This is a genomic window from Massilia sp. YIM B02443 (genome assembly GCF_030411955.1).
GTDB lineage: Bacteria > Pseudomonadota > Gammaproteobacteria > Burkholderiales > Burkholderiaceae_D > Telluria.
The window spans coordinates 114587-162593 of the sequence record NZ_JASNRA010000015.1 but is presented as its reverse complement, the minus strand read 5'-3'; the positions used below and the strand labels follow the sequence as shown (position 1 = coordinate 162593).

The following is a 48007-nucleotide window of genomic DNA, read 5'->3' as shown; positions in this document are numbered from 1 at the left end:
ATGAGCAAGATACAAGGGTTGGCGGCTCCGCCGCCGACGCGGTGATAGTTGGCAGCCAGATCATCCGGCACGACATCGGAGCCGATAACGATCACCGCGTCGGCGGCGAAGCCGCCAACCCTACGCCGCGCGCGACGCCCGGTTACGCGCCAGCCACTCCAGCAAGCCCTCCGGCGACAGCGGCCGCGCATACAGGTAGCCCTGCGCCAGCGGACAACCCAGCTGGCGCAAAATCTGCGCCTGCCGCTCATCCTCGACCCCTTCCGCGATCACCGACAAGCCCAGGTTGCGCCCCAGCTGCACCACCATCTGGGCGATGCTGCCGCCGCGCGCCGAGCCGGTGATCTCGGTCACGAACGCGCGGTCGATCTTCAACCGGTCCACCTGCAGCCGCTGCAAATGCGACAGCGACGAGAACCCGGTGCCGAAATCGTCGATCGCGATCGACACGCCGGTGCGCTTGACCTGCGCCAGCTTCTCGACCAGCGCCGCCGGTTCTTCCATCGCCATCGACTCGGTGATTTCGAGCTCGATGTATTCGGGCGGCGCCCCGGTGTCGTCCAGTGCGCGGCGCAGCATGTCGAGGAAGCGCGGATGGCGGAACTGCACCTGCGAGACGTTGACCGACATGGTGAAGTCGCGGTGCCCGGCCGCGCGCAGGCGCATCAGTTCGGCGCAGGCCTGGCGCAGCACCCATTCGCCGATCTCGACGATCAGGCCGGAATATTCCGCGATCGGGATGAAGCGGTCCGGCGGCACCAGGCGGCCGTCGTCCAGGCGCCAGCGCAGCAGCGCCTCGGCGCCGAACGGGCGGTTGGTGGCCAGGTCGACCTGCGGCTGGTAATCGAGGAACAGCTGGCCGTTCTGGAAACCATTGCGCAGCGCGTGCATCATGCGCACCCGCTCGCGGATCTCGACCCCCATGCTGCGCGAGAAATAGAAGTGCCCGGTGCGCTGCTGCGACTTGGCGCGCTTCAGGGCAATGTCGGCATCTTTCAGCGCATCGGCGCCGTTGCCGTCGTGCTCCAGCAGACGCACCAGGCCGAGCGTGCTGGAGACCTGCACGTCCTGGCCATCGATGCGGAACGGTTCGCGAAACAGCGCCTGGATCCGCTCGGGTTCGAGCGCGCAGGCGTCGCCCAGCATGGCGAAGATGTCGCTGCCGATGCGGCCCACTTCCAGCGCCGGATCCAGGCGCGACTTGATGCGCTCGGCCACCGCCACCAGCAGCAGGTCGCCGAAATGGTGGCCGAGGGCGTCGTTGGTCTCGGCGAAGTGATCGAGGTCGGCCAGCGCCAGCACCGATTCGCTGCGCCCGGACGTGGCCAGGCGCTTGTCGATCAGCTCGACCATGCAGTTACGGTTGGGCAGGCCGGTGAGGCGGTCGTGGAAGACCGACCTGTTCAGGCGCGTAACCAGCTCGACGTTGTCCAGGCATACCGCGACCATGCCGCAGAACACCTTCAGCAGGCGCTGTTCGACCTCGCCCAGCTCGCGCTCGAGCGGGATGCAGGCGACGAATTCGCGTCCGGTCTTGCCGGCGAAGACCATGCTCAGCAGGCCATCGTCGACCCCGCAGTCGCGCTGGCGCAGCGCGCGCCCGGCGGCCACGGCGAACTGCTGGCCGCGCTGCACGCCCAGTTCGCGTCCGTCCAGGTGGCGGCAGGCGCCGACCGCGGCCAGTGCGCGCAGGGAATCGGCCGCGGCGGCGCCGCCGTCGTCGCGGCAGTACAGCACGCCCTCCGGCGGCTGGCCCAGCAGCTTGCCGGCCTGGGTCAGGATCCCGAGCGCCACGTCGCGCGCGCCGTGCAGCGCCATCAGCTCGGCGCAGGCGGCGACGATGTGTTCCATGCCGAGCCGGTTGACGTCCAGCGCGCGGATCTGCTCGTAGGAGCGGATCGAGGCCGCCACCGTGGTGTACAGCTTGGTGCGGGTCAGTTCCGACTTGGTGCGGTAATCGTTGATGTCGTAGCCGCGGATGGCGTCCATCTCGGGCGCGTAGCCGGGCTGGCCGGTGCGCAGGATGATGCGCAGGTCGTGCAGTTTCAGTTCGTCGCGGATACGGCGCACCAGCTGCAGGCCGGCGTCGGCGCGTTCCATCACCACGTCCAGCAGGACCACGGCGATGTCGCTTTCCCGAGCCAGGATCTCGTAGGCCTGGGCCGCGGAATAGGCGTGCAGGAAGACCAGCGGACGGCCCTGCATCTCCACGTTGGCGAGGGCGAAGGTGGTGGTCGAATGGACGTCGGCATCGTCGTCCACCACCAGGATGCGCCAGCAATGCGCCGCGGCCGACGCGGGCACGGCGTCGCCGGCCGGCTCGTCGGCGAAGATGAGTTCGTCGAGCGGGGCGTTGTCTTCCTTCAGTGGGCCTGAGGGCGTAATCGATGCTGGCATTGTGCTACGTCTCCAGGTGACTCGGCATTGATAGGTTCAGTATATCCGCGATTGTGAAAAAGAAAGGTCAATTACGGGACATATACAAAAATATATATCCAGCGGGAAACATTTTTGCGACAGTTGCCGGGCCAAAGTGGCGCCGATCGCCATTTCTGCTCCTCCGGCCGGACTGGTAAAATGGACATTCGACCAACCCGAACCAGAGCGCATCCATGTCCGGCAATACATTTGGCAAGCTGTTTTCCGTCACCACTTTCGGCGAGTCGCATGGCCCGGCGATCGGCTGCGTCATCGACGGCTGCCCACCCGGCATGGCGTTGAGCGAAGCCGACATCCAGCCCGAACTCGACCGCAGGAAGCCCGGCACCTCGCGCCACGTGACCCAGCGCCAGGAGGCCGACCGGGTCGAGATCCTGTCAGGCGTGTACCAGGGCGTCACCACCGGCACGCCGATTGCGCTCCTGATCCGCAATGAAGACCAGCGCAGCAAGGACTACGGCAACATCGCCGAGAGCTTCCGTCCGGGGCACGCGGATTATACCTACTGGCATAAATACGGCGTGCGCGATCCGCGCGGCGGCGGCCGTTCGTCGGCGCGCCTGACCGCGCCGGTGGTCGGCGCCGGCGCCGTGGCCAGGAAATGGCTGCGCGAGCAGTACGGTACCGAGTTCCTCGGCTGCATGCGCACGCTGGGCGACATCGAGGTGCCGTTCGAATCGTGGGAACACGTGCACGCCAACCCGTTCTTTGCCGCGACGGGCGATGCCGCATTATTGAACCGCATGGAAGCGGCGATGGACGCCCTGCGCCGCGAAGGCGACTCGATCGGCGCGCGCATCGACGTGGTGGCGCGCGGCGTGCCGGTGGGCCTGGGCCAGCCGATCTACGACAAGCTCGACGCCGATATCGCCTACGCGATGATGGGAATTAACGCGGTCAAGGGCGTCGAGATCGGCGCCGGTTTCGCCTCGGTGGGGCAAAAGGGCTCGCAGCATGGCGACGAGCTGACGCCGGAGGGCTTCGTCGGCAACCAGGCCGGCGGAGTGCTGGGTGGGATCTCGACCGGGCAGGACATCACGGTGTCGCTGGCGATCAAGCCGACGTCATCGATCCGCGTGCCGCGCCGTTCGATCGACAAGGAAGGCAATCCGGTCGACGTCGAGACCTTTGGCCGGCACGACCCGTGCGTGGGGATCCGGGCGACGCCGATCGCTGAAGCGATGCTGGCGCTGGTGTTGATCGATCATGCGCTGATGAATCGGGCGCAGTGCGGGGACGTGCGGGTGGGGACGCCGAAGTTGAAGTGATTGTTCGTGTGAAGCAGGCCGGGACGATCGTCGCTCCGCCCGCTTTGCCTGATATTTCGCTACTCTAAAGACCGTCATTCCCGCCTTCGCGGGAATGACGGTCTTTAGGCTGGCTCAGAAAGGATGCAGCGCAGAGACGCGAACCTGGTTCGCAGCGCATTCAAACCCGCGTCGCGATCGCCTCCAGCTGGTGCCGCTTCTCCACCGTCCGCACCACCAGCGCGCGCAGATCGTTCAGCAGCGCGAACTCGGTCTGGCTCAGGATCACCTGCGGATACGTATCGTCCCAGTCGCCATAGATGAACCCCGCCGGCTGCCCGTGCGCGCACAGCGGAATCACCACGAAGCAGCGCGCCGCCGACAGCGTGCCTTTCCACCAGCCCGGCAGCTTGGTCGCGAACTTGGCGTCGCGCGCATTCTCGATGAAGATCACGCGGTCGCTCGCCAGCGCCGCGTGGAACACGTTCGGCTCGTAGGTGTCGTCGAACACCAGCTGCGCCAGCATCGGCTTGACTTCTTCGCCCAGGCCCAGGCGCGCCGAGTAGCGGCCTTCGCGCCGGTTGCGTAAAAAGGCGAACGAGCGCGTGAACGACAGGCCCTGATGCATGGTCTCGAGCGCCATCGCGATCATCTGGCCGGCAGTGGCGGCGGCGCTGGCTTCGCGCATCTCGGCCACGCCCGCCATCAGGATCTTGTTGCCGGCCACGCGCTTGCGGTCGGCGGCCAGCAGGCGCGCGTTGCGCTCCTGCGGCTTGGCCAGCGGCGCGATGGTGAGGTCGGCCGCCGCTTCCACCTTGGCCTTGTCGATCGCGCCCAGGATGCCGTCGGGCGCGAGGCCCAGCATCGGCGCGAACTGTTCGGCCAGCAGCGCTACCTGGGCGGCGCCGGCTTCGTCGTCGGCCCATAGCGCGTCGGCGGCCTGGGTCGACATCGTGCCCAGGGCCGCCAGCCAGTCTTCGTGGCCGAAGCCTTCGCCGCGCTCGGACGGTTCGACCCGGCGCATGCCGGCCACCAGGTTGCGCGGCAGGCCCCAGTGCGAAGCGGTGGCGCGCCCGACTTCTTCCAGGCTCAGGCCCAGCACTTCTTCGGCGGCGGCGTGCTCGCGGCCTTCGCCGGCGACCTCGCGCATCCTGCTCCAGCGCTCGGGCATGTAGAAGGTCAGCATCATGCGGCCGAGCGAATGCAGGATCGAGCACACCACCGCTTCTTCCGGATCGCGGGCCCGGGCGTCGACCGCCAGCTGCTGCGCCACCATCCCGGCCAGCACCGCCTTTTCCATCTCGATGTGGGCCGCTTCGGTGTCGGGCGTGCTGCGGCTGAGTTCCTCGATCAGCTTCAGGCCCAGCGCCAGGTGGCCGATGGTCTCGGTGCCCAGCACCATCACCGCCTTCGAGATGGTGTTCACGCGCTGGCCGAAGGCGGCGTACATGGCGCTGTTGGCCAGGCGCAGCACCTTTTGCGTGAGCACCGGGTCGGTCAGCACCGTGTCGCTCATCGAGAAATCGCGCTCGTCCTCGCCGCGCATCGAGGCCAGGATGGCGTTGATCGCCTTGGTAAAGCCCGGCATGTCGCCCTGGCGGCGGATGCGCTCCCACAGCAGGGCGAGGGTGGCTTGCGCCTTGGCGGATTGCGCGGGTGTCATGATTGGCGTCATGGTTTGACTGTCCGGGGTTCAGGCGGCGGCGATGCGGGCGGTACTGCGGGCAGCAGTGCGGTATACAGGTTTTCCTTGAGCGCGGCCAGCGCCACGTTGGCCGGCATCGGTTTGCCGGTCAGGTAGCCTTGCACGTAGTGGCAGCCGTGCTCGTCGAGCCAGGTCAGCTGCTCTTCAAGCTCGACGCCTTCGGCCACCACAGACAGGTTCAGGTGGCCGGCCAGGTCGAACACGGCGTTGCAGATGGCCGCGTCCTTCTGCGATTGCGGCAGGTCTTTCACGAAAGCGCGGTCGACCTTCAGCACCGAGATCGGGAAGCGTTTNGTCGAACACGGCGTTGCAGATGGCCGCGTCCTTCTGCGATTGCGGCAGGTCTTTCACGAAAGCGCGGTCGACCTTCAGCACCGAGATCGGGAAGCGTTTCAGGTAGGCCAGCGACGAGTAGCCGGTGCCGAAGTCGTCGATCGCGATGCGCGCCTTGCGTTCGGCCATTTTGGCCAGGATGGTCTCGGCATGCACCGGGTCGACCATCAGCGTGCCTTCGGTAATCTCCAGCACCAGCTGGTGGCCCTGGGCGCCGGACAGCGCCAGCGCGTCGTCCAGCACCGTCAGGAAGCGGTCGCTGCGGAACTGGCGCGGGCTGATGTTGACCGAGATGTACAGCTCGCGCCCGGCCACTTCCTCGAACTGCTTGACCTGCATGCAGGCCGCCTTCAGGGCCCAGGCCCCGAGCAGGTTGATCAGGCCGTTGTTCTCGGCGATCGGGATGAAGCGCGCTGGCGGCACCATGCCCAGGGTCGGGTGCTTCCAGCGCATCAGGGTCTCGAAGCCCTCGATGATGCGGGTGCGCGCGTTGACGATCGGCTGGTAGTACAGCAAGAATTCGCCTTCGCGCACCGCCGCGAACATCGCCGCCTCGAGCGAGATGTCGTGTTCCGGCGGGCCCTGGTCCTGCGGGCTGTAGACCACCGCGCGCGCCTTGCCGGTTTCCTTGGCGCGCGACAGGGCGGCGTCGGCCAGCGTCACCAGCCGCACGTCGTCCTCGGCGTGGTCCGGGTAGATCGCGACCCCGATCGAGGCGCCCAGGTAGATCGTATGGCCGCCGACCTCGAACGGCGACTGCAGGGTGGCCATCAGGCGTCCGGTGACCAGCTTGATCTGGGCTTCGCTGAAGGTGCCCGGCAACACCGCCACGAATTCGTCGCCGCCCACCCGCGCCAGCGTGTCGCTGTCGCGCAGCGTGCGGCGCAGGCGTCCGGCGGCCATCTGCAGCACGGCGTCGCCCAGCGGGTGGCCGAGGCCGTCGTTGACCTTCTTGAAGCCGTCCAGGCCGATCGCCGCCACCGCAAAACCATGGCCGGAACGGCGCGCGTTGGCGATCACCATGCGGATGCGGTCGGCCAGCAGCACCCGGTTGGGCAGCTCGGTGAGGGCGTCGTGGGTCGCCATGTGGCGCAGCCGTTCCTCGGTCGCGTGCTGGGCCGACATGTCGCGCCCGATCACCAGCAGCGGCGCATCGTCGCCGGTTTCCAGGCGCGTGATGCGCAGCTCGAACCAGATGTCGCGCTCGCCGGCATGCAGGCGCGTCTCGACCAATGCCGGCTCGGCGCCGGCGGCGGCGTTCAGGGCATTCAGGAGGGCGGCCTGGTCGACCTCGTGCACCAGCGATACCAATGAGCAGCCGGGTTCGAAACCGCACATGCGCTGGACGCGCGTGCCCGCCGCGCGGATGGTGCCGCCCAGGGTCACGCGGAAGACCGCGTCGCCGGCCGTTTCCAGCAGTCCGGCCAGCAGCTCCCCGTTCGGCTGCGGCTGTGACTGGGTTCCGGCGGAAGTACTGATGTGCATGTTGGGTCGGGTGCTTTCTGATCGCTGGCATGTGCACGGCATGCCTTGTTACATGTCGTCCCGTGCAAGTTTACCAAACCAACGGCGACTTTATCATCGAAACATTCCGGAAAGCATTAAACAGAACAATTCCGGGGCATCATTTCACGCACCTTTGCGACGCCACAGCCCTACCTTGTCCTGCTTGCCTCACACCTGTGTTCGCGCTAACCTGATTGCCTGAAAGTTAAGTGTGTGTCATACCATTGTCGCCGATCCTTGCTCTCAGGCATATCCAAGGCATATAAAGACAGCCATGTCTGATGCTTATATGCAACATATGGACATGGAGGCGGTGCCCGACGATGGGCGCGAGGAGCCGCTGTCATGAATCCATTCGATACGCATGAGGTATTCAACCAGGCGCCGCCGTTCGAGGATGTCGACCTGTTCGCCTGCGACCTGGCGCTGCAGGAGGGCCTGGTGCGCGAGGGCGGCGCCTTCGCCGCCGGCGCCCTGGCCGGGCTGGGCCGGCGCTGCGGTAGCCGCGAGGCTCAGGAACTGGCGCGCCTGGCCAATGTCCACGGCCCGCGTCTGGTGCCGTTCGACCGCGCCGGCCGCCGGGTCGACGAGATCGAGTTCCATCCGGCCTGGCATGCCTTGATGACGCTGCTGGTCGAATCCGGCGCCCACGCCGCGCCGTGGAGCGATCCGCGCCCCGGCGCCCACGTCGCGCGCGCCGCCGGGTATCTCCTGTTCGGTCAGCTGGAAAACGGCGCCCAGTGTCCGGTGACGATGACCTATGCCTCGGTCGCGGCGTTGCGCCGCGCGCCGGCCCTGGCCGCGGCGTGGCTGCCGACCATCCTGGCGCGCGAATACGATCCGCGCCCGCTGCCGCTGGCGAACAAGCGCGGCGCGTTGATCGGCATGGGCATGACCGAAAAGCAGGGCGGCTCCGACGTGCGCGCCAATACCACCGTCGCCACGCCGTTGGCGCCGGGCGCCGTGCCGCCCGGCTGCGCCATGGACGGCCTTGAAGCCTGGCGCATCGTCGGCCACAAGTGGTTCTTCTCGGCGCCGCAGGCCGACGCCCATCTGATCCTGGCGCGGCTCGACGACGCCGCACCGGGCGTGTTGAGCTGCTTCCTGGTGCCGCGCTTCCTGCCCAACGGCGAGCACAACGCAATCCGCGTTCAACGCCTGAAGGACAAGCTGGGCAACCGTTCGAACGCTTCGTCCGAAGTCGAGTTCTGCGGCGCCATCGGCTCGATGGTGGGGGCGCCCGGGCGCGGCGTCCCGACCATCCTCGAGATGGGCAGCCTGACCCGGCTCGACTGCGTGCTGGGCAGCGCCGGCATCCTGCGCGCGGCGCTGTGCCATGCGCTGCACCATGCGCGTGGGCGGCACGCCTTCGGGCGGCCGCTGAGCGAACAGCCGCTGATGCAGAGCGTGCTGGCCGACCTGGCGCTGGAGTCCGAAGCCGCCACCGCGCTGGCGCTGCGGCTGGCGCGCTGCGTCGACCAGGCCGCCGATCCGGCGCAGGCGCTGCTGGGGCGCATCCTGACCCCGGCCGCCAAATACTGGGTGTGCAAGCGCGGGCCGGCGTTCGGGGCCGAGGCGATGGAAGTCATGGGCGGCAACGGCTATGTCGAGGACGGTCCGCTGGCGCGCCTGTACCGCGAGTTGCCGGTGAATTCGATCTGGGAAGGCTCGGGCAACGTGATGTGCCTGGACGTGCTGCGCGCGATCGGCAAGTCGCCGCAGGAGGCGCGCGCCGTGCTGGAACAGGAGCTGCTGCCTGCGACGCGGCGCGATGCGCGCTTCGCGGCGCATGTCGAGCAATTGCTGGCGTCGCTGGCGGCGCGCGCCGCCGATGAGTCCGGCGCGCGGCGGCTGGCCGAGGAACTGGTGCTGGCGGTGCAGGGCGCCTTGCTGCTGCAGCATGCGCCGGCGCCGGTGGCGGCGGCCTTTGTCGCCTCGCGCATCGTCGAGCCGGTCGGCGGCGCGTTCGGGCGCTTGCCGTCTCAGGTCGACTGCGCGGCGATCCTGGCGCGCGCCTTGCCGTCATGACGCCGGCGTGAGAGGGGTGGTAAGTGCTGCCCGGCAACTAATTATTTCTTCGTCAAACTGAGGACAAACAGCCGCGTGGCTGGGATAATGCTCGCCTCAAGCATCACCGAAGAATTCTACCGACCCGCCATGAAACAAGATCCGCGCTTTCCGAACCTGTATATCCTGAACCACCCGCTGATCCAGCACAAGCTGTCGCACATGCGCGAGCATGACACGTCGACCCGCACTTTCCGCGAGCTGCTGCGCGAGATCACGCTGTTGATGGGATACGAGATCACGCGCGACCTGCCGCTGACCACGCGCCAGATCCGGACGCCGCTGGTGACCGTCGACGCGCCGGTGATCGCCGGCAAGAAGCTGGCCGTGGTGCCGATCCTGCGCGCCGGCATCGGCATGAGCGACGGCCTGCTGGAGCTGGTGCCGTCGGCGCGCGTCGGCCACATCGGCGTGTTCCGCGATCCGGACACCCACGAGCCGGTCGAGTACATGGTGCGCCTGCCTGATACGCAGGAGCGTACCTTCATCCTGTGCGACCCCATGGTTGCCACCGGCAATTCGGCGGTGCACGCCATCGACGTGCTCAAGAAGCGCGGCGTGCCGGACGAACAGATCCTGTTCCTGGCGCTGGTGGCGGCGCCGGAAGGAGTGCAGGTGTTCCAGGACGCGCATCCGAACGTCAAGCTGTTCGTGGCCTCGCTCGACTCGCACCTGGATCAGGACGCCTACATCGTGCCGGGCCTGGGGGACGCCGGCGACCGTATCTTCGGCACCAAGTAAGCTTCTTTATCCGATCAACCAGCTTCGCGCCGTCACGGCGCCTTCCGATCATGCCGCAACTGGCCGACCAGCAATTCTTTGACCGCCTGGCTGAACTCAACGAGAAGTTCGCCGGACGGCTGCCGGCCACCCTCGAGCGGCTGGCGGCGCTGTCGCGGCAGATCGATCGGGCAGCGGACGAGGGCACAGGGGCGGGGACCGGCACGGCGGCCGCGGCGGCCGAGCTGGGGGCGATGCTGCACACCCTGGCCGGTTCGGCCGCCACCTTCGGCTTTCGCGAGCTGGGCCACCATGCGCGCCTGCTCGAGCAGCGGCTGCGGGTATTGACCACCTTCGACCGGGTGGCCGCGGCCGATTGGCTGATCTGGCGCGGCGAGCTGGACGAGTACATCGCCGCAGCGCAACGCGATCCCAAATCGTTGAGGTGAAACTCAGCTGTTGCGCAAGTGGTTTGCGCAAACGTGCTGTAGAGCCTAATTTGATTCAGCGCAAACTTCGGCGCTGTCAATGGCCTATATTTTCACTACCACCGAAAACGAAATCGCATCGCTCCGGTTTATTGGTTTCAGGAATCGTGACGATGGTGCGGCTTTTTTATTTAACTTAGAGGTCGTGCGCGGTTTTTATTCGGTATAATGTGGGATCGTTGGGTTCGAGGTAGTAGTGCAGTCTGTCTGTCATTTCTTTCTTGCTTCTTCAAACGATCTGAAACGGGCGCAAGCCCAACTAACCGAAATAGGAAATTGTAATGGCAACTGGCATCGTTAAATGGTTCAATGATTCGAAGGGTTTTGGCTTCATCACCCCTGACGAAGGCGGCGAAGATCTGTTCGCTCACTTCTCGGCTATCCAGAGCACCGGCTTCAAGTCGCTGCAGGAAAACCAGCGTGTTTCGTTCGACGTGACCACCGGTCCGAAGGGCAAGCAAGCTTCGAACATCCAGCCTCTGTAATCGCGGCTCCGTAACGCCTTCGCGGCGTTACCGAATAAAAATCCCCGGAATTGCCGGGGATTTTTTTTGCCTGTCGCTTTCGTCCACCCGCATGGCCGCTATGTTTCCGGGTTAGCCGGTACTATCGCAGCGGTTTTACGGCACGCTCAATGGCTGGCTTGTTCGCTATCGGCGCAGCTCATCCATTCTGGCGCCAATACTCCGGCTGCGCATAACTGCGACGCAGGAAATCGACGAAGGCGCGGATCCGCAGCGGCAGGTGGCGGCGCTGCGCGAACACCGCATGGATGTCGTTGCCGGGCGCCGCGAATTCGTCCAATACGGTCGTCAGCGCGCCGCTGGCGATCTGTTCCCCGACTTCCCACATCGAGCGCCAGGCCAGGCCCTTGCCGGCCAGCGCCCAGGCATGCAGCACCGCGCCGTCGTTGCAGACCATATTCCCGCCGACCTTGATCGTGACCGGCGCGCCGTCGTCGAGGAAGGTCCAGCCGCGCTGGCTGCCTTCGCTGCTGATCGCCAGGCAGTTGTGGCGCGCCAGGTCGGCCGGCTGCTGCGGGCGTCCGTGGCGTTTCAGGTACAGGGGCGACGCCACCACCACGCGCCGATTGTCGGCCAGCTTCACCGCCACCAGGTTTGAATCGCTCAGGCTGGCGATGCGGATTGCCACGTCGACGCCTTCGCCCAACACGTCGACCACGCGGTCGTTCAGATTCAGGTTGACGGTGACGTCGCGGTGCTCGGCCAGGAACGAGGGCAGCAGCGGCGCCACGTGCTGCCGGCCGAACCCGGCCGGCGCCGACACCATCAGGTGGCCGGTGGCGCGCGCGCTGCGCTCGGATACCGCCGCTTCGGCGTCGTCCAGGTCGCCCAGGATGCGCTGGCAGTCTTCCAGGAAGGCGACGCCTTCGTCGGTCAGTACCAGCTTGCGGGTGGTACGTTGCAGCAGCTTGACGCCGAGGCGCGCCTCCAGCGCATCCAGCCGCCGCCCGATCATGGCGGGCGCGATGCCTTCGGCGCGCGCCGCCGCCGACAGGCTGCCGCGCGCCACCACCTCGACGAAGGTCGTCATCTGCGTGAATTTGCCCATGCCTGCCGCTGTCCCAGTCCTTTGTCGATCACTCGCGTCACGCTGTGTCTGCGCTCATCTAGTACGCGCATTTCATACAAAAACGCACGAATGAAGTGAGAATTTGTATCGTTTAGCGCTATTCAGGTGAATATACTTGATGCAATGACAAACGCCAAGGTACGTCCGCGTTCCGCGCTGCCCCGCGCTGCCCGCGCGGATGCTGCGCCATGGCCGCAACGGTTCCGCCACATCATCCAGGAGTCAACCATGAACAACCCGATCCCCGCCGGCATGGACATCCAGGCCGCCATCGACCCCGCTTACGCGCAGATCCTCACGCCCGAGGCGCTGGCGCTGGTGGCGAAACTGTCGCGCGCCTTCGAGCCGCGCCGCCAGGAATTACTGGCGTTGCGCGCCGAACGGGCGCGCCGCCTGGACGCCGGCGAGCGTCCCGACTTCCTGCCCGACACCGCGCACATCCGCGACGGCGACTGGCGCATCGACCCGCTGCCGGCGGCGCTGGCCTGCCGCCGGGTCGAGATCACCGGTCCGGTCGAGCGCAAGATGGTCATCAACGCCCTCAATTCCGGCGCCGACAGCTACATGACCGACTTCGAGGATTCCAACACGCCGAACTGGGACAACCAGATCAGCGGCCAGATCAATCTGGTCGATGCGGTGCGCGGAACCATTGCGCTCGAACAGAACGGCAAGCACTACCGGCTGAACGACAAGGTGGCGACGCTGCTGGTGCGCCCGCGCGGCTGGCACCTGGACGAGAAGCACGTGCTGGTCGACGGCAAGCGCGTCTCGGGCGGCATCTTCGACTTCGCGCTATTCATGTTCCACAACGCCAGGGAACTGCTGGCGCGCGGCGCCGGTCCATACTTCTACCTGCCGAAGCTGGAGTCGCACCTCGAAGCGCGCCTGTGGAACGACATCTTCGTCATGACCCAGGAAGAGCTGGGCCTGGCGCGCGGCACCATCAAGGCGACCGTCCTGATCGAAACCATCCTGGCTGCCTTCGAGATGGACGAGATCCTGTACGAACTGCGCGAGCACAGCGCCGGCCTGAATGCGGGCCGCTGGGATTACATCTTCTCGTGCATCAAGAAGTTCAAGCACGACCGCGACTTCTGCCTGGCCGACCGCGCCAAGGTGACGATGACGGCGCCGTTCATGCGCGCCTATGCGCTGCTGTTGTTGAAGACCTGCCACAAACGCGGCGCGCCGGCGATCGGCGGCATGTCGGCGCTGATCCCGATCAAGAATGACCCGGAAAAGAACGCGGTCGCGATGGGCGGGGTGCGCAGCGACAAGGCGCGCGACGCCGACGATGGATACGACGGCGGCTGGGTCGCCCACCCGGGCCTGGTCGATCTGGCGATGACGGAATTCACGCGCGTGCTGGGCGACCGTCCCAACCAGTTCGACAAGCAGCGCCCGGACATCGAAGTCACCGCGGCGCAACTGCTCGACTTCAAGCCCGAGACGCCGATTAGCGAGGCCGGCCTGCGCTACAACATCAACGTCGGCATCCATTACCTCGGCGCCTGGCTGGCCGGCAACGGCTGCGTGCCGATCCACAACCTGATGGAAGACGCCGCCACCGCCGAAATCAGCCGCTCGCAGGTGTGGCAGTGGATCCGCTCGCCGAAAGGTGTGCTGGACGATGGGCGCAAGGTCGATGCCGCCATGGTGCGCGCCATGATCCCGGAAGAATTGGACAAGGTGAAGGTGGTGGCGGCCGATGGCACGCATGCCAGCTACGAGCGCGCGGCCGTCATCTTCGAGCAGATGTCGACCTCGGAGACGTTCGCCGAATTCCTGACGCTGCCTTTGTACGAAGAAATCTGAGGCGCTTGGCCTCACCACCCGTAGGGTTGGCGGCTCTGCCGCCGACGCGGTGATTGTGATCGGCTCCGGCATCGTGCCGGATGAATCTGCCGCCGACGCGGTGATTGTCATCGGCTCCGGCATCGTGCCGGATGAATCTGCCGCCAACCACCACCGCGTCGGCGGCGTAGCCGCCAACCCTACGCGCCAACAAGCAGGGTGGGCGGCTCTGCCGTCCACGCGTTCGCCATCCGACGCATCGCCGGTCAAAACGTATTCTTCCACTCCCGTAATGCCGCAAACGCCTCGACCGGCGCCGCGTCTTCCTTCAGCCGGCCGGCTTCGATCAGGCTGCGCACGATGCGCGGTTCATCCGCGCGCAAGAACGGATTGGTCGCTTTCTCGACCCCGATCGACGACGGAATCGTCGGCCGACCCGCCGCCCGCAGCGCGCCATCGGACTCTACGCGCGCCGCCAACGCCGCATTGCCCGGCTCGACCGCCTGCGCAAAGCGCAGGTTCGACATCGTGTATTCGTGCGCGCAATACACCAGCGTAGCGTCCGGTAACGCCGCCAGCTTGGCCAGCGAATCGGCCATCTGTTGCGGCGTGCCCTCGAACAGCCGGCCGCAACCGGCGCCGAACAAGGTATCGCCGCAGAACAGCCAGGGAGCGCCGCCGGTACGCGCGACATAGGCGATATGCCCCAGCGTGTGCCCCGGCACGTCGAACACCTCGAGCTCCAGATCCAGTACCGGCAGCCGCACCCGGTCGCCTTCGCCCAGCGCCTCGGTCACGACCTCGATGCCGTCATGACGCGGCCCGAACACCGGCACCTGCCACTCCTGCAGCAGGGCGGGAACGCCGCCGATATGGTCAGCATGGTGATGGGTGAGTAAAATGGAGGTCAGGCGCAGCTTGTGCGAGGCCAGCGCTGAGCGGATCGGCGCGGCGTCGCCCGGGTCGACCACGGCGGCGTGCTCGCCGTCATGGATCAGCCACAAATAATTGTCGTTAAAGGCAGGAACGGTGAGGATGCTCAGTTCCTTGCGCGGTGAAGTCGTCATGGTGGTTATCTTGTGAAGCAGTGTTTCAAAGGAATGGCATGGATAGCGCGGCTTCCGAAAAATCCATTATAGCGCTCGACCACTGGCTGCAATCGCCGGCCGGCGCCTACGTGGCGGCGTTCGAGCAGGCCTGTATGGACGAATTGACGGCGGATATCTTCGGTTTCAATGCGGTGCAGATCGGCGTGCCGCAGCTCGATGCGCTGGCCGCCAGCCGCATGCCCAACAAGTGGCAGGCGGCGACGCGCACCGGCAGCGCGGACACGGGCACAGGCACAGGCACGAGCAGCAGCGCCAGCGAACTGGGCCTGGCCAGCGGCAAGCGCCAGATCGCGGTGGCGCTCGACTTCGCCGAACTGCCGTTCGCCACCGCCAGCCTCGATCTGGTAGTGCTGCCGCATGTGCTCGAGTTCGCGGCGGAGCCGCACCAGGTGCTGCGCGAAGTCGAGCGAGTCCTGATTCCGGAAGGGCAGTTGATCATCTGCGGCTTCAATCCGGCCAGCCTGTGGGGCATGCGCCAGGGCGTGGGACGCTTCACCAGCAGCGACTACCTGCCGGAGTCGGGCGAATTCATTTCTTTGCCGCGTCTGAAAGACTGGCTAAAATTGCTGAACCTGGGCGTGACGCGCAGCCACTTCGGCTGCTACGCTCCGCCTTGCCGCACGGCGCACTGGCTGAGCCGGTTTTCGATGATGGAATCGGCGGGGCGGCGCTGGTGGCCCTATCTCGGCGCGGTGTACGTGGTGCACGCGGTCAAGCGGGTCAAGGGCATGCACATCATCGGCCCGGCCTGGAACAAGAAAACAAGCAAGCGGCCGGCGGCAGTGCCGGCGGCGAACAGAGAATGAACCAAGAAACTACCAATACAAGCAGCAAAGTCGAGATCTTTACGGATGGCGCCTGCAAGGGCAACCCCGGCACCGGCGGCTGGGGCGCGCTGCTGGTCTCCAACGGCCACGAAAAGGAAATCTTCGGCGGTGAGCCGAACACCACCAACAACCGCATGGAATTGCGCGCCGTGATCGAGGCGCTGGGCGTGCTGAACCGCCCGTGCCAGGTGGTGCTGCACACCGACAGCCAGTACGTGCAGAAGGGGATCTCGGAATGGATCCACGGCTGGAAGGCGCGCGGCTGGAAGACCTCGACCAAGGCGCCGGTCAAGAACGACGACCTGTGGAAGGCGCTCGACATGGCGCAGCAGCAGCACGCGGTCGAATGGCGCTGGGTGCGCGGCCACAATGGCCATCCCGGTAACGAGCGCGCCGACGTGCTGGCCAACCGTGGCGCCGCCTCGGTGCGGCGCTGAACCGCGGGCCCAGCCGGACCGCCCGCGCGGCCGGCTGGTATACTCGCTGCCGTTGACTCCCCGCTTTAATTCTTCAAGATTGCACCATGCGCCAGATCGTCCTCGATACCGAAACCACAGGCCTGAATCCACGCACCGGCGACCGCGTCATCGAGGTCGGCTGTGTCGAAATCTTCAACCGCAAGCTCACCGGCAATAACTTCCACCGCTACATCAATCCGGAGCGCGACTCGGACGAAGCGGCGCTGGCGGTGCACGGCCTGACCACCGAATTCCTCAGCGACAAACCGAAGTTCCACGAGATCGCCGAAGAACTGCGCGAGTTCATCGACGGCGCCGAAGTCATCATCCACAATGCGCCGTTCGACCTTGGTTTCTTGAACCACGAATTCCAGCGCATCGGCATGAAGCCGTTCGTCGAGCATTGCAGCGGCGTGATCGACACTTTGGTGCACGCCAAGGAACTGCACCCCGGCAAACGCAACTCGCTGGATGCGCTGTGCGACCGCTACGAGATCTCGAATGCGCACCGCAAGCTGCACGGCGCGCTGCTGGACTCGGAACTGCTGGCCGATGTCTACCTGGCGATGACGCGCGGCCAGAACTCGCTGACCATGGACGTGGCGGTCGAAGCGGCCACCATCGGCGACGTGCTGGAAGCGGTGCCGCTGGGCGAGATCATTGTGTTGGCGGCCGCGGCCGACGAACTGGCGGCCCACGACGAGGTGCTGGCGGGGCTCGACAAGAATGTAAAAGGGCAGTGCGTGTGGAGGAATTATTCTCCGCAGGGGTGACGGCGCGGTGATTCTGTGCCATAATACGCCTCGCTTCGGGAGGTTAGCTCAGGGGTAGAGCACTGCATTCACACTGCAGGGGTCGCAAGTTCGAAACTTGCACTTCCCACCAGAATTCAGCGGGCCAGCAGCAATGCTGGCCCGATTGTTTTAGCAAACGCATGGCGTTTGCGAGCAGACGTTTGCCGGTCCGTAACGGTAGATTGTCTTGATGTTTGAGCAAATTTGCTGTTTGGCAAACGCAAGCATCTGTGTCATAATACGGCCTCGTTGGGAGGTTAGCTCAGGGGTAGAGCACTGCATTCACACTGCAGGGGTCGCAAGTTCGAAACTTGCACTTCCCACCAAAGAATTCGCTCAGAACGCCGCATCGCGCAAGTGATGCGGCGTTTTTGCTTGTGCGCCGCCGCACCGCATCAGCCGGCCAGTTCCTGCTTGAGTTCTGGCGTGATGGTCCAGGCATACAAGGTCTTGTCCCGAATCCGCACGATCTGTTCCGGCGGCCATTGCGCGCCCATGTGAAAGTCGTGCGACACCACCCGGCTGCCCACGCGCAGCTGCCGCCACAGGCGCGGCATCAGCTTCAGGTTTACTTCGAACAGCAGATACAGCATCACCACCGAGGCCGCGCTGAAGTCGGTCGCGAACAGGTCGGCCTGGCGAAAGCGCACCCGGTCCTGCACCCCGGCCTGGCGCGCGTTGGCGCGCGCTTCGCGGATGCGTTCGGGATCGAGGTCGATGCCGATGCCGCGCGCGCCATGGCGGCGGGCGGCCTCGATCACGATGCGGCCGTCGCCGCAGCCCAGGTCATACACTAGGTCGCGTGCGCCGACCCTGGCCATCGCCAGCATGCGTTCGACCACGTCGCGCGGCGTCGAGACATAAGGCACGGCGGGCAGGGCGGCGGCGCGCGCCGTCGGGATGGGCGCGGGCGCCAGCGACAGGCCGGCCAGCGCGGCGGCGCCGTGCAGCAGCGTGCGCCGCCGCAGGTCGGGCAGGGCGCCATGGCGCCAGGTGGATGGTGCGGAAACGAGGTCGGGCAAGGGCGGTTCTCCAGGGCCGGTTGAGCGGATCGCGCCGCCAGCCTACCGCATTCCGGCGCACGCACGCTTGCGCAGCGCCGCGCCGCCGTCAGGCTGAGAGCGCTTCCGGCGCCGGCAGCGCCGGCAAGGCCGGCACCCCGGGCAGGATCAGGTCCAGCTGCAGCCCGTCGGACAAGGCGCCGCCCGGACGGCGCAGGCCGGCCACCAGGTAGCCGCGGTTGCGCCCGGTCTCCTTGCCCTTGTACAGGGCGCGGTCGGCCAGCGCGATCGCCTGTTCCCAGTCGACCCGCCCATTTGTCTCTGCGGTTTCTTCGTCGTCCAGCAGCGGCAGCGACACCGCGCCGGCGGTGGCGCTGATCGACAGCGCCGTGCCGTCGTCCAGCAGCACCGGCGTGGCCGCCAGCGCATCGAGAATGCGGCGCACCAGCTGCACCCGCTGGGCCGGCGTCACGCCCTGCGAATACACCAGGAACTCCTCGCCGCCCCAGCGCAGCACCATGTCCGATTCGCGCGTCGCCTCGCGCAGGCGGCGGCCGACCTCGACCAGCACGGCGTCGCCGGCCGCATGGCCGTATTCGTCGTTGATGCGCTTGAAGTGGTCGATGTCGAGCAGGGTGAAGCAGTCGGCGGCCTCTGGCCGCGCCGCCGCTTCGCCGGTGCGGCTGCGCATGCGGTCCTGGAACGAGCGGCGGTTGAACAGGCCGGTGAGCGGGTCGCGCGCCGACAGGTAGGCCAGCTCGGCGTTCAGCTCGGACAGGCGGTGGCCGGTGCGCACCGATTTCTTGTACAGCACGAACACCACGCCGAACAGCACCAGCGCCAGCACCGCGCCCAGGGTGGTGGTCAACTGGCGCAGGCCGCGGTTGTGCAGCTCGACGTCCTTGACCGCGTTTTCCTGGCGCAGCGTGGCGATCTGGGCCGCGCGCTCGCGCGCCTTGAACTGTTCCTGCAGCGCCGAGATCGCCTTTTCGCGCTCGCTCTGGGCCAGCTCTTTCATGATGGTCTCGCGCTCGCGCACCGTGGCCAGCGCCTCGCGGTAGCGGCCGGCGCGCTCGAGCGCCTGGCCTTTCTCGGCCAGCAGCCGCCCCAGCGCCGACAGCGCCCCGGCCTGGCGCAGCTGGGCGGCGACGCTGTCGACGTGCGCCAGGCCCTCCTGCTGGCGGCCCTGGCCGAACAGGGCGAAGCCCAGGTTGGCTTCGGCCAGCTGCAGGCCGATGCCCTCGGCGCTGGCGCGCGCCGGGCCCAGCGCCTCGCGCGCCGCGGCTTCGGCCGGGCCGTAGCGCTGCAGCCGCAGGTTGGCGTTGGCGATATTGCCCAGCACGTGGGCCTCGAGCGCGATCAGGCCATTGGCGCGCGCCAGTGTCAAGGCGCGCCCGAAGGCGGCCAGCCCTGCGCCGATGTCGTTGCGCACCACCAGCGCGCGCCCTTCCAGGTAGCACAGGCTGGCTGCCATGCGCGCCGGCAGCTGTTCCTGGCCGGCGCGCACCTCGCGCACGATCGCGAGCGCCCGGTCCGGGTCGCGCGCGTTGACGTACATGCGCGCCATGGCCAGCCGGATGTCCGCTTCGCGCGGACTCCACAGGCCGGGATTGGCGTGCACGATCTCCAGGCTGTGCTGGAAGTGCTGCAGCGCGCGGTCGTATTGGCCGACCGCGCTGTAGGCGATGCCGTGCAGGGAATCGAAGCCGGCCCGGAACTCCGGATCGCCCAGCTCGCGGTAGCGCGCGCCGAGCGTCTCCAGCGCAGCCAGGGCGCTGGCCGGGTCGTTGTCGTCGAGCTGGCGGTTGATGCGGGCCAGGTTCCCCAGCGCCAGGTTGAGCGGATCGCCCTCGGCCTCGGCCAGTTCGACGATCTGTTCATTGCTGGCATAGGCGTCGCGCAGGTGGCCGCTGTCGATTTGGACCCGGCGCAGCAGGCGCAGGTAGGCGATGCGTTGCGCGTACGGTGCGCCGGCGATCAATCCCGGGCCTTCCTGCACCAGCATGGTGCGGGCTTGCTGGATGTCCTGTTCGGCCAGCACGCCGATCTCGTGCAGGCGGGCCGCGCCGTCAGCCAACGCCGGCGCCGCCGCCGTGCCGAGCGCCAGCGCCAGCCCGAACGCGCACGCCAGCCGGCGCGCCGCGCCCGCCGTGGTAGGGCGGTGTGGCAGGGAGGGCTGGGATAGGGGGACGGTCATCGGGACTGGCGGCGGAAGCGTAAGCGAAGAGCGGCAGCGTGCTGGCGAAGCCGGCCCACGCTGAAATCTTGGGTGGCCGGACATTATCGAGTGTTGAAATCTGGAAATCAAGCTTGTCACACTTCGACGGCGTACGCGGAGGTGTTTACGCAACGCTCGCCGGATGACCCGGTTTGCAGTTTCCGGCACGCAAATTGCAGTGCTTTGACATGTTTGCTTTGATAAGACACAACAATCTGGTTATATTGGCACACCTGCAAAAAGTTGACGTTTTGCAGCGGTAGCGAAGACGGTTTCAAGTCAGGCGACGCCGGCCCAACAGGCAGGATCCCGCCCGGCGCCGTACGATCTGCGGCGCCAGGAACGACAAGACGCGGGACCAACCATTTTTCGACATGGAGAAGACGTAGTGAGTATTTTCAGAACCAAAAACCTGGACGCCATGATCGCCGCCGGCGCCAAACCGGGTGGCCTCAAAAAGGTCCTCGGCCCGACCGACCTGGTGCTCATGGGCATCGGCGCGATCGTCGGCACAGGCATCTTCGTGCTCACCGGCACCGGCGCCGTCACGGCCGGTCCCGCACTGACCATTTCCTTCGTGGTCGCCGCGCTGGCCTGCTGCTTCGCCGCGCTGTGCTACGCCGAATTCGCTTCCACCGTGCCGGTTGCCGGCTCGATCTATACCTACAGCTACGCCACCCTGGGCGAGCTGGTGGCCTGGATGATCGGCTGGGACCTGCTGCTCGAGTACGGCCTCGCCACCTCCACCGTCGCGGTCGGCTGGTCGGGCTATTTCCAGTCGCTGATGTCCGGCTTCGGCCTGGCGCTGCCTGACGCGCTGAGCGCCGCCCCGGGCGCGCGCGAAGGCGTCGAGACCCTGTTCAACCTGCCGGCCTTCCTGATCATGATGGTACTGACCGGCATGCTGTCGCTGGGCATGCGCGAATCGGCACGCGCCAACAACGTCATGGTGGTGATCAAGATTGCCGTGGTGCTGCTGTTCATCGCGGTCGGCGTCGGCCACGTCAAGCCGGACAACTGGCAGCCGTTCATGCCGTTCGGCGCCGGCAGCGTGATGAGCGCCGCCGCCCTGGTGTTCTTTGCCTTCATCGGCTTCGACGCCGTCACCTCGGCCGCGGAAGAAGTGAAGAATCCGGCGCGCGACCTGCCGATCGGCATCATCGGTTCGCTGGTGGTGTGCGCCATCCTGTACGTGGTGGTGGCCGCGATCATGACCGGCATCGTGCCGTACATGGACTTCAAGGGCGTCGACCACCCGGTCTCGCTGGCGCTGCAAGTGGCTGGTGAAAACTGGGTCGCCGGCTTCGTCGACCTGGCCGCGATCCTGGGCATGAGCACCGTGATCCTGGTGATGGCCTACGGCCAGACCCGCATCCTGTTCGCCATGTCGCGCGACGGACTGCTGCCTGGCAAGCTGTCGACGGTGCACCCGAAATACGGCACTCCGTTCTTCGCCACCTGGCTGGTCGGCATCATCTTCGGCCTGATCGCCGCCCTGGTGCCGCTGAACGTGCTGGCCGAACTGGTCAACATCGGCACCCTGGCCGCCTTCACCCTGGTCTCGGTGGCCGTGATCGTGCTGCGCAAGAAGCGTCCCGACCTGCCGCGCGCCTTCCGCTGCCCGGCGGTGCCGCTGGTGCCGATCCTGGCGATCATCTTCTGCCTGGCCCTGATGTCGTTCCTGAGCTGGCATACCTGGGTCGCCTTCGGGGTCTGGCTGGCGATCGGCGTGGCCGTGTACTTCGGCTATGCGCGCAAGCGTTCGCTGCTGAACAAGGCAGGCTGATGGTTTGAATCGGCGATCCGGTGCTGACTGCTGCGCCGGAGCGCCGGTTCGTGTTAACCTGTGCTCTGCAAGGCGGCCATTCCCGGCCGCCACTCACGCGGAGAACCACCCATGAGCGCCATCGTGCTCGGACAGGGCGATGCCCTCCTGATCGTCGACCTCCAGGTCGACTTCCTTCCCGGCGGCAAACTCGGTGTGCCGCACGGCGACGCCGTCATCGACCCCATCAATCGCCTGATCGACCTGTACGGCGCACACGGCCTGCCCGTGTTAGCCTCGCGCGACTGGCATCCCGCACTGCATTGTTCCTTCGCCGACCAGGGCGGACCGTGGCCGCCGCATTGCGTCGCCGACAGCGAAGGCGCGGCGTTCAGCGACGCCCTGCGCCTGCCGGCCGACGTGGTGATCGTGTCCAAGGCCGTCACGGCCGAGGTCGATGCCTACTCCGCCTTCAACGGCACGGGTCTGGGCGACGACCTGCGCGCGCGCGGCATCCGCCGCGTCGCCGTCTGCGGCCTGGCCACCGACTACTGCGTGCTGAACACCGTGCTCGACAGCCTGAAGGAAGGCTTCGAGACCCTGATCGTGGCCGAGGCCGCCCGCGCGGTCGACGTCCAGCCGGGCGACGGCGACCGCGCCATGACGCGCATGCTGATGGCGGGCGCGGCGCCGGTACGGCTGTCGGATGGCGCGCTGGTGGCCGACCTGGCGCTGGGCGCCTTGCCTTGAGACTCGCCGCAAGCGTTCCATCCCGCCGCTATGGTCGCTGGCGCACGGTCGGCGCCGGCCACGCCACGTAGAGTCGTCTCCTTCAGCCCGCCGCGGCGCGAACAGCCCCCGCCGGCGGGCCTTTCCATCGGGAGAAAGGAGCTTCGATATGGCAACGGTAGGAGACTTCATGCTTGAGCGCATCAAGCAGTGGGGCGTGCGGCGCGTGTACGGCTATCCGGGCGACGGCATCAATGGCATCCTGGCCGCGTTCGGACGCCAGGAAGGGGACGACGCGATCGAGTTCGTCCAGACCCGGCACGAAGAGATGGCGGCCTTCATGGCCTGCGGCCACGCCAAGTTCACCGACGAGGTGGGCGTGTGCCTGGCCACGTCCGGCCCCGGCGCGATCCACCTGCTCAACGGCCTCTATGACGCCAAGCTGGACCACCAGCCGGTGGTCGCCATCGTCGGCCAGCAAAAGCGGGCCTCGCTCGGCGCCAGCTACCAGCAGGAAGTCGACCTGGTCACGCTGTTCAAGGACGTGGCCGGCGAGTTCGTGCAGATGGCGAGCAGCCCCGAGCAGGTGCGGCACCTGATCGACCGCGCATTTCGCATTGCCCAGGCGCGCAATTGCGTCACCTGCGTGATCGTGCCCAACGACATTCAGGAAGAAGACGCGGTGCGGACGCCGCCGCGCGAACATGGCAGCACTTTCTCGGGCGTCGGCATTGCGCGGCGTGCGCTGGTGGCGTCCGATGAAGCGCTGCAGGCGGCCGCCGACGTGCTCAACGCCGGCAGCAAGGTCGCGATCCTGGCCGGCGCCGGCGCCCACGGCGCCACGGACGAACTGATCGAGGTGGCCGAGCTGCTCGACGCCGGCATCGCCAAGGCGCTGCTGGGCAAGGCCGTGGTGCCGGACGATATTCCGTTCTGCACCGGCACCATCGGCATGATCGGCACCGAGGCCAGCGAGCGCGTGATGAAGGAATGCGACACGCTGCTGATGGTCGGCTCGAGCTTCCCGTACGCTGAATTCCTGCCGCAGGAGGGCCAGGCGCGCGCGGTGCAGATCGACATCGACGGCGCGATGCTCGGGCTGCGCTACCCGATGGACGTCAACCTGGCCGGCGACGCCGCCGCCACGCTGCGCGCCTTGATCCCGCTGCTGAAAAAGAAGGACCAGCGCAGCTGGCGCGAACGCATCGAGCGCAACGTCGAGCAAAGCTGGCGCACGCTCGAAGAACGCGCCAATGAAGCGGGCAAGCCAATCAATCCGCAGCGCGCCTTCAGCGAGCTGTCGCCGCGCATGCCGCAGAACGTGATCCTGACCGGCGACTCGGGTTCGGTGGCGGCCTGGTACGCGCTGCACCTGCGCATCAAGCGCGGCATGCTGGCCTCGCTCTCGGGCGGCCTGGCGACGATGGGTTCGGCGGTGCCGTATGCGCTGGCGGCCAAGATGGCGCATCCGGGGCGGCCGGTGATCGCGCTGGCCGGCGACGGCGCGATGCAGATGAACGGCATGAATGGCCTGCTCACCATCGCGCGTCACTGGCAGCGCTGGAGCGATCCGACCCTGGTGGTGCTGGTGTTGAACAACCGCGACCTGAATTTCGTCACCTGGGAACAGCGCGGCATGCAGGGCGAGCCGAAATACGCGCCGTCACAGCAGTTGCCGGACTTCTCGTATGCGGCCTTCGCCCACATGCTGGGCCTGGCGGGCGAGCGGGTCGAGGATCCGGAACAGCTGGGCGCGGCCTGGGAGCGCGCTCTGAGCGCGGGCAAGCCGTTCGTGCTGGAAGTGCTGTCCGACCCCAACATTCCGCCATTCCCGCCACACATCGTCGCTAAGCAAGCCGAGCAGTACAAGGAGGCGATTGCCAAGGGCGACGCGGAAGGCGCCGATGTGCAGCGCGGCATGGGACAGCAGGGTGCTGGCGCCTAGGCCTCAGCACAGGAACACTGTTGCAGCGCAGCTAACGATTTGCTGCGCTGCGTGATGCTCTTATGTAATCCCTTTCTTACATACGGGCAGCGCGCCTACCGATTTTCGCACCAATGCCCAGCCCGGATAATGTCGTTAATCGTCTACAAGACTAACTTACGATCCGAGACATGACTCCAATGCTGTTCGCCGATGCACCCGCCGTGCAAACCGCCCCGACCCGACCGGGCCAGGGCGCGAAAAACGTGTATTACTCGCTGTACGCCGATCCGTCAGCGAGTCCGGAAGAAGCAAAAGCCTTCGTCGCCGACCATATCGCCATCGCGCGCGAGCTGCCGAGCGACCTGCCGTCGAACATCAGCGCACTGCAGGCCTGGATCGAGCAGCGCGCCGAGATCGTCGGCCAGCAGTACCGCGAGTACCTGGCCGCGCGCAAGAACGGCGCGCCGCGCCGCTATTTCTCGTGCCGCGCGCACGCGCTGTATTTCCTGAAGGGCGTCGGCCCGACCAAGCTGGTCGACGGCGCCTGGCTGTATGGCCTGGTGCGCCAGTGGGACAACGTCGCCTTCCACCCGCTGATCAAGACCTACCTGGAAGAGCTGGGCGAAGGCCTGCCGGACAAGAACCACGTCACCCTGTACCGCAAGCTGCTGGCCACCCACGGCTGCGAAGACTTCGAGCATCTTGGCGACGACCATTTCCTGCAAGGCGCGCTGCAGCTGGCGCTGGGCCACCACGCCGAGCACTTCCTGCCCGAAGTCATCGGCTACAACCTGGGCTACGAACAGCTGCCGCTGCACCTGCTGATCACCTCGTACGAGCTGAACGAACTGGGCATCGACCCGTATTACTTCACGCTGCACGTGACGGTCGACAATGCCTCGAGCGGCCATGCGCGCAAGGCGGTGCAGGCCGTGAGCGACCTGATGCCGCGCGTGGGCGACCGCGACGCCTTCTGGCAGCGCGTGGTCGATGGCTATCGCCTGAACGACCTGGGCGCCAGCACCACCTCGGTGATCGGCGAATTCGACCTGCAGGCCGAACTGGTGAGCATCATGGCCGCCAAGAGCGTCGCCGGCAAGAACATGCACTCGGATTACTGCCGCGTCGCCGGCCGCTCGGTCAACGACTGGCTGGCCGCGCCTGCACAGATCCCCGACTTCCTGGCCGCGCTGGAACAAGCCGGCTGGATCAAGCGCGGCGAAGCGGTCGAGAACAGCCGCTTCTGGCGCCTGGTCGAAGGCGAGCGCGCCGAGATGTTCGGCGTGTTCAACGCCTATGAGCTGCAGGTGCTGCGCGACTGGATCACCAGCACCGCCGACGGCCAGCCGGCCGCCAGCCAGCGCGTGCTGACGGCGCGCGCGCGCCAGCGCACCCTGGACACGCTGAGCCAGAACGCCGAGCGCAGCAAGGCCTTCCCGGTGCGCGGCCTGATCCGCCGCCACCCGAACCTGAACGACGGCGACTCGGGCAACGAACTGCGCCTGCTGGAGCAGCAGGTTGCCGGCGCCAGCGGCAAGGGCGAGGCCATGGCCATCCTGGGACGCCTGCTGTCGCCCGAGATTCACCATACCGCGGTGGGCCTGATGGCCACCCGCATGTACACGCAACTGTTCGACGCCTGACCCGCCTGCACAGTGCGACGGCGGCGGGATCGCGTGGAGAGCGCGGTCCCGCCGTCGCATTCAAGAACGATTATTACAAGGGAATCACACGTGCAAATCCTCGAACAACGCTTCCTGCGCGGACCGAACATCCACGCCGACTCGCCCTGCCTGCTGTCGATCGTCGACCTGCAGGACCTGTACGGCCGCTCCACGCGCGACCTGCCGGGCTTCAATGAGGCGCTGCTGAACCTGCTGCCGTCGCTGCGCGGCGAACGCCTGCCGGGCGCCGCCACCGGCCTCGGTGGCGGCTTCGCCCAGCGCCTGCACGAAGGCACCTACCTGGGCCGCGTGATCGAACACGTCACGCTCGAACTGCAAACCCTGGCCGGCGCGCCGGCCAGCTACGGCCGCACCCGGCCCGTCACCGGCCATCCAGGCCAGTTCCGCATCGTGTGCGCCTACCAGTCCGAAAAACTGGCCCAGCCCGCGTTCGAGCTGGCCACCGAGATCGTCGAGGCGCTGGCGCACGGCGAAGCCTTCGACATCGAACCGCGCCTGGAGGAGCTACGCGCGCTGGCCGGGCGCTACGCCATCGGCACCAGCACCGCCGCCGTCCTCACCGCGGCGCAGGAGCGCGGCATTCCGGTGCAGCGCATCACCGAAGACGCCAACCTGTTCCTGCTCGGCTGGGGCGTCAAGCAGAAGCGCCTGCAAGCCACCACCACCGGCGACACCAGTTTCATCGCGGTGAAGATCGCCAGCGACAAGCAGCTGACCAAGGCCCTGCTGAAAGAAGCCGGGGTGCCGGTGCCCGAGGGCGAGGTGGTCACCACCATCGAGGCCGCGCAGCGCGCGGCGCGCCGCCTGAACGCGCCGGTGACCCTGAAGCCGCTCGACGGCAACCAGGGCAAGGGCGTGACGGTCGACTGCAAGACCCCGGACGACGTGGCGCGCGCCTTCGAGTTCGCGCGCCAGTTTGGCCGCCGCATCATCGTCGAACGCCACGTCACGGGCCGCGACTACCGCGTGCTGGTGGCCGGTGGGCAGGTGGCTGCCGCCTCGTGCCGCCGTCCGGCGCACGTCGTCGGCGACGGCATCAAGACGGTACGCGAACTGGTCGAGATCGAGAACGCCAACCCGGCGCGCGGCGCCGGCCACGCCACCATCCTGACCCGCATCGCGCTCGACGAACATGCGTCCGACATGCTGGCGCGCCAGGGTTTCGAATTCGACAGCGTGCTGCCCGTCGGCGTCACGGCCGAACTGCGCGGCAACGCGAATCTCTCCACCGGCGGCACCGCCGAAGACGTGACCGACTTTCTTCCCGACTCCACCCGCCTGCTGTGCGTGCGCGCCGCCGCCAAGATCGGCCTCGACGTCGCCGGCATCGACATCGTGTGCCAGGACATCTCGCAGCCGCTGGCGGCCCAGCGCGGCGCCGTCATCGAAGTCAACGCCGCGCCGGGCATCCGCATGCACCAGTACCCGAGCGCCGGCGAGCCGCGCGACGCCGGCGAAGCCATCGTCGACGGCCTGATGGGCAGGTCGAACGGGCGCATCCCGGTGATCGCGCTGACCGGCACCAACGGCAAGACCACCACCACGCTGCTGGTCGCGCATACCGTGCGCATGGCAGGGCAGGTGACCGGCGTGACCACCACCGAGGGCGTGTTCATCGACGGCAAGCAGATCGTCAAGGGCGACTGCACCGGCTACTGGTCGGCGCGCACCGTGCTGGGCGCGCCCGAAGTCGAGGTCGCGGTGCTGGAGACGGCGCGCGGCGGCATCCTGAAGCGCGGCCTGGCGTTCGATCGCTGCGACGTGGCGATCGTGCTGAACGTCGCCGGCGACCACCTGGGCCTGGACGGCGTCGAGACCATCGAAGACCTGGCGCAGGTGAAGGCGGTGGTGGCGCAATCGGCCGCCAAGGCGGTGGTGCTGAACGCCGAAGACGCGCTGTGCGTGCAGATGGCGCGCCGCGTCAAGCCGGGCGCCGAAGTGCTGTTCTTCTCGATGGAGGCCGAGAACCCGATCATCCTCAAGCACCTGGAAGACGGCGGCCGCGGCGCCTACCTGCAGGACGGCGCGCTGGTGCTGGCCGACGGCCACAGCCAGCAGGCGGTGATCAAGGTCGAGAGCATGCCGGTGTCGTTCGGCGGCCTGGCGCGCTTCAACATCGCCAACGCGCTGGCCGCGGCGGCGGGCCTGATGGCGGCCGGCTACTCGCACCTGCAGATCGCGGCCGGCCTGTCGACCTTCGTGTCGAACGGCCGCACCAATCCGCTGCGCACCAATATGTTCGACGTGCGCGGCGTGACCGTGATCGTCGACTACGCCCACAACCCGGCGGCCTACGCCGCGATGGCCGACATGGCGCGCGGCATGCTGCCGGGCCAGCTGGTCGGCATCGTCACCGCGCCGGGCGACCGCCGCGACAGCGACCTGGAAGAAATCGGGCGCGTGTGCGGCGAGCGCTTCGACGAGCTGGTGGTGTACGAGTCGCAAAGCCGCGGGCGCGAAGTGGGCGAGGCCGTGGACCTGATCATCGGCGGCGCCGAGGAGGCGGTCGGGATGAGCGATACGCTGCATCGCGAGATCGAAGTCGATAAAGCGATTCGCCTCGGACTGTCGCTGTGCCAGCCGGGAGACGTGCTGGTGTTCGCGTGCGGGTCGTCGCTGCAGGTGTTCGTGGATGCCATCCGCGTGACCGATCCGGAGAGTGCGGATTTGATTGCGGCGCAGACGGTGTAAGCCGGCGAAGCGGGATCATCGGATGAATGGGCGGCCTTTGGGCCGCCCTTTTCGTTGGTCGTGGACGCACCTGACCGGGTGACGCTTGCAGGTTTTGAGAGCAGCAATAAAAATGGCCCCTCGAAGGGGCCATTCGTGTCGAGTCAAGCAGTGGTCAGATCGCCGCCGCCTCGATCCTTCTCGCCAGATCCGGCCTGGTCGGCCTGAGCGCCTCGGTCAGCTCCGAAATCGACGACCCGCACCCGAACACCATCACGTCGCCCGGCCTGCACATCGACAGGCCAAGCCGGATCGCGCGGTGCACGTCCAGCTCCACCTGCAGCTGCTCGCTGCCGATCTTGCCCAGCCTGGCCCCGCGCGCCAGCAGCGTGGCGGTCTCGCCCTCGAGCCGCCCGCGGTTCTCGGTCTCGTACACCACCAGCTCGTCGAAGCCGGCGGCGCAGGTGCGGCCGATGTCGATCAGGTCGGCGTCGCGGCGGTCGCCCGGCGCCGCCACCACGCCGACCAGGCGGCCCGGCGTCATGGCGCGCGCCATCTCGGCCAGCGCGGCGTAGGCGGCGCAGTTGTGGGCGTAGTCGACCACCACCGTCACGCCGTCGACGTCGAACAGGTTCGAGCGCAGCGGATTGTGCTTGCTGTCGGAGACGAAACCGCGCAGGCCGTCCGCGATCTCGGCGTTGCCGAAGCCGGTCGCCATCAGCGCCGCCGCCGCCGCCATCGCATTGGCGATGTTGTAGCGCGCGCGTCCACCGAGCGAAACCGGCATCTCGCGCACGTCGAGCAGGGCTTCGTGGCGCAGGCCGTTGGCCAGTACCACGGTCGCATCCTGCAGGTAGACCGCGCGTCCGCCATGCTCGAGGTGGCGCAGCAGCACCGGGTCTTCGGCGTCCAGCGCGAAATAGATCACCTCGACGCCTGGGTCGATCATGTCGGCCATCCCGACGCAATGGTTGTCCTCGGCGTTGAGCACCACCGCGCGGGTCGCGCGCTGCGCCACCACTGCCTTGACCCTGGCCAGCTGCTCGATGGTGTCGACGCCGTCCAGGCCCAGGTGGTCGGCCGAGACGTTCAGCACCACCGCCACGTCGCATTTGTCGTAGGCCAGGCCGCGCTTGAGGATGCCGCCGCGCGCCGTTTCCAGCACCGCGAAGTCGACTTCGGGCGAGGCCAGCACGCTTTTGGCCGAGTGGTAGCCGGTGCAGTCGCCTTCCCAGGCCAGCTGGCCGTTCAGGTAGACGCCGCTGGTGGTGGTGACGCCGGTGCGCAGTCCGGCCATGCGCACGGTGTGCTCGATCAGCAGGCTGGTGGTGGTCTTGCCGTTGGTGCCGGTAACGGCGACGGTCGGGATGCGGCCGTTGCAGGCGCCGAACAGCGCCTCGACGATGGCGTCGCCGGCGTCGCGCGGGGTGCCGCGGCTCGGGTACTGGTGCATGCGGATGCCGGGCGCGGCGTTGACCTCGATGATGCCGCCGCGCTGGGCGCGCAGCGGCTGGGCGATGTCTTCGCAGATCACGTCGATGCCGGCCACGTCCAGGCCGATGGTGCGCGCGGCGCGGATGCAGATGTCGCGCGTTTCTTCCGGCAGCAAGTCGGTCACGTCTTCGGCGGTGCCGCCGGTGGACAGGTTGGCGTTGCCGCGCAGGTCGGCGCTCACGCCGCTGCTCAAGACCGTGTCCAGGTCGTAGCCCTGCTTGGCCAGGGTTTCCTCGGCCAGCGCATCGAGCGGGATTTTCGTGAGGATGTTGGTGTGGCCGTCGCCGCGCGCCGGGTTGCGGTTCTCGATCGCGACCAGCCGGCGGATGCTGGACACGCCGTCGCCGGTGACGTTCGGCGGCCGGCGCCACGAAGCGGCGGCGATCTTGCCGCCTGTGACCAGCACGCGGTAGTCGCGTCCGCGCAGGTACTCCTCGACGATCACGCGGCGGCCATGGCGGCGCGCGAACGCGAAGGCGCGTTCGACGTCGTCCGGCGTGCGGCAGTCGACCGTCACGCCCTTGCCCTGGTTGGCGTCGAGCGGCTTGACCGCCGCCGGCCGGCCGATGCGGCGCGCCACGCGCTGCGCCGCTTCGACCGTGGTGACGACGTCGCCGCCGGGCACCGGCACCCCGGCTTGCTCCAGCAGGGCCTTGGTCAGCTGCTTGTCGCTGGCGATGCCGACCGCGATCGAGTTGGTGGCGCCGGTGATGGTGGCTTGCAGCCTTTTCTGGCGGCTGCCCCAGCCCAGCTGGAACAGATTCGCCTCGTCGGTCAGGCGCAGGGCCGGGATGCCGCGCCGGCGCGCCGCATTCACGACGGCGCCGGTGCTGGTGCCGATCGCGTAGTCCCCGGCGGTCTCGCGCAGGGCCGCCAGCGCGGCCTCCAGGTCATAGGCGCGGTCCTGCGCCAGCGCGTCGAGCAGCGCGATCGCGGTGTCCAGCGCTTGCGTGGCCACCTGTTCGATGGCGTAGCCGCACACCACGCGGCGCCGTTCCGGCTGGCCCAGGACGTCGAAGGTGGCGCTGTGTTCTCCCGGCGCGCCGGCCAGACGCTGCAGTTCCATCATGACCGGTTCGAGCGCGTCGACCAGCAGCACGTCGTCGGCCAGGCGCACGGCGGCTTCGGCCGGCAGCGAAGGCAGCAGTTGCAGCAGGCGCGCGCCGAAGCCGCGGCCCTTGGCGGCGCGGTTGTCGACGACCGCCATCAGGCAGGGCGTGGCGGCGTACAGGTTGGGGCCGCGCAGCAGGCGTCTTTCCTTGATTCTCATGACATCGTAGTCCGTTTGGTGACGTTTTCCAGGAAGTCGAGCAGGGGCGCGGGCAGGCGCTGGCCCGGCGTGGCGTCGGCGCCGGAGAGGCTGTACCTGGTCCCGGCCGGCAGCAGGTGCAGGCGCACGTCGATCAGTTCCGGCGTGGCGCGGTCCTTGATTTCGGCCAGGTTGGTGATCATGTTGCGGCCATCGACCACCGTGACGGCGCCTTCGCCCAGCACCTCGATGCCGACCCCGCGCTCGATCACGAGGGCGGTGTCTTCATCGATGCCGATGCCCTGCAAATACGGGTTGGCGGCCACGATCGAGAGCAGGCGCGACAGGCGCTGGCGCTCCGAGAAGTGCTGGTCGACCACCACGCGATGCAGGAAGCCCAGGCCCGCGCCCAGGCTGACCGCGCCCTTCTCGGGCAGCAGGTCGGTGCGGCCCTGGGCCAGCATGTGGCCCGACATGGCCGAGGCGCCGGCGCTGGTGCCGCCGATGGTGGCGCCGCGGATCTTGAGCGCGGCGTGCATCTCGGCGTCCAGCGCGGTGCCGCCGATCAGGGCCAGCAGTCGCTTCTGGTCGCCGCCGGTCATGAAGATGCCGGTCGCCTGCGCCATCGCACGCACGGCGTCGTCGCTGTTGGCGTCCTGGCGGCTGTTCAGTTCCAGGTGGCTGCGCTGGCGCACGCCCAGGGCGCCGAAGGCGTCGTCGTAGGTCTTCCACATCTCCTCGGCGACCTGGCTGGCGGCGGTGATCACGACGATGTTGGCGTCGGCGCCGCCGGCCAGTTCGACGAAGCGGGTAAGGATCTCCTTGCCGTGTTCGCGGTCTTCGTGGCCGCCGATGATCACCAGGTGGCCGTTGCGGCCATGCTGTTCCTGTCCGGTGGCGCGGGCCGATTCGTTGATTGTCATGTCGTTCATCGCTGTACCATTCTGGTGTAGGGCATGTCGGAATTGCTGCAGGCACCGGCATCATTGCGGCTGACCGCGATCAGGCCGACCACGATCGACGGATCGAACAGGTCGACGCCGCGCTGCAACGCTTGCGCCAGCGGCATGCCGTCGGCGATCCAGCCGTACACGGTGCGCGCCAGCAGGTGGCGCACGATGTGTTCGCCGATGCCGGTGGCGGCGACTGCGCCTTCAGGGCCGGCGAAGAAGCCGCTGCCGATGATCGGGGTGTCGCCCACGCGGCCCAGCAGCTTGGGCGCCGAGCCGCCGGTGGAGCAGGCCACGGCGAAGTGGCCGTCGGCGCCGCGCACCACCGCGCCGACCGTGTCGCAGCCCGAGCCTGCGGGCAGGTGCAGCGGGGTGTTGTAGTTCCAGAAGCGCTCGAACAGCTGATTGTTCACGCCCGGCATGGCCGGCACCGAGCCGGCCAGCTGGGCCACGATCTTGCGGTGGGCGGCGCGCTGACGCTCGGACACCGGCGCGTTTTCCGGCAGGCCGATGGCGCGCGCGAAGCGCTGCGCACCTTCCCCGGCCAGCAGCCAGTGCGGGGTGTCGGCCACCGCGCGCGCCAGCTGCACCGGGTTTTTCACGCCCTGCACGGCGGCGATCGCGCCGAGCCGGCCGCGGGTGTCCATGATCGAGGCGTCCATTTCGATGGTGGCGCCGTCCAGGCCCAGCACCGAGCCGCTGCCGGCATTGAAACGGCCATCGTCTTCGAGGGCGGTGACGGCGGCGATGGCCGCGTCGAGGGCGTCCGCGCTGCCTTCCAGCTGCGCCAGGGCGCGCCGGGCGGCCAGCACGCAGCCGTCTTCGTGCTCGCGCGATGCGCCGGCGCCGCCGTGCACCACGACGGCGCCGGCTTGAGGGGTATTGCTCATCTCGTCCAATCCAATCTTTGTGCTTTATTGTTATGGTTTCGCTCTACACGTGCTTGCCGGGAAGGCAAGCCGACACGCGTCACGCGACAAGTGGCAATTATGCAAAAGTTGCGTCGTCATCCATATCGGGCGCACTGCCGTGCTGGTGTAAGAGCTTGCTTACAGGATTGTTGAGAGTCGCTCGATTGCTACCGAGTCTTGCCGGCAGCGCGCCAGCGTCGCGTTCCGGCGGACAGGGCGCGCCGCAGTTCGGCCGCCATCAGGCGCCGCGCCGGCGGCGTCAGGTAACGTCCGACTTCGACCGCGCAGGCGCGTGTCTCGAGCCGGATCAGGGTGCGCATGCGCTCGTCGGCCAGGCTGACCCGTACCGCATGCGCTTCCAGGCGCAGCACAGTGCGCCGGTTGCCGTCGTCGCGTTCGACCAGCAGCCAGCCGCCGCCCAGCACGATGCGCTCGCGGTCGAGCGCGTGGCGTGCGTAGTGCAGCAGGGCAGCGCCGACCGCCGCCGTCTCGACCAGGGCGAAGGCCAGCACCATCCAGGCGCCGCGCCAGGTGAACACGGCGGCGATGCCGAGGGTGGCGCCGGACAGCAGCAGGTAGACCTGCAGCGCCTGGCGCGGCGTGAGCGAACAATTGCGCCGCATGAGCCATTCGCGCTGCCCGCCGTCCATTGCCGTCTCCGTGGTCATAGATGATCGTTGCTTCGCCCACTGCACACTTCACTATAGCGCTACAGGGGGCGTTGCGCACTTGCCGCGCATGCTTGGCGGGCCGGGCAGGGGGGATACAGTTGCCGGGGAATCTGTTACCATACCGCCCCTCTCCAAAAAAAGGTTCCTATGGCGAACGCTTGCGGCGTTGACTTCGGCACGTCCAACTCCACCGTCGGCTGGCTACGCCCCGGCGCATCCCATTCCGCCGCCGGTTCGCTGCTGGCGCTCGAAGACGGCAAGCACACCCTGCCGTCGGTGGTGTTCTTCAACGCCGACGACGAGCGCGTCAGCTACGGCCGCGCGGCCCTGGCCGAATACCTGGAAGGCTACGAAGGCCGCCTGATGCGCTCGCTGAAAAGTCTGCTCGGCACCAGCCTGATCGACGGCCAGACCGAGGTCGCCGGCCGCTCGCTGCCGTTCCGCGCGCTGCTGGCCCAGTTCATCGGCGAGGTCAAGCGTCGCGCCGAGCAGCAGGCCGGACGTAGCTTCGACAGCGCCGTGTTCGGCCGTCCGGTGTTCTTCATCGACGACGACGCCAAGGCCGACCGGCTGGCCGAGGACACGCTGCTCGAGGTGGCGCAGTCGGTCGGCTTTCGCGAGGTCGGCTTCCAGTACGAGCCGATCGCCGCCGCATTCGACTACGAAGCGCAGATCGACCGCGAAGAACTGGTCCTGATCGCCGACATCGGCGGCGGTACTTCCGATTTTTCGCTGGTGCGCCTGGGACCCGAGCGCGCCGAACGCCTCGACCGGCGCGACGACATCCTGGCCAACGGCGGCGTGCACATCGGCGGCACCGACTTCGATAAATACCTCAGTCTGGCCACCGTGATGCCGCTGCTTGGCCTGGGCAGCAGCCTGCGTTCCGGCGCCGCCATCCCGTCCAGCTATTATTACAACCTGGCCACCTGGCACACCATCAACCAGGCGTACACGCGCAAGAGCGTGACCCAGCTGGCCGACCTGGCGCGCGACGCCGCCGAGCCGGCCAAGATCGCGCGCCTGCAGAACCTGATCGAGGACCGCTCCGGCCACTGGCTGGCGATCCAGGTCGAGGGCGCCAAGATCGGCCTCTCGGCCGAGCAGTCGGTGCGCCTCGAGCTGGAGCGCCTGTCGCCGCCGGAAACGCTGGACGTGACGCGCGCCTGCTTCGAAGACGCGATCGCGCAGCTGGTCGACCAGGTCGGCGCCACGGTGAACCGCTTGTTCAGCGACGCCGGGGTGGCCCCGGAGGCGGTGGATACGGTATTCTTCACCGGTGGCTCGAGCGGCGTCGGTTTGCTGCGCGAGCGCATCGGCGCCCTGGTGCCGGGCGCGCGCAAGGTCGAGGGCGACCTGTTCGGCAGCATCGGCGCCGGCCTGGCGCTGGATGCGCGGCGCAAGTTCGGCTAGGCTACGTCGTTACAGTCGCAACGCAGCAGCAACGCAGTAGCAACGAACAAGGACAGCAATGAGTGTTTATGATCGGCCGATGGTGATGCTCGACTTCGAGACCACCGGCCTGTCGCCCGACATGGGCGACCGCATCACCGAAGTGGCGGCGCTGCGCATCGTCGGCGGCGAAGTCACCGAGCGTTACGTTTCCCTGGTCAACTGCGGCGTGCGGGTGCCGTCGTTCATTACGCAACTGACCGGCATCACGCAGGAGATGGTCGACGGCGCGCCGCCGGCACGCCAGGTAGTGCCCGAGCTGCTCGACTTCATCGGCGGCGACATGCTGTCGGCGCACAACGCCAGCTTCGACGAGAAGTTCCTGAAGGCCGAAGGCGCGCGCCTGGGCCGCACGACGGGGCACGCCGGCCTGGTGTGTTCGCTGAAGCTGTCGCGGCGCCTGTTCCCGGGCCTGGCCAGTTACAAGCTGGGCCAGTTGTCGCGCCAGCTCGGCATCGCGTTCCGCGGCACCGCCCACCGGGCCGAGGCCGACGCCCAGGTCGCCGCCGACGTACTGCTGCACGCCGCGCGCCACCTCGGCCAGGCGTGTGGACTGGAGCGGGTCGAGCTGGGCCTGCTGGTGTCGATCAACAAGGTCGCCGCCGCCAAGATCCCGGTCTTCCTCGACAAGTACGCCGCTACCGAGCGCGCCCGCCGCGAAGCTCTGGCCTTGGCAGCCTGATACTTCTTTCAAGCATCGCCGCGGCGCCCATCCCGGCGCGCCGGAGCAGTTCTTTCAGCCCTATCCGTCACGCGGCGTCAATGCCCGTGCAGCAGGTCGTGCTGGCCGTCCGATTGTGCGGTCGCAAACCCCGATACCCCCGCTCTACTTAAAATTTTAGCAACGGGAAGGCTGCTTGCGCGGCCTGCGTTTTTCGGGCCGGGCCGTGCCGCGCGCGCAGCGTTTTTGCTTCGTCCGCCGCAGGTCCGGCGATGTGCCTGCGACCGCCGAGAGGACATGGATGAGCCGTGAAAATGCCGCCCGCGAGGGCGACGATACCTACCAGTGGTATTTCCGCGCGGCCCAGCGCGGCGATCCCTACGCCCAGTTCAACCTGGCCCAGCTCTACCTGCGCGGCGCCATCGTCGAGCGCGACGATGCGCGCGCCGCGCTGTGGCTGGCGCGCGCCGCCGCCAGCGGCCTGGCCTATGCCCAGAACCATCTCGGCGCCATGTACTACAGCGGCCGCGGCGTGCCGCCCGACGACGTCCAGGCGGCGCGCTGGTTCCGGCGCGCGGCGCAGCAGGGCGACCGCTCGGCCCAGCACAACCTGGCGCTGCTGTACCGGAAAGGGCGCGGCGTGGCGCAGTCGCACAAGGCGGCCATCGGCTGGTTCTACCGTGCGGCCGAGCAGGGCATGGCGCGCGCCCAGGCCCAACTCGGCGACTGCTACCTGCACGGCCACGGCGTCAACGTCAGCCATCCGCTGGCGATGGCGTGGTTCCGCAAGGCCGCGCTGCAGGGCCACGTGCCGGCCCAGGTGCAGCTGGCGCACATGTACCAGCGCGGCCACGGCGTCGCCGCCAGCCTGCCGCAGGCGCTGTACTGGCTGCGCCACGCGGCCGCGGCCGGCGACGCCGTGGCCCAGTGCCGGCTGGGCGCGGCCTATGCCGATGGACGCGGCGTCGAGGTCGACCTGGCATACGCGCTGCACTGGTTCGAGCGCGCCGCGCGCCAGGGCGAACGCGAAGCCCAATACCGGCTGGCGCGCATGCTGGCCGCCGGCCGCGGCGTGCGGCGCGACCTGCCGCGCGCCTTCGACTTCTATTCGCGCGCGGCCGAGCAGGGCGTGGTGCGCGCCCAGTTCGCGCTCGGGGTGATGCTGGCGCAGGGCGTCGGTGTGGCGCGCGACCCGGCGCGGGCGGTCGGCTGGTACCGGCGCGCCGCCCAGCAGGGGCACGCCGGCGCCCAGAACAACCTGGGCGCGATGTACGCGCGTGGCGAGGGCGTCGAGCGCGACGACGTGCTGGCCGCGCACTGGATCGAACTGGCGGCGCGCCAGGGCAATGCGCTGGCCCAGTACAACTTCGGGGCCATGCATGCGGTGGGCCGCGGCGTGGCGCGCGACCCGGTGCGCGCCGGCATGTGGGGCTGGCTGGCGGCGCGCGCCGGCGTGACCAGGGAGACCTGGCTGTGTGCACATGGTCCGACTGTGCCGGGGCAGCCTGCCGTTGGCGCGGCACTGGATCGGAAGCCACTGGCGGCGCAAATGCCGCTCGAGCTACGCGCCGCGCGGCCGGAGACGTCGGCGCCAGCCGTCGTCCACGATCCTGCAGCCACCGGCGCAATCGCCTCGGCGCCGCCGTCGCGGCCGGCGCCGGGGCGCGCCATCGCACCGCTGCGCAAGGGCTTTACGACGGGCGCGGCTGCAAACGATTACATCGCCGTACCGGCAAATGCGGGGCGCCGAAACTCCACGTCGCTGATGGCGCGCTGGCTGGTCGGCATGACGGGGCCGCGCTGCCTATTGCGGCGCGTACGGGCCTGAGGAGGGAACAGCGCAGCGCAAGGAGAGCAACGGCACGCGCCTGCGGGAGCGCAACAGCGCGAAGGACAGCAGGGTCGACGCACAGCGCCAGGCCCAGCCATGCACCGATACATGCCGGCGCTGCACTTGCATGGAGCCTGTCAACACGGGGCTCGCAGGCTGTTTGCACTTCCCCGGCGCAGCACAGGCGGGGTCAGGAAAGCGGCAGCGCGCAACGGTATCCAACCCGGCGGTTTCGCGTTATGATGCCCAGCGGCACATGCCACTTTGATCATACTCCTCGACCTGAGAACAATATGCAATTGAGACACGCTACGCTCGTCGCCATGCTGGCCGCGGCTTTCGGCGCCGCCCCGGCGCTGGCACAAAGCTGCTCGCCGTCCGGCCCTTCGCTGACCTATCCGGTTTCGAAGAAAGTCGGCCAGACCGACAACTACCACGGCACCACCGTGGCCGATCCTTACCGCTGGCTGGAAGACGCGAACAGCGCCGAGACCAAGGAGTGGGTCGACGCCCAGAACAAGGTCACCCAGGACTACCTGGCGCAGATCCCGCAGCGCGCAGCGATCCGCCAGCGCCTGACCCAGCTCTGGAACTACGAGCGCTACAGCGTGCCGGGCAAGGAAGGCGGCCGCTACTTCTACACCCGCAACGACGGCCTGCAGAACCAGTCGGTGCTGTACACCCTGAAGAACCTGGGCGACACCCCGCGCGTGCTGCTCGACCCGAACAAGCTCTCCAGCGACGGCACCGTGGCCCTGGCCGGCATCGAAGTCAGCCCGGACGGCAAGCTGCTGGCCTACAGCACCGCCGCCTCGGGCTCGGACTGGAACGAGATCCGGGTGCGCGACATCGAATCCGGCAAGGACCTGGCTGACCACGTCAAGTGGGTCAAGTTCAGCGAAACCGCCTGGACCAAGGACGGCAAGGGCTTCTTCTACAGCCGCTACGACGAGCCGAAGGAAGCGACCAAGCTGGCCGATGTGAATTACTTCCAGAAGCTGTACTTCCACCGCATCGGCACCCCGCAAAGCGCCGACACCTTGGTATACGACCGCGCCGACCAGAAGGAGTGGGGCTTCCGCAGCCAGTCCAGCGAAGACGGCCGCTACCTCCTGATCACCACCACCAAGGGCACTGCGCCCAAGAACCGCGTCTCGTACAAGGATCTGAGCAAGCCTGATGCGAAGGTGGTCGACCTGATCGACAACTTCGACGGCGGCTACGACTTCATCGACAACGTCGGCAGCGTGTTCTACTTCAGCACCGACCGCAACGCGCCGAAGAAGCGCATCATCGCGATCGACATCACCAGGCCGCAAGAGAGCAACTGGAAAGAGATCGTCGCCGAGAGCCCGGACACCATGACCGGCGCCGACATCATCAACAACCAGCTGGTGGTCGGCTACCTGAAGGACGCCAGGAGCGTCGTACGCGTGGTCTCGCTGGACGGCAAACCGGTGCGCGAGATCGCGCTGCCGGGCATCGGGACCGTCGGCGGCCTGCAGGGCGAGCGCGGCGACAGCGAGACCTTCTACTCGTTCACCAGCTATACCACCCCGACCACGATCTACCGCCTGAACCTCAAGACCGGCCAGAGCACCGTGTTCCGCCAGCCGAAGGTCGCCTTCAATCCGGCCGACTACGAGACCCGCCAGCAGTTCTACACCAGCCGCGACGGCACCAAGGTGCCGATGTTCATCGTGTCGAAGAAGGGCCTCAAGATGGACGGCTCGAACCCGACCTACCTGTACGGCTACGGCGGCTTCAACATCTCGCTGACCCCGGGCTTCTCGCCGGCCAACCTGGCGTGGATGGAAATGGGCGGCGTCTATGTCGTGGCCAACCTGCGCGGCGGCGGCGAATACGGCGAAGCCTGGCACCAGGCCGGCACCAAGCTGCAAAAGCAGAACGTGTTCGACGACTTCATCGGCGCCGCCGAATGGCTGGTGGCGAACAAGGTCACCTCGCCGCAAAAGCTGGCGATCGGCGGCGGCAGCAACGGCGGCCTGCTGGTCGGCGCGGCGATGACCCAACGTCCCGATCTGTTCGCTGCGGCGCTGCCGGCGGTGGGCGTGATGGACATGCTGCGCTTCCACAAGTTCACCATCGGCTGGGCCTGGACCTCGGACTACGGCTCGTCGGAGAATCCGGACGAGTTCAAGGCCCTGGTCAAGTACTCGCCGCTGCACAACCTGAAAGCCGGCACCTGCTACCCGGCCACGATGGTGACCACGGCCGACCACGACGACCGCGTGGTCCCGGCGCACAGCTTCAAGTACGCCGCCGCGGCCCAGGCCGCGCAGGCCGGCAGCGCGCCGATCCTGATCCGCATCGAGACCAAGGCCGGCCATGGCGCGGGCAAACCGACCAGCAAGCAGATCGAGGAAGTCGCCGATAAATGGGGCTTCCTGTCGCGCGAGCTGCACATGGGCGATGCCGGCAAGACCGTCGGCGGCGCGCAGTAAGCGTCGTCAAGGGTGAATGAAAACGGCCACCGGAGCGATCCGGTGGCCGTTTTTTCATGATCCGCTGCATGCCAGGGTGGACGGCTCTGGGGTCCACGCGTCGATCGTTACCGTCGCCCCGAGCGCAATCCATGATCTCGCTGCCGACAATCACCGCGTGGACGGCGGAGCCGTCCACCCTACCTGATCGACGGTGCGAGGACGCCAGACCGGCGCATTCATACAATCAACGGTGCACGACGACCAGCACCGCCTTGGCCTCGGTCTTGCCGATATTCCGGATCACGTGATTGTGGTCGGCCGAATAACGCGCCGTGGCGCCGTGGCGGATCTTCTTCTTTTCACCAGCCACTTCCAGTTCAATCGTTCCCGTGATCACCGTCAGGTGCTCCCCGGTCCCAGGATCGTGCGCCTGCGACGCCAGTTCGCCGCCCGGCGCCAGGATCAATTCGTACCACTCGTACTTGCCGGCCAGGTCCATCGGCCCCAGGATGCGCAGCGAGTAACCCGCATGCGCGCCGGGCAGGGTCGGGATCTCGTGCGCGTCCACCACGCGGATCAGCTCCGCCGTACGCACCTCGGACGATAGCAATTCGCCAATCTGCACCCCCAGCGCATTGGCCAGGCGCCAGGTGATGGCGATGGTCGGATTGGCCTTTTCGCGTTCGATCTGGGACAGCATCGATTTCGACACGCCGGCGATGCGCGACAGGTCTTCCAGCGTCAGGCCGCGCGCCAGGCGCAGGCGCTGTAGCGTGGCGCCCACTTCGGGCGGGGCATTGTTTGTTAGAGTTGTATTCATTGCCGTATGCGTCTGGCCTAATTCGGATTGCTTATAAGGTTATCGCCCACGCTTGCCAAGTTCATTGGCCGGGCGTAATATTCGATATATTGAATTTCCGTTCGAGATAGCGAACCAAGTTTAGTAACTCGAACGAGCCAACGGTACAACATCCGCCAACGGCCGGTCAAGGCGGGCCAACCACATTTCAGGGAACAGGGAGCACTCCATGAGCGATCAAGCCTTCTACAGCAGCCTGCAGCAAAAACTCGACACCCTGAAGGGCGAAGGCCTGTTCAAGCCGGAGCGCGTGCTGGCCTCGCGCCAGGGCTCGCAAGTGACCGCCGACGACGGCCGCACCCTGATCAATATGTGCGCCAATAACTACCTGGGCCTGTCGGGCGACGTCGAGACGCAACAAGCCGCGGCGGCGGCGCTCGAGAAGTATGGCTACGGTCTCTCCTCGGTGCGCTTCATCTGCGGCACCCAGACCGTGCACAAGGAACTGGAGCAGGCCCTGTCGACCTTCCTCGGCACCGAAGACACGATCCTGTACGCGGCGGCATTCGACGCCAACGGCGGCGTGTTCGAGCCGCTGTTCGACGACAACGATGCCATCATCTCGGACGCCCTGAACCACGCCTCGATCATCGACGGCGTGCGCCTGTGCAAGGCCGCGCGCTATCGCTACGCCAACAACGACATGGCCGACCTGGAAAAGCAGCTGATCGCGGCCACGGAAGCGGGCAAGCGCCACAAGATCATCGTCACCGATGGCGCGTTCTCGATGGACGGCACCATCGCCAAGCTCGACGAGATCGTCGCGCTGGCCGAAAAATACGGCGCCCTGACCATGATCGACGAATCGCACGCCTCCGGCTTCATGGGCCCGACCGGCCGCGGCACCCACGAGCACTTCGGCGTGATGGGCAAGATCGACATCATCACCGGCACCCTGGGCAAGGCCCTGGGCGGCGCGATGGGCGGCTTTACCTCGGGTAAAAAGGAAGTGATCGAGACCCTGCGCCAGAAGTCGCGTCCCTACCTGTTCTCGAACACGCTGGCGCCGATGATCGCCGGCGCCTCGCTGGCGGTGCTGGACCGGATCAGCAAGTCGACCGAGCTGCGCGACCGCCTGCACGAGAACACCGCCTACTTCCGCCAGGAGATCGAGCGCATCGGCTTCACCATCAAGCCGGGCACCCACCCGGTGGTGCCGGTGATGCTGTTCGACGCCCCGGTCGCGCAGAAATTCGCGGCGCGCATGTTCGAACTGGGCGTGCTGCTGTCGGGCTTCTTCTACCCGGTGGTGCCGATGGGCCAGGCGCGCGTGCGCGTCCAGCTGTCGGCGGCGCACACCCGCGAGCAGCTCGACTTCGTGCTCAAGGCCTTCGAGCAGGCCGGGCGCGAACTGGGCATCATCAAGAGCGCCTGAATCAAGTCCGCTAACCAGAACGATCAATCGCAGTCGCTACAACCAAGGAACACAGCATGGAACGCATCCTCATCATCGGCGCCAATGGCCAGATCGGCAGTGAACTGGTCAGCGCGCTGGCCGACAAGCACGGCGCGCAGAACGTGATCGCCTCGGACATCGGGCAGGACAACGTGTATGGCGCCGCGCGCTACACCCGTCTGGACGTGCTCGACAAGGACGCGGTCATGCGCCTGGTGGTCGAGGAAGGCGTGACCCAGGTCTACCAGCTGGCGGCGCTGCTGTCGGCCACCGGCGAAAAGGCGCCGCTGAAGGCCTGGACCCTGAACATGGACGGCCTGCTGAACATCCTGGAAATCGCGCGCGAACGCGGCGAAGCGGGCAAACCCTTGAAGGTGTTCTGGCCGTCGTCGATCGCCGCGTTCGGTCCGAACACCCCAAGCGAGGCTACCGCGCAGTACACGATCATGGACCCGACCACGATCTACGGCATCAGTAAACTCGCCGGCGAGCGCCTGTGCGAGTACTATCACGCCAAGTACGGCGTCGACGTGCGCAGCATCCGCTATCCGGGCATCATCAGCTACAAGTCGCCTCCGGGCGGTGGCACCACCGACTACGCGATCGCGATCTTCCACGCGGCGCTCAAGGGCGAGACCTATGAATGCTTCCTGGGACCGGAGACCACGCTGCCGATGATCTACATGCCGGACGCGATCCGCGCCACCATCGAGCTGATGGAAGCGCCGAGCGATAAGGTGGCGATCCGCTCCTCGTACAACGTGGCCGGCGTCTCGTTCAACCCGCGCGAACTGGCCGCGGCGATCCAGTCGGCGCGCCCGGGCTTCAAGATCGCCTACAAGCCGGACAGCCGCCAGCAGATCGCCGACTCCTGGCCGAAGAGCCTGGACGACAGCCGCGCCCGCAGCGACTGGGGCTGGGAAAAGCGCATCGGCGTCGACGAGATGGTCGCCGACATGCTGAAGAATATCGACGTCGGCCTGAGCGCCGCCGCCTGATGGACCAAAGGCCAGGCTGGCAACGCCTGGCCTTTCATCCGTTTACAACAACGATAAAAAGCACGGACCTACACGGAGACACAACGATGGACATGAGCGTATTTGACCTGTTCAAGATCGGCATCGGGCCTTCCAGCTCGCATACCGTCGGACCGATGGTGGCGGCGCGCCGCTTCCTGGTCGAGAGCGGGGTGCTGGAGCAGGCGGTCGGCGTCGAAGCCCACCTGTACGGATCGCTGGCGCTGACCGGCGTCGGCCACGCCACCGACAAGGCGGTGATCCTGGGCCTGATGGGCGAGACGCCGCAGGACGTCGACCCCGACGCGGTCGAGGACAAGCTGGCCGAGGCCGAGCTGGACGGCGAACTGAAGCTGCTGGGCGAGAAGACCGTCCCGTTCAGCGCCAGGACCAACCTGGTATGGCACAAGGCATCCACCTTGCCGGAGCACCCGAACGGGATGCGTTTCGTGCTGCATCTGGCGGACGGCAGCATCGTCGAGCGGATTTATTATTCGGTCGGCGGCGGCTTCATCACGGCCGCCGGCGAGAGCCAGGCGCGCGCGGCGGACGCTCCCGCCGCCTCGGTGCCGTTCCCGTTCGACACCATGGCGCAGCTGCTGGAGCAGGGGCGCCGCCACGGCTTGAGCATCCCGCACATGCTGCGCGCGAACGAGTGCGCACGCATGAGCAACGGCCAGCTCGACGAAGGACTGGACAATATCTGGAGCGTGATGCGGGCCTGCATCTGCCACGGCCTGGTGACCGAAGGCCGCCTGCCGGGAGGCCTGAACGTGCGCCGGCGTGCAGCCGGGCTGTGGAAACAGGCGCAGCAATCGCAGCAGCAGCCGCTGAACGCCTTGCCGCACGATGCGGTGCAGCAGGTCAGCCTGTACGCGATGGCGGTCAACGAAGAAAACGCGGCCGGCGGCCGGGTGGTCACGGCGCCGACCAACGGCGCGGCCGGGATCATCCCGGCGGTGCTGCGCTACTACGCCGAAGACTGCCGCCCGATCGACCCGGTGCGCGGCGTGCGCGACTTCTTGCTGACGTCGGCCGCGATCGGCATGCTGTGCAAGAAGAACGCGTCGATCTCGGGCGCCGAAGTCGGTTGCCAGGGCGAGGTCGGCGTGGCCTGCGCGATGGCCGCGGCCGGACTGGTGGCGGCGCTGGGCGGCAGCAATGAGCAGATCGAGAACGCGGCCGAGATCGGGATCGAGCATCACCTCGGCATGACCTGCGACCCGATCGGCGGCCTGGTGCAGATTCCGTGCATCGAGCGTAACGGCATGGGCGCGATCAAGGCGATCACCGCGGCCTCGCTAGCACTGAAGGGCGACGGCACTCACTTCGTCAGCCTGGACAGCGTGATCGAAACCATGCGCCAGACCGGGGCCGACATGCAGGTCAAGTACAAGGAAACCTCGCTCGGCGGGTTGGCGGTGCATGTGGTGACGGTGAATCACGCGGCTTGCTGATGGCCGTGGTGCGTGCCGGCTTGCGCGCTATGCATGCAAACTTGGGTCCCCGCCTGCGCGGGGACGACGTTGATTGGGGCAGTGGGATCATCGGGCGGTCGAATCCGGACACCTGCTTCGAAACGTCGTCCCCGCGAAGGCGGGGACCCAAGTCCGCAGCGCAGCCCGCCATGCACATCATGACAACGCGCCCACGCCCACCCAAACAAACCCAAATTTTCTTCACTAAACAGAGTTTTTTGCAGCACAGCATACAATCCCGCCCGCTCCCACTATAATAAAGTTTCAATGTGAGCCAACCGGATCTTCTACCGTATGCAATATGTGTCCACCCGCGCGACCAGCGCGTCCGCAGCACGCAATCCCCAATCCTTCTCTGACATCCTGCTGGCCGGCCTCGCGCCGGACGGCGGCCTGTACCTGCCGGCCGAATACCCGCAGGTGACGGGCGCCGAACTCGACGCATGGCGCAAGCTGTCGTACGCCGAGCTGGCCTACGAGATCCTGCGCAAGTTCGCCACCGACATTCCGGACGCCGACCTGCGTGACTTGACCGCGCGTACCTACACACCCGAGGTCTACCGCAACGCCCGCGCCGACGAGTCGGGCGCCGACATCACGCCATTGCGCGTGCTGGAAGACGGCGCCAACGGCAAGCTGGTACTGCAAGCCCTGTCCAACGGCCCGACGCTGGCGTTCAAGGACATGGCGATGCAACTGCTCGGCAACCTGTTCGAATACGCGCTGGCCAGGAACGACGATGAACTGAACATCTTCGGCGCCACCTCGGGCGACACCGGCAGCGCCGCCGAATACGCGATGCGCGGCAAACGCGGCGTGCGCGTGTTCATGCTGTCGCCGCACCGGAAGATGAGCGCGTTCCAGACCGCCCAGATGTTCAGCCTGCAGGACCCAAACATCTTCAACATCGCGGTCGAAGGCGTGTTCGACGACTGCCAGGACCTGGTCAAGGCGGTCTCGAACGACCTCGAATTCAAGGCCCGCCACAAGATCGGCACCGTCAACTCGATCAACTGGGCGCGCGTGGTGGCCCAGGTGGTGTACTACTTCCGCGGCTACCTGGCGGCCACCACCAACAACGAACAGAAGGTCTCGTTCACCGTCCCGTCCGGGAACTTCGGCAACGTCTGCGCCGGCCACATCGCCCGCATGATGGGCCTGCCGATCGAGCGCCTGATCGTCGCCACCAACGAAAACGACGTGCTCGACGAGTTCTTCCGCACCGGCGTCTACCGCGTGCGCGCATCAAACGAGACCCTGCACACCAGCAGCCCGTCGATGGACATCTCGAAGGCCTCGAACTTCGAGCGCTTCGTGTATGAGCTTGTCGGCCGCGACGCCGAGCGCACCCACGCGCTGTTCCGCAAGGTCGAGACCCACGGCGGCTTCGACCTGTCCGGCGCGCCCGGCAGCGACGGCGACGAGTTCAAACTGGTCGCGCAGTACGGCTTCGCCTCCGGCCGCTCGACCCATGCGGACCGCCTGGCCACCATCCGCGACGTGCAGCGGCAATATGGCATCACGATCGACACTCACACCGCCGACGGCGTCAAGGTCGCGCGCGAACACGTGCAGCCGGGCGTGCCTATGATCGTGCTGGAGACGGCGCTGGCGGCCAAGTTCAACGAGACCATCGTCGAAGCGCTGGGCCAGGACGCCGCGCGTCCGGCCGGCTTCGAGAACATCGAGGCGCTGGCGCAGCGCTTCGTCGTGATGCAGCCGGACGTGGGCCTGATGAAGGCCTACATCGCAGAACGCACGGGGCTGTGACATGAACGCACCTGGACACAAGGCGCCCATGCTGTCGGTGCGCGAAGCGCTCGACCTGCTGCTGGATGCGGCGCTGCCGGTTGGGGAAACCGACACCGTGCCGACCCTGGAGGCGAACGGCCGCGTGCTGGCCGAAGACCAGCGCTCGACCATCGACGTGCCGTCGGCCGACAACACCCAGATGGACGGCTACGCCGTGCGCGCCGCCGACTGCGACAGCGGCAGCGCGACCCTGCGCGTCGCCCAGCGCATCCCTGCCGGCAGCGTCGGCCAGCAGCTCGAACCCGGCACCGCGGCGCGCATCTTCACCGGCGCCCTGATTCCGCCGGGCGCGGATGCGGTCGTGATGCAGGAGCAGTGCGAGGCGGTCGGCGACAGCGTCACCGTGCGCCACGCGCCGCGCGCCGGCGAATGGATCCGCCGCCGCGGCGAAGACATCGGCGCCGGCGCGACCATCCTGGCGGCCGGCACGCGCCTGCGCAGCCAGGAGCTGGGCCTGGCCGCATCGGTCGGTCTGGCAACGCTGCCGGTGCGCCGGCGCCTGCGCGTCGCGGTGTTCTTTACCGGCGACGAACTGACCATGCCGGGCGACGTGCCGGCGGACCAACTCAAACCCGGGTCGATCTACAATTCGAACCGCTTCACGCTGCGCGGCCTGCTCGAGAACTTCGGCTGCGACATCACCGACTACGGCATCGTGCCCGATTCGCTCGAGGCCACCCGCAGCACGCTGCGCGAAGCGGC

General features: G+C 67.3%; 36 protein-coding genes and 2 tRNA genes (1 of these 38 only partly in view). 25 read left to right on the top strand and 13 right to left on the bottom strand.

What is annotated here, in order from left to right; genetic code table 11:
- Positions 1-120: 120 nt before the first annotated feature.
- A complete protein-coding gene (locus QPK27_RS16565) occupies positions 121-2397 on the bottom strand; it encodes an EAL domain-containing protein (RefSeq protein ID WP_290419349.1) in 2277 nt (758 codons plus the stop codon).
- Between the two features lie 215 nt (positions 2398-2612).
- On the opposite strand from QPK27_RS16565, the gene aroC reads away from it, so the two are divergent.
- Positions 2613-3707 carry a chorismate synthase gene (gene aroC, locus QPK27_RS16560; RefSeq protein WP_290419348.1) on the top strand — a complete coding sequence of 365 codons (1095 nt, stop codon included), beginning with the start codon at positions 2613-2615 and terminating at the stop codon, positions 3705-3707.
- A 160-nt stretch (positions 3708-3867) separates the two neighbouring features.
- Here the strand turns inward: aroC and QPK27_RS16555 are convergent, their stop codons facing one another.
- From QPK27_RS16555 to QPK27_RS16550, 3 genes are read right to left on the bottom strand one after another with little or no spacing between them, the layout of a single operon-like run.
- On the bottom strand, positions 3868-5361 hold the full coding sequence (locus QPK27_RS16555) for an HDOD domain-containing protein (RefSeq protein WP_290419347.1): 1494 nt from the start codon (positions 5359-5361) through the stop codon (positions 3868-3870).
- Positions 5358-5642, bottom strand: a complete 285-nt coding sequence (locus tag QPK27_RS25505; RefSeq protein ID WP_374047080.1) for an EAL domain-containing protein — start codon at positions 5640-5642, stop codon at positions 5358-5360. The genes QPK27_RS16555 and QPK27_RS25505 overlap by 4 nt, the downstream gene beginning before the upstream one ends.
- A complete protein-coding gene (locus QPK27_RS16550) occupies positions 5536-7209 on the bottom strand; it encodes a putative bifunctional diguanylate cyclase/phosphodiesterase (RefSeq protein ID WP_374047079.1) in 1674 nt (557 codons plus the stop codon). The genes QPK27_RS25505 and QPK27_RS16550 overlap by 107 nt, the downstream gene beginning before the upstream one ends.
- A 366-nt stretch (positions 7210-7575) precedes the next feature.
- Between QPK27_RS16550 and QPK27_RS16545 the strand changes: the two genes are divergently transcribed.
- The 4 genes from QPK27_RS16545 to QPK27_RS16530 all read left to right on the top strand — a co-directional run bounded on the left by QPK27_RS16545 (position 7576) and on the right by QPK27_RS16530 (position 10990).
- Positions 7576-9258: an isovaleryl-CoA dehydrogenase gene (locus QPK27_RS16545; RefSeq protein ID WP_290419346.1), complete on the top strand. Its 1683-nt coding sequence runs from the start codon at positions 7576-7578 to the stop codon at positions 9256-9258.
- Positions 9259-9387: 129 nt separating this feature from the next.
- The gene (gene upp, locus QPK27_RS16540) at positions 9388-10038 is read left to right on the top strand and encodes a uracil phosphoribosyltransferase (RefSeq protein ID WP_290419345.1); all 651 of its coding nucleotides are present in this window, start codon (positions 9388-9390) and stop codon (positions 10036-10038) included.
- Positions 10039-10088: 50 nt separating this feature from the next.
- The gene (locus QPK27_RS16535; protein WP_290419344.1) at positions 10089-10466 is read left to right on the top strand and encodes an Hpt domain-containing protein; all 378 of its coding nucleotides are present in this window, start codon (positions 10089-10091) and stop codon (positions 10464-10466) included.
- Positions 10467-10786: 320 nt separating this feature from the next.
- On the top strand, positions 10787-10990 hold the full coding sequence (locus QPK27_RS16530) for a cold-shock protein (protein ID WP_005670341.1): 204 nt from the start codon (positions 10787-10789) through the stop codon (positions 10988-10990).
- Positions 10991-11168: 178 nt separating this feature from the next.
- Here the strand turns inward: QPK27_RS16530 and QPK27_RS16525 are convergent, their stop codons facing one another.
- A complete protein-coding gene (locus tag QPK27_RS16525) occupies positions 11169-12077 on the bottom strand; it encodes a LysR family transcriptional regulator (RefSeq protein ID WP_290419343.1) in 909 nt (302 codons plus the stop codon).
- Between the two features lie 249 nt (positions 12078-12326).
- Between QPK27_RS16525 and aceB the strand changes: the two genes are divergently transcribed.
- The gene (gene aceB, locus QPK27_RS16520; protein ID WP_290419342.1) at positions 12327-13916 is read left to right on the top strand and encodes a malate synthase A; all 1590 of its coding nucleotides are present in this window, start codon (positions 12327-12329) and stop codon (positions 13914-13916) included.
- Between the two features lie 245 nt (positions 13917-14161).
- Here aceB and gloB read toward each other — a convergent pair whose 3' ends face one another.
- Positions 14162-14962 (bottom strand): hydroxyacylglutathione hydrolase, encoded by an 801-nt coding sequence (gloB, locus tag QPK27_RS16515; RefSeq protein ID WP_290419341.1) that lies wholly within the window; start codon positions 14960-14962, stop codon positions 14162-14164.
- Positions 14963-15000: 38 nt separating this feature from the next.
- On the opposite strand from gloB, the gene QPK27_RS16510 reads away from it, so the two are divergent.
- From QPK27_RS16510 to QPK27_RS16490, 5 genes are all read left to right on the top strand, one after another.
- Positions 15001-15810, top strand: a complete 810-nt coding sequence (locus QPK27_RS16510) for a class I SAM-dependent methyltransferase (RefSeq protein ID WP_290419340.1) — start codon at positions 15001-15003, stop codon at positions 15808-15810.
- The gene (gene rnhA / locus QPK27_RS16505; protein WP_290419339.1) at positions 15807-16268 is read left to right on the top strand and encodes a ribonuclease HI; all 462 of its coding nucleotides are present in this window, start codon (positions 15807-15809) and stop codon (positions 16266-16268) included. The genes QPK27_RS16510 and rnhA overlap by 4 nt, the downstream gene beginning before the upstream one ends.
- An 86-nt stretch (positions 16269-16354) precedes the next feature.
- On the top strand, positions 16355-17062 hold the full coding sequence (gene dnaQ / locus QPK27_RS16500; protein ID WP_290419338.1) for a DNA polymerase III subunit epsilon: 708 nt from the start codon (positions 16355-16357) through the stop codon (positions 17060-17062).
- A gap of 37 nt (positions 17063-17099) precedes the next feature.
- Positions 17100-17174, top strand: a tRNA-Val gene (locus QPK27_RS16495).
- 160 nt (positions 17175-17334) lie between these two features.
- Positions 17335-17409: transfer RNA gene (locus QPK27_RS16490), tRNA-Val, on the top strand.
- Between the two features lie 69 nt (positions 17410-17478).
- Here the strand turns inward: QPK27_RS16490 and QPK27_RS16485 are convergent.
- Together QPK27_RS16485 and QPK27_RS16480 are read right to left on the bottom strand one after the other, a co-directional pair.
- On the bottom strand, positions 17479-18105 hold the full coding sequence (locus tag QPK27_RS16485) for a cyclopropane-fatty-acyl-phospholipid synthase family protein (RefSeq protein WP_290419337.1): 627 nt from the start codon (positions 18103-18105) through the stop codon (positions 17479-17481).
- A gap of 88 nt (positions 18106-18193) precedes the next feature.
- Entirely contained in the window at positions 18194-20281 is a 2088-nt protein-coding gene (locus tag QPK27_RS16480; protein WP_290419336.1) for a GGDEF domain-containing protein, read from the bottom strand.
- Positions 20282-20690: 409 nt separating this feature from the next.
- Between QPK27_RS16480 and QPK27_RS16475 the strand changes: the two genes are divergently transcribed.
- The 5 genes from QPK27_RS16475 to cphA (QPK27_RS16455) all read left to right on the top strand — a co-directional run bounded on the left by QPK27_RS16475 (position 20691) and on the right by cphA (QPK27_RS16455) (position 29099).
- The gene (locus QPK27_RS16475; protein ID WP_290419335.1) at positions 20691-22088 is read left to right on the top strand and encodes an amino acid permease; all 1398 of its coding nucleotides are present in this window, start codon (positions 20691-20693) and stop codon (positions 22086-22088) included.
- A 111-nt stretch (positions 22089-22199) separates the two neighbouring features.
- A complete protein-coding gene (locus QPK27_RS16470; RefSeq protein WP_290419334.1) occupies positions 22200-22817 on the top strand; it encodes an isochorismatase family protein in 618 nt (205 codons plus the stop codon).
- 148 nt (positions 22818-22965) lie between these two features.
- Positions 22966-24741: a thiamine pyrophosphate-requiring protein gene (locus tag QPK27_RS16465; RefSeq protein ID WP_290419333.1), complete on the top strand. Its 1776-nt coding sequence runs from the start codon at positions 22966-22968 to the stop codon at positions 24739-24741.
- Positions 24742-24911: 170 nt separating this feature from the next.
- Positions 24912-26366: an iron-containing redox enzyme family protein gene (locus QPK27_RS16460; RefSeq protein WP_290419332.1), complete on the top strand. Its 1455-nt coding sequence runs from the start codon at positions 24912-24914 to the stop codon at positions 26364-26366.
- Positions 26367-26456: 90 nt separating this feature from the next.
- Complete coding sequence (gene cphA / locus QPK27_RS16455) at positions 26457-29099, top strand: cyanophycin synthetase (RefSeq protein ID WP_290419331.1); 2643 nt, start codon at positions 26457-26459, stop codon at positions 29097-29099.
- Positions 29100-29253: 154 nt separating this feature from the next.
- On the opposite strand, the gene cphA (QPK27_RS16450) is transcribed toward cphA (QPK27_RS16455), so the two are convergent.
- The 4 genes from cphA (QPK27_RS16450) to QPK27_RS16435 form a co-directional block, all read right to left on the bottom strand.
- A complete protein-coding gene (gene cphA, locus QPK27_RS16450; protein ID WP_290419330.1) occupies positions 29254-31842 on the bottom strand; it encodes a cyanophycin synthetase in 2589 nt (862 codons plus the stop codon).
- Positions 31839-32753 (bottom strand): cyanophycinase, encoded by a 915-nt coding sequence (locus QPK27_RS16445; protein WP_290419329.1) that lies wholly within the window; start codon positions 32751-32753, stop codon positions 31839-31841. Before QPK27_RS16445 ends, cphA (QPK27_RS16450) begins: the two co-directional genes overlap by 4 nt.
- Positions 32750-33661: an isoaspartyl peptidase/L-asparaginase gene (locus QPK27_RS16440; protein WP_290419328.1), complete on the bottom strand. Its 912-nt coding sequence runs from the start codon at positions 33659-33661 to the stop codon at positions 32750-32752. Before QPK27_RS16440 ends, QPK27_RS16445 begins: the two co-directional genes overlap by 4 nt.
- Positions 33662-33849: 188 nt before the next feature.
- Entirely contained in the window at positions 33850-34350 is a 501-nt protein-coding gene (locus QPK27_RS16435) for a DUF2244 domain-containing protein (protein WP_290419327.1), read from the bottom strand.
- Positions 34351-34500: 150 nt separating this feature from the next.
- Between QPK27_RS16435 and QPK27_RS16430 the strand changes: the two genes are divergently transcribed.
- The 4 genes from QPK27_RS16430 to QPK27_RS16415 all read left to right on the top strand — a co-directional run bounded on the left by QPK27_RS16430 (position 34501) and on the right by QPK27_RS16415 (position 40762).
- The gene (locus QPK27_RS16430) at positions 34501-35766 is read left to right on the top strand and encodes an Hsp70 family protein (protein WP_290419326.1); all 1266 of its coding nucleotides are present in this window, start codon (positions 34501-34503) and stop codon (positions 35764-35766) included.
- Between the two features lie 58 nt (positions 35767-35824).
- Positions 35825-36487, top strand: coding sequence for a PolC-type DNA polymerase III (locus QPK27_RS16425; RefSeq protein WP_290419325.1), 663 nt, complete (start codon positions 35825-35827; stop codon positions 36485-36487).
- 280 nt (positions 36488-36767) lie between these two features.
- Positions 36768-38294: a tetratricopeptide repeat protein gene (locus tag QPK27_RS16420; protein WP_290419324.1), complete on the top strand. Its 1527-nt coding sequence runs from the start codon at positions 36768-36770 to the stop codon at positions 38292-38294.
- Positions 38295-38590: 296 nt separating this feature from the next.
- Complete coding sequence (locus QPK27_RS16415) at positions 38591-40762, top strand: prolyl oligopeptidase family protein (RefSeq protein ID WP_290419323.1); 2172 nt, start codon at positions 38591-38593, stop codon at positions 40760-40762.
- A 226-nt stretch (positions 40763-40988) separates the two neighbouring features.
- Here the strand turns inward: QPK27_RS16415 and QPK27_RS16410 are convergent, their stop codons facing one another.
- A complete protein-coding gene (locus QPK27_RS16410) occupies positions 40989-41564 on the bottom strand; it encodes a helix-turn-helix domain-containing protein (protein WP_290419322.1) in 576 nt (191 codons plus the stop codon).
- A gap of 208 nt (positions 41565-41772) precedes the next feature.
- On the opposite strand from QPK27_RS16410, the gene kbl reads away from it, so the two are divergent.
- The 5 genes from kbl to glp form a co-directional block, all read left to right on the top strand.
- Positions 41773-42978, top strand: coding sequence for a glycine C-acetyltransferase (gene kbl / locus QPK27_RS16405; RefSeq protein WP_290419321.1), 1206 nt, complete (start codon positions 41773-41775; stop codon positions 42976-42978).
- Between the two features lie 56 nt (positions 42979-43034).
- Positions 43035-43997, top strand: coding sequence for an NAD-dependent epimerase/dehydratase family protein (locus tag QPK27_RS16400; protein WP_290419320.1), 963 nt, complete (start codon positions 43035-43037; stop codon positions 43995-43997).
- Positions 43998-44083: 86 nt separating this feature from the next.
- Complete coding sequence (locus QPK27_RS16395; RefSeq protein WP_290419319.1) at positions 44084-45472, top strand: L-serine ammonia-lyase; 1389 nt, start codon at positions 44084-44086, stop codon at positions 45470-45472.
- Between the two features lie 315 nt (positions 45473-45787).
- On the top strand, positions 45788-47263 hold the full coding sequence (thrC, locus tag QPK27_RS16390) for a threonine synthase (RefSeq protein WP_290419318.1): 1476 nt from the start codon (positions 45788-45790) through the stop codon (positions 47261-47263).
- Between the two features lies 1 nt (position 47264).
- Positions 47265-48007 carry the 5' portion of a gephyrin-like molybdotransferase Glp gene (gene glp / locus QPK27_RS16385; RefSeq protein ID WP_290419317.1) on the top strand. Its footprint extends 505 nt past the window's final position, so 743 of the gene's 1248 nt are visible here — the first part of the coding sequence; the start codon lies at positions 47265-47267; its stop codon lies off the right edge, out of view.

What these genes read in the sequence shown, in the direction of transcription:
- gloB (WP_290419341.1), bottom strand. Translation starts at nt 14,962, where the DNA reads ATGACGACTTCACCGCGCAAGGAACTGAGCATCCTCACCGTTCCTGCC.
- QPK27_RS16565 (WP_290419349.1), bottom strand. Translation starts at nt 2,397, where the DNA reads ATGCCAGCATCGATTACGCCCTCAGGCCCACTGAAGGAAGACAACGCC.
- thrC (WP_290419318.1), top strand. Translation starts at nt 45,788, where the DNA reads ATGCAATATGTGTCCACCCGCGCGACCAGCGCGTCCGCAGCACGCAAT.
- aroC (WP_290419348.1), top strand. Translation starts at nt 2,613, where the DNA reads ATGTCCGGCAATACATTTGGCAAGCTGTTTTCCGTCACCACTTTCGGC.
- QPK27_RS16545 (WP_290419346.1), top strand. Translation starts at nt 7,576, where the DNA reads ATGAATCCATTCGATACGCATGAGGTATTCAACCAGGCGCCGCCGTTC.
- QPK27_RS16425 (WP_290419325.1), top strand. Translation starts at nt 35,825, where the DNA reads ATGAGTGTTTATGATCGGCCGATGGTGATGCTCGACTTCGAGACCACC.
- QPK27_RS16555 (WP_290419347.1), bottom strand. Translation starts at nt 5,361, where the DNA reads ATGACGCCAATCATGACACCCGCGCAATCCGCCAAGGCGCAAGCCACC.
- QPK27_RS16440 (WP_290419328.1), bottom strand. Translation starts at nt 33,661, where the DNA reads ATGAGCAATACCCCTCAAGCCGGCGCCGTCGTGGTGCACGGCGGCGCC.
- QPK27_RS16525 (WP_290419343.1), bottom strand. Translation starts at nt 12,077, where the DNA reads ATGGGCAAATTCACGCAGATGACGACCTTCGTCGAGGTGGTGGCGCGC.
- QPK27_RS16400 (WP_290419320.1), top strand. Translation starts at nt 43,035, where the DNA reads ATGGAACGCATCCTCATCATCGGCGCCAATGGCCAGATCGGCAGTGAA.
- QPK27_RS16395 (WP_290419319.1), top strand. Translation starts at nt 44,084, where the DNA reads ATGGACATGAGCGTATTTGACCTGTTCAAGATCGGCATCGGGCCTTCC.
- QPK27_RS16460 (WP_290419332.1), top strand. Translation starts at nt 24,912, where the DNA reads ATGACTCCAATGCTGTTCGCCGATGCACCCGCCGTGCAAACCGCCCCG.
- QPK27_RS16535 (WP_290419344.1), top strand. Translation starts at nt 10,089, where the DNA reads ATGCCGCAACTGGCCGACCAGCAATTCTTTGACCGCCTGGCTGAACTC.
- aceB (WP_290419342.1), top strand. Translation starts at nt 12,327, where the DNA reads ATGAACAACCCGATCCCCGCCGGCATGGACATCCAGGCCGCCATCGAC.
- QPK27_RS16420 (WP_290419324.1), top strand. Translation starts at nt 36,768, where the DNA reads ATGAGCCGTGAAAATGCCGCCCGCGAGGGCGACGATACCTACCAGTGG.
- QPK27_RS16465 (WP_290419333.1), top strand. Translation starts at nt 22,966, where the DNA reads ATGGCAACGGTAGGAGACTTCATGCTTGAGCGCATCAAGCAGTGGGGC.
- QPK27_RS16410 (WP_290419322.1), bottom strand. Translation starts at nt 41,564, where the DNA reads ATGAATACAACTCTAACAAACAATGCCCCGCCCGAAGTGGGCGCCACG.
- kbl (WP_290419321.1), top strand. Translation starts at nt 41,773, where the DNA reads ATGAGCGATCAAGCCTTCTACAGCAGCCTGCAGCAAAAACTCGACACC.
- QPK27_RS16470 (WP_290419334.1), top strand. Translation starts at nt 22,200, where the DNA reads ATGAGCGCCATCGTGCTCGGACAGGGCGATGCCCTCCTGATCGTCGAC.
- cphA (WP_290419330.1), bottom strand. Translation starts at nt 31,842, where the DNA reads ATGAGAATCAAGGAAAGACGCCTGCTGCGCGGCCCCAACCTGTACGCC.
- QPK27_RS16435 (WP_290419327.1), bottom strand. Translation starts at nt 34,350, where the DNA reads ATGACCACGGAGACGGCAATGGACGGCGGGCAGCGCGAATGGCTCATG.
- upp (WP_290419345.1), top strand. Translation starts at nt 9,388, where the DNA reads ATGAAACAAGATCCGCGCTTTCCGAACCTGTATATCCTGAACCACCCG.
- QPK27_RS16530 (WP_005670341.1), top strand. Translation starts at nt 10,787, where the DNA reads ATGGCAACTGGCATCGTTAAATGGTTCAATGATTCGAAGGGTTTTGGC.
- QPK27_RS16430 (WP_290419326.1), top strand. Translation starts at nt 34,501, where the DNA reads ATGGCGAACGCTTGCGGCGTTGACTTCGGCACGTCCAACTCCACCGTC.
- QPK27_RS16415 (WP_290419323.1), top strand. Translation starts at nt 38,591, where the DNA reads ATGCAATTGAGACACGCTACGCTCGTCGCCATGCTGGCCGCGGCTTTC.
- dnaQ (WP_290419338.1), top strand. Translation starts at nt 16,355, where the DNA reads ATGCGCCAGATCGTCCTCGATACCGAAACCACAGGCCTGAATCCACGC.
- QPK27_RS16480 (WP_290419336.1), bottom strand. Translation starts at nt 20,281, where the DNA reads ATGACCGTCCCCCTATCCCAGCCCTCCCTGCCACACCGCCCTACCACG.
- QPK27_RS16445 (WP_290419329.1), bottom strand. Translation starts at nt 32,753, where the DNA reads ATGAACGACATGACAATCAACGAATCGGCCCGCGCCACCGGACAGGAA.
- QPK27_RS16510 (WP_290419340.1), top strand. Translation starts at nt 15,001, where the DNA reads ATGGATAGCGCGGCTTCCGAAAAATCCATTATAGCGCTCGACCACTGG.
- rnhA (WP_290419339.1), top strand. Translation starts at nt 15,807, where the DNA reads ATGAACCAAGAAACTACCAATACAAGCAGCAAAGTCGAGATCTTTACG.